The sequence below is a fragment of the Rathayibacter sp. AY1C4 genome, from assembly GCF_002932195.1.
Taxonomy (GTDB): Bacteria; Actinomycetota; Actinomycetes; order Actinomycetales; family Microbacteriaceae; genus Rathayibacter.
In genome coordinates, this window is the sequence record NZ_PSWE01000002.1 from 111343 (window position 1) to 166312 (window position 54970).

A 54970-nucleotide genomic window follows, 5' to 3' on the forward strand; every position below is an offset into this window, starting at 1 on the left:
GCTGCTCGGAGTCGGGCTGACCGTGATCACCGGCGACTCGGTCTACGACGCGATCGGAACGATCATGATCGGCACCCTGCTGATCGTGGTGGCGATCGTGCTGGGCGTCGAGACGAAGAGCCTGCTGGTCGGCGAGGGGGCGACTCCCGCCGACGCCGCCTCGATCCGCGCCGCGCTCGAGGCCGGGCGCGACGTCGAGCGCGTCATCCACATGCGCACCCTCTACCTCGGGCCGGACGAGATCCTCGTGGCCGCGAAGCTCGCCTTCCCGGCCGCCGAGACCCTCGAGCACGTGGCCGCCGGGATCGACGCCGCGGAGAAGCGGATCCGCGAGGCCGTCCCGGCCGCCACCACGATCTACCTCGAGCCCGACGTCGACCGCGGACGCGCGGGATCGGTGGCGGCCCGTCCGGCCGTGACGGAGGCGGAAGGGACGGCCGCCGCGGCCGCTCCGGCCGCCGCCGCTCCGCCCGCCGCCTCCCCGCCGGCCGCGCCGCACGGGAGCGCCTGAGATGCGCCGGGCCCTGGCGATCGTCAACGAGCGCGGTGCCGGGCTCGGCGCGCTCGAGCCGATGCTGACCGAGCGGGGGTTCGTCGTCGACGCCGTCGCAGGGACGGACCTCGACGCGATCGACATCCTCGCCCCCGACCTCGTCGTCACGCTGGGCTCCAGCGCCGGCGTCTACGAGACCTCGCGGCACCCCTTCATCAGCCCCGAGATCGCGCTCCTGCAGGACCGGATGCACCACCGCCGTCCCACGCTCGGCGTCTGCTTCGGAGCGCAGCTGATCGCGACCGCCCTGGGCGAGTCCGTCCATCCCGGATCGGCCCGCGAGGTCGGCTTCCGCCCGGTCGTGCTCACGGAGGAGGGCGCCGGCTCCCCGCTCCGGCACCTCGCCGGCGTCGACGTGATGCAGTGGCACGGCGACACCTTCGCGCTGCCCAGCGGAGCGGCGCTGCTGGCGTCGTCGCCGGCGGGCGAGGTGCAGGCGTTCGCCGTAGAGGACTGGCTCCTCGGCGTGCAGTTCCACCCCGAGCTGACCGGCACGATGGCTGCGCAGTGGCTCGAGGGCGACGGGGAGTGGGCGGGAGCGGCGGGCTACGACGCCGCCGCGCTCGCCGAGGACGTCGCGGCGGAGCGCTTCGAGCGGATGCACGCGGCGACGCGGCTCGCGCTGACGGAGTGGCTGGGCGCTCCGAGCTGAGGGGTTCGGCGGCGCTCGGCGTCAGCGGCGCTCGGCGTCAGCGGCGCTCGGCGTCAGCGGCGGTCGGCGAAGAAGTCGAGCAGGAGCCGCGAGCACTCCGCGGCGCGGACCCCGGGGTACACCTCGACCACGTGGTTGTGCCGGCGGTCGCGGAGGAGGTCGTGCACGGATCCGGAGGCGCCCGCCTTCCCGTCCCACGCACCGAAGACGACGCGGTCGATCCGCGCCGCCAGGATCGCTCCGGCGCAGAGCACGCACGGCTCGAGCGTGACCACCAGCGTGCAGCCCTCGAGATGCCAGTCGCCGCGGGCCTCGGCCGCCGCGCGGATCGCGACCACCTCGGCGTGCGCCGTCGGATCCCGCCGCAGCTCGCGCTCGTTGCGCCCGAGCCCGAGCACCGCACCCTCCGAGTCGAGGACCACCGCGCCCACGGGGACGTCGCCCCAGCCCGCGGCCCGCCGCGCCTCGTCGAGCGCCAGGCCCATCCACTCCTCGGAGCGGCGGGGGACGCGGAGATCGCTGTCGCGCATCGCTCCCCCTCCTGCGGCGGCCCGCTGCGGCCGGTGGGGCGCCGCTCCGGCCAGTAGATTGAGCTTATGCGCGTCCACGTAGCCGACCACCCGCTGATCACCCACAAGCTCACCGTGCTGCGTGACAAGCGCACCCCCTCCCCCACCTTCCGGCAGCTCGCCGAGGAGCTGATGACGCTCCTCGCCTACGAGGCCACCCGCGGCGTCCGCACCCGCACCGTCACCATCGAGACCCCCGTGACGCAGACCACCGGCCTCGCGCTCAGCGACCCGCAGCCGCTGGTCGTCCCGATCCTCCGGGCCGGCCTCGGCATGCTCGAGGGCATGGTCAAGCTCATCCCGACCGCCGAGGTCGGCTTCCTGGGCATGGCACGCAACGAGGAGACGCTCGAGCCGACCACGTACGCGGAGCGCCTGCCCGACGACCTGTCGAACCGCCAGTGCTTCGTCCTCGACCCGATGCTCGCGACCGGCGGCTCGCTCGTCGCGGCCATCCAGTTCCTCTTCGACCGGGGAGCGGTCGACGTCACCGCCGTCTGCCTGCTCGCCGCCCCCGAGGGCCTGGCCGCCGTCGAGAAGGCCTTCGGCGACCGCGACGTGACCATCGTCCTCGGCTCCCTCGACGAGAAGCTCAACGAGCTCGGCTACATCGTCCCCGGCCTCGGCGACGCGGGCGACCGCCTCTACGGCCTCGCGGGCTGAGCCCGCCGGCCCCCGGACGAGCGGGCCTCGCGTCGCACCCCGGAACAGGGAGCCCCGCTGAGCCGTGCCGGTCGGCCGGCGCAGCGAGGGTCTCGACAGCCCCCACCGCGACCGTCCGGCAAAGCCCGTCCTGCGGATCGAGCAGCCCGCGCAGCGGGCGCATCGAGGTCCCCAATCACGGCGCGCGCCTCCTCCCGAGCACCGGAACCACCCCCGACGCGCCGTCCATCCCCACGGAAGTGTTGACGCCGTGCACCGGCCTCCGCTTTACTGACGGACATGAGTGACACCCTGCACGCCCTGACCTCCCTCGAGGCCATCGGGAATGCCGGCATGATGATGGCCGGTGGCCCCGTCATGTGCTGTCGAATGTGTGCATGAGGAACTGACCTCGCCGGATCCCCGCACCGCCTCCGCCCGCTGATCGTCACGATCGGCTGAGCGTCCGAGGCGCGGACGATCCCCTGGATGCCCCGCATCCGTCTCTGCCGCCACCGCGCACCGCGGGCCGGCTCGATCGCGCACACCCGGATCCGCTCCCTCGGACACTCGTCCCGGATCCGACAAGCCAAGGACTCGTCATGACCCTCCTCCACACCCGCACCGTCACCGCCGCCACCTCCACCGAGGCGCCCCGCCTCCAGCCGGTCGCCGACGCCGCGCCCGCAGCGCCGCGCCTCCGCGCCGTCCCCCAGGGCACCGAGGCCCGCGGCTTCGCCCTCTACGTCGGCATCGACGAGGCCAAGGCCCGCGCCGCCGGAGTCGACCTCGGCCGCCTGGTCGAGGAGCTCAAGCGCGTCACGGCGCAGCTCGCCCCCGACGCCGAGACGTACGCCTCCGTCGCCCTCGCCCCGCAGGGCGCCGGCGGCCGCGACGTGGACGTGGTCCGCCTCGCGCTGCAGGACCCGGCCGCCGTCGCCAAGCGCCGCTCCGACGCCGAGCCCGACCCCGACCGTGCATCCGGCGGCGTCGTCATCGACATCTCCCGCAAGCGCGTCATCCTCGACGAGGAGACCACCCCCCTCACCTACAAGGAGTTCGAGCTCCTCCAGTACCTCGTGCTCCGCGAGGGCCGCACCATCGAGCGCGCCGAGCTCATCGCCTCGCTCTGGGGCGCCGCGGACGACGACGCGCCGAACGAGCGCACCATCGACGTCCACGTCCGCCGCCTCCGCGCCAAGCTCGGCCGCTACGAGGAGATCGTGCGCACCGTCCGCGGAGTCGGCTACCGCTTCGACCGCCACGCCGACGTCGCCATCCGCTACGCGTCGACGCCGTCGCCGGATCTGTTCTGAATTGCGAGGAGAACGCTTGCGTTCTCCTCGCCGCGGTCGGCTTCACCCGTTGTCTCGATTCGGAGAGCGGGTCGCGACCGGCTAGCGGGAAAAGCTGACACGCGTTTCCCGCGTTCGCCTCGAGGGCGGGACGTCCTCTCGGCCTCGACGGATGTGCGCGACCGCTCCTCAGACGTGGAGGGCTCGACGGCCCGCTGCGTGGTCGAAGCCGTGGCGGGGCGGGTCGCGCCTCACGGGGCAGGACGACGGGGCCGGGCCGCGTCGGCGGGGGACGAGGGCAGGGGGTGCTCGTCGTGTCCGTCAACGGTCAGGGATGGGCTGCGGTTCGGTGCGGACGTCGGAGGCAGCAGACGGGGCGTCCTGGGTCAGGAGAGAGTCGTGCGGAGCGCGGGCGGGCGCGGCGACGGGCGGGGCGGGGCGGCTCAGGGAGGATTCAGGAAAGAGAGGGTTGCGTCGTTACCGGGTCGTTATATAGTTCAAGTGCGTCGACCGTTTGCTGTGGCGGGAAGCGCGAGAAGTGATTGCAGGACACTCTTGGTGCAAGGGAATGAAGGCCGGCCGCTCGCCTCAGCGGCCGGCCTTCTGTCGTTCCCCCGGCCCCCTTCCTCCGACTCCCCTCCTCCCAGCACCCCGGCGTAGGCTGTACGGCGTCTGGATGTCAGGGAACCGCTTCCTGAGTGCCGTGAAGGAGGACCAGTGGGGTCGAGAGAGGCCGTCGCCGCCTGGGAGTCGCTCTTCCGCGCCCAGGTCCAGGTGATGCGCACCCTGAGCACCGAGTTCCCCTCGCGGGAGATCTCGATGAACGAGTACGACGTGCTCTTCAACCTCACCCGGCAGCCCGGTCGGCGCGCACGGCTGCGCGACCTGAACCGGCACGTCCTCCTGACGCAGCCCAGCGTCAGCAGGCTGATCGACCGGCTCGCCGCCCGCGGCTGCGTCGAGAAGAGCGAGGATCCGGCGGACGCCCGCGGCACGATCATCGCGATCACCGACGAGGGCTACGCGCTCTTCCGCCGCGTCGCGCTCACCCACATGAGGACCATCTCGGAGCAGGTCGGCGGCGTCCTCGACGAGGACGAGCTGAAGCAGCTGACCGCGCTCTGCGACAAGCTCCGCGACGGCATCGCCTCCGCCTGATCCGTCCCCGCTAGCACGGGCCGCAGCGACCGGCCAGGTCTTCGCCGCGGCGCGGGACTCGCGGATCATGGTGGTCACCATGAGTGACACCTCCCCCACCCTCGTCTGGCTCCGCGACGACCTGCGCCTGGCCGACAACCCCGCTCTGCGCGCCGCGATCGACCGTGGCGGCCCCGTCGCGGTCTGCTACGTGCTCGACGAGGAGTCGGCGGGCATCCGTCCGCTCGGGGGCGCCTCCCGCTGGTGGCTGCACGGCAGCCTCGCAGCCCTCGCCGCCGACCTGCGCGAGCACGGCGCCCCGCTGATCCTGCGCCGCGGGCCGGCCGAGGCCGTCGTCCTCCAGCTCACCGAGGAGATCGGCGCCGGAGCCGTGCACTGGAACCGCCGCTACGGGAGGGCCGAGCGCACCGTCGACGCGGCGGTGAAGGAATCGCTCCGCAACGGCGGCCTCGAGGCCGAGAGCCACCAGGGCTCGCTGATGTTCGAGCCGTGGACCGTGCAGACCGGCGCCGGCGGCCCCTACTCCGTCTACACGCCCTTCGCCCGCGCCTGCCGCGCCAAGCCGACGCCGCGCGCGCCGCTCCCCCGCCCCCGCTCGCTCGACGGCGTCACGGGAGAGATCGCCTCCGACTCCCTCGACGACTGGGAGCTGCTGCCCACGCGTCCCGACTGGGCGGGAGGGCTGCGCGAGCGCTGGGTCCCCGGCGAGAAGGCGGCGGCCGACCGGCTGCGCGCGTTCCTCGCGGAGCAGCTCGACGACTACGCCGACGGTCGCGACCGGCCGGCGGACGACGCCACCTCGAACCTCTCCCCGCACCTGAGGTGGGGCGAGATCAGCCCCTTCCAGGTGTGGCACGCCCTGGAGGAGGCGCACGCGAAGGGCCTGCACCGCGGCGACGGCAGCGACCGGTTCCTCTCCGAGGTGCTCTGGCGCGAGTTCTGCTACCACCTGCTGTTCCACTGGCCGGATCTGGCGACCGCGAACTTCGACACCCGGTTCGACTCCTTCCCGTGGGGACGCCCCGGCCAGGAGGCGATCGACGCCTGGCACCAGGGGCGCACCGGCTACCCCCTTGTGGACGCAGGCATGCGCGAGCTCTGGAGCACCGGCTACATGCACAACCGGGTCCGGATGGTGACCGCGTCGTTCCTGATCAAGAACCTGCTGGTCGACTGGCGGGTGGGCGAGGAGTGGTTCTGGGACACCCTGGTCGACGCGGACCCGGCGAGCAACGCCGCGAACTGGCAGTGGGTCGCGGGCTCGGGAGCCGATGCGTCGCCGTTCTTCCGGGTCTTCAACCCGGTCACGCAGTCGAGGAAGTTCGACCCGGCCGGCGAGTACATCCGCCACAACGTGCCGGAGCTCGGCGGAGTCGAGGGCGCCGCCGTGCACGAGCCGTGGACGCTCGGGGACACGCTGACCGGAGGGGCGGACGGCTACCCGGCGCCCCTCGTCGACCTCAAGGAGACGCGGGCGCACGCGCTGGACGCCTTCGCGCAGATCAAGAGCGCCCCGCGCGACATCTCGCCGCGGGGCGACGACTGAGCGTCGCCGGCTAGACGCGTCCCGCCGGGCCGGTGGAGCGGCCGGACGCGGCGAGCGGGTCCTCCTCCCCGCCCTGATCGCGCAGATCGCGGGCCGGGATGCCGACGAGCACCGCTCCGTCGGGCGCGTCCTTCACCACGACGGCGTTCGCGCCCACGCTGACGTCGGATCCGAGCACGAGCGGGCCCAGGACGACCGCGCCCGCGCCGACGACCACCCGGTCGCCGAGCGTGGGGTGCCGACGCTCGCGCCGGGCCGACCTCCCGCCCAGCGTGACGGAGTGGTAGAGCATGCAGTCGTCGCCGATCCGCGCGGTCTCGCCGATGACGACGCCCATGCCGTGGTCGATGAACAGACGCCGGCCGATGGTCGCACCGGGGTGGATCTCCACTCCGGTCGCCGCGCGCGCCGCCTGGCTGAGCAGCCGGGCGGGCAGGCGGAGGCCGCGCCGCCACCAGGCGTGCGCGACGCGGTGCACCCAGACCGCATGCACTCCCGGGTAGGAGAGGACGACCTCCACCGCGCTCCGGGCGGCGGGGTCGCGCTCCCGGGCGGTGCGGACGTCCTCGCGGAGCAGGGCGAGGAGCCCGGGACGCTCCGGTCCGGACGGGACGCGGCGCTCCGGCCGACTGTCGCGTCCGGAGCGGGGCGTCCCGCCTCGTCTCGAGGGGCTCAGCTGCGGAGGTCCTCGTACAGGACGGTCGAGATGTACCGCTCGCCGAAGTCGCAGACGATGGCGACGATGGTCTTCCCCGCGTTCTCGGGGCGCTTCGCGACCTCGAGCGCGGCCCACATGATCGAGCCGGAGGAGATGCCGCCGAGGATCCCCTCCTGCGCGGCCATCTCGCGGGCCACCCGCACGGAGTCGTCGAGCGTCACGTCGATGATCTCGTCGTAGACCTCGCGGTCGAGGATCGCGGGGACGAAGTTGGCGCCGATGCCCTGGATCTTGTGCGGCCCGGCGGTGCCCTGGGTGAGGAGCGGGGAGTCGATCGGCTCCACTCCGATGATCTGCACACCGGGCTTGCGCTCCTTGAGCACCTGGCCGACTCCGGTGATGGTGCCGCCGGTGCCGATGCCGGCCACGAAGACGTCGACCTCGCCGTCGGTGTCCTCCCAGACCTCCTCCGCGGTGGTGCGGCGGTGCACCTCGGGGTTGGCGGCGTTCTCGAACTGGCGGGCGAGGATCGCGCCGGGGGTCTCGTCGACGATCGCGCGGGCGCGCTCGACCGCTCCGCGCATGCCCTCGCTGCCGGGGGTGAGCACGATCTCGGCTCCGTAGGCGCGGAGGAGGACCCGGCGCTCGACGGACATCGTCTCGGGCATCGTGAGGACGACCTTGTAGCCGCGGGCGGCACCCACCATCGCGAGCGCGATGCCGGTGTTGCCGCTCGTGCCCTCGACGATCGTCCCGCCGGGGTGCAGCTCGCCGGAGGCCTCGGCCGCGTCGATGATGGCGACGCCGATGCGGTCCTTCACGCTGTTCGCAGGGTTGTAGAACTCGAGCTTGGCGAGGACCGTCGCCTGGTCGGCGCCCTCCAGCCGGTTGATGCGGACGAGAGGGGTCCTGCCGACGAGCTGGGTCACGTCGTCGTGGATGCGTGCCATGGTGTGCGCTTTCTGCCGGGGCCGGCCGCCCGGGGCCCCGGAGCGGTGGGTGGAACGGGTGCTGCAGCGCCCCTCGGAGCGGCGCTCCCCCCACGATACGGATGCATCGACCCGAGGTCAGCACTCCGGACGCGCCCGCTCCTGCGCATCACCCGCCAGCTCCTCATCTCCACCGGGAGGAGGACGCCCCGCGGGCGCACCCGTCACGTACCATGAACCCGGGGGATCGCGCGACTGCTCGCGAGGCTTCTCGCCACCCTCCCTCACATCTCCGCGGCCCGGCGCCGCGTCGAAAGGACGACCGCTCCATGGCACTTCCCACTGCATCCCGCCGCTCCGTCCGGCCGCTCGGGATGTCGCTGCGGGCGGTCATGGGGTTCATCGGGATGAGCGCCGTGGCGGGCGTCCTGATCACCGTCGGCGTCACGCCGGCCCTCGCGCTGACGGGCCTGGCGACGAGCAACACGATCGGCATGTTCCAGAACCTGCCGGGCTACCTCGACGTGGGCCAGCTGATGCAGCGCACCAACGTCTACGCGAGCGACGGGACGACCCTCCTCGCCTCCGTCTACGACCAGAACCGCGTCGAGGTCGGCTGGGACGACGTCGCGCAGTCCGCGAAGGACGCGGCCGTCGCCGGCGAGGACCCGCGCTTCTACGAGCACGGCGGCATCGACCTCCAGGGCACGCTCCGGGCCATCGCCGTCACGCTCACGGGCGACGACCTGCAGGGCGGGTCGTCGATCACGCAGCAGTACGTGAAGAACGTCCTGGTGCAGAAGGCGGAGTCGATCACCGACGAGGCCGCGCGCGACAAGGCCTACCAGGAGGCGACGGACCCGACCCCCGAGCGCAAGCTCAAGGAGATGCGCCTCGCGATCGGCCTCGAGAAGGAGGCGTCGAAAGACGACATCCTGCTCGGCTACCTCAACATCGCCCTCTTCGGGGGCACCGTCTACGGCATCGAGGCCGCGGCGAACTACTACTACGGCATCCCCGCGAGCCAGCTCTCGACCTCGCAGGCGGCCGCGCTGCTGGCGATCGTGAACAACCCGGCGAAGTTCCGCTTCGACAACCCGGGCGACGAGGCGAACGGCGCCGCCAACGGCTACGCCGCCACCAAGGAGCGCCGCGACTACATCCTCTCGGAGGAGCTCAAGCACGGCCGGATCGACCAGGCCGCGCACGACGCCGCCGTCGCCGAGCCGATCACCCCGAACATCACGGAGCCCTCGACCGGCTGCACCACCGCCGGCAACGCCGCGTACTTCTGCGACTACGTGCTGAACGTCCTCCGCAACGACTCCGTCTTCGGGGCGACCGACGACGAGCGCTATCAGCGCATCCGCCAGGGCGGCTTCGACGTCGTGACGACCCTCGACCTCGACATCCAGCAGGTCTCGCAGGCGGCGCTCAACGCCTACATCCCCTCCGTCGACCCGCGCTTCCAGGTCGGCGCGACGGCCGCCTCCGTCGAGGCGAAGACGGGCCGCGTGCTCTCCATGGTGCAGAACACGCAGTACAGCCAGGACGAGCAGTTCCTCGCCGCGAACCCCGGCTACAGCGCGATCAACCTCAACGTCGACCTCAGCATGGGCGGCGGCTCCGGCGTGCAGACCGGATCGACCTACAAGGTGTTCACGCTGGCGCAGTGGCTGAAGGCGGGGCACACCGTCAACGAGTCGTTCGCCTCCCCCACCTCCGGCTTCAGCTCCTACCCCCAGAAGTGCAACGTCGAGGGCGACGGCGGCTACTACGGCAGGTTCTCGCCTCGCAACGACGACCCGTCGGAGGACGCGAGCTCGATGAGCGCGCTCGGCGCGACCACGAACTCGATCAACACCGGCTTCATGGGAATGGCGCAGCAGCTCGACCTCTGCGACATCCGCACCACCGCCGAGTCGTTCGGGATGCACCGCGCCGACGGCCGCGAGCTCGCCAACGGGCCGGCCTCGGTCCTCGGGACGAACGAGATCGCGCCCCTGACGGTGGCCAACGCCTACGCGGGGATCGCGAACGACGGCACGACCTGCTCGGCGATCGTCATCGACCGGATCACCGACAGCGAGGGCAACGCCGTCGCCGCCCCGGCATCGGCGTGCACGCCCTCCGTGTCGCCCGAGGTCGCCCGAGGGATGCAGTACGCGATGCAGCGGGTGATGACCTCCGGAACGGCCTACGCCTCGAACCCCTTCGACGGGATCGAGCACATCGGCAAGACGGGCACCACCGACGAGGCCGCCGACGTATGGACGGCGGGCGCCAGCAAGGCCGCCTCCCTGGCGGTCTGGGTCGGCAGCATCAACGGCTTCGCCGACAACACCAAGCAGAACCTTCGCTTCATCAGCCTGACGGGCGAGAAGGGCACCATCCGCGCCTCCAACGCCCGGCACGCCATCTGGAAGCCGATCATGACGGCGCTCGACGAGAAGTACGGCGGCGACGACTTCACGGCACCGCCGGCCTCGATGCTCGCGTACTCGCCGCGATCGGCGGCGAACTCCGAGGTCCCCGACGTCACGGGCGAGACGGTCGAGAGCGCCACGGCGATCCTCACCGCCGCCGGTTTCGTCGTCGGGATGCACGAGTCGGTCGACTCCGCGACGATCCCGGAGGGCTCCGTCGTGTCGACGACGCCGAGCGCGGAGGAGACGGCGGTCGCCGGCGGGGTGATCCCCCTCCAGGTGAGCACGGGCAAGGCTCCGGCCAATCCGAACGACATCTCGGACCTGAACGGCGACCTGATCGAGTAGAGACGTCGCCCGTCCCGTGAAGGGGCCGATCCCTCCGAGGGTCGGCCCCTTCTGCTGTCGTGGCGCCGAGCCTGCGCGGGCGCCGTCGCGCCGACTCCGGGCGGACGGGCGTCCGGCGCGGCCGTGGCGCGCCTCGTCGGGGATGTCGCGGGCCTCGCCTAGGGTGCTGGTGCAGCGAGAGGATCCATCCTGAAGCGACCGAACGTCCCCGTCTTCCAGCCCCGTCGAACCGTCCACGGGGCTCTCGGCGCGCTGTTCGGATTCGTGATCGTCAGCGTCCTGGCGGGTCTGCTCGCCTCGCTCGTGGTCGCCCCCGCCGCCGCGCTCACCGGCGCGGCGACCTCCGGCACCATCTCGGCGTTCCAGTCCCTCCCGAGCTACCTCGAGGTCGGGCGCCTGATGCAGAAGAGCGACGTCTACGCGGGCGACCCGGACGATCCGACGCTGCTGGCCTCCTTCTACGACCAGAACCGGATCGAGGTGCCGGCCGACCGGATCGCCGACTCCGTGAAGGACGCGCTCGTCGCGAGCGAGGACCCGCGCTTCTACGACCACGGCGGGATCGACCTGCAGGGCACCCTCCGCGCCATCGCCAGCACCTACCTCCTCGACGGCGACACCCAGGGCGGCTCGTCGATCACGCAGCAGTACGTGAAGAACGTGCTGGTGCAGAAGGCCGAGTCGATCCCGGACGGAGCGGACCGCGACCGCGCGTACGCGGAGGCGACGGCGACCACGGCCGAGCGCAAGCTCAAGGAGATGCGGCTCGCGATCGGGCTCGAGAAGGTGTCCTCGAAGGACGACATCCTCCTCGGCTACCTCAACATCGCGCTGTTCGGAGGCACCGTCTACGGCATCGAGGCCGCGGCGGAGTACTACTACGGCATCCCGGCGGCCGACCTCTCCCTCGCGCAGTCCGCCTCGCTCCTGGCGATCGTGAACAACCCCGAGAAGTTCCGCTTCGACCGTCCGGACGACACGGCCAACGGCGAGGCGAACGGCTACGCGCAGACCCGGGAGCGGCGCGACTACATCCTCGACCGGATGCTCGAGACGGGGAGCATCGACCAGGCCGCGCACGACGCCGCGGCCGCCGAGGCGATCACCCCCGACATCACCCCGCCGTCCACCGGCTGCCAGACGGCCGGCAGCGCGGCCTACTTCTGCGACTACGTGACCCACGTCCTCCGAGACGACCCGGCGCTCGGAGCGACCGACGACGAGCGCTACGCGGCGATCAAGCAGGGCGGGATCAAGGTCTACACGACGATCGATCTCGATCTGCAGAGGACCGCGCAGGAGCTGATGGACGAGCAGGTCCCCTCCTCCGATCCGCGCTTCGACGTCGGGGCGACGGCGGTCGCCGTCCAGAACGGCACCGGGCGCATCCTCACGATGGTGCAGAACAAGCGCTACAGCCAGGACCCGGACGTGATCGCGAGCGGGCCGGAGTTCTCGGCGATCAACCTCAACGTCGACGCGTCCGCGGGCGGCGGCAACGGCTTCCAGACCGGCTCCGCCTACAAGGTGTTCACGCTCGCCGAGTGGCTCGACCGCGGGCACACCCTGCTCGAGCAGTTCGACTCGAAGCAGAAGAACTGGACCGGCTTCGCCGACAGCTGCGAGGGCACCTGGGACTACGACTCCTACAACCCCAAGAACGCCGGCGACGGCGGCTACACCGACACCCAGACGGCGCTGTACTCGACGATCTACTCGCTGAACACGGGCTTCACCGGGATGTCGCACCTGCTCGACCAGTGCGAGATCCGCAAGCAGGCCGAGGCCTTCGGAGTGCACCGCGCGGACGGGACCGCGCTCGTGCAGTCGCCGGGAGCGGTCCTCGGCACCAACGAGATCGCACCGCTCACCATGGCGACCGCCTACTCCGGCATCGCCGCGAACGGCACGACCTGCACCCCCGTCGCGATCACGGCGATCGTCGGAGCGGACGGCCGCGAGATCGAGCCGGTGGAGACGACCTGCAGCCGGGCGGTGTCGTCGAGGGTCGCCTCGGCGATGCAGTACACGATGCTCAAGGTGACCGCCGAGGGCACGGGTGTCGAGGACGATCCGAAGAACGGCATCCAGCACATCACCAAGACGGGCACCACCGACAACTCCGCCGACACCTGGGCCATCGGCGCCTCGACCGAGACCTCCCTCGCGGTCTGGGTCGGCAGCATCTCGGCACGCGCGGACGGCTCGAGGGTGAACCTCGACTCGATCGACTTCGACAGCGGCTGGGCGCCCTCGGCACGCCACCGGATCTGGAAGCCGTTGATGACGGCGATCGACTCCCGCTACGGCGGCTCCGACTTCCCGCAGGCCGACCAGTCGCTCATCGCGGCGCCGCAGGTCACCGTGCCGGACCTGTCGGGCCGGACCAGCGACTCCGCCGCACAGGCGCTGACCGCAGCAGGGCTCACTCCCGGAGCGACGTCGCAGGTCGACTCGACGCAGCCGATGAACACCGTGGCCGGCACCGGTCCGGCCGCGGGCACCCGCGTGGACATGGGATCGGTGGTGGGCGTGCAGCTGAGCACGGGGAAGGCGCCGCCCGCTCCTGCTCCGGGCGGCTGACACCGCTGGACCGGGATGTCGCCGGTCGGCGAGGATCTGCGACGGGAACGGGTCAGGGGGAACGGGTCAGGGAAGCCGGCTCAGGGCCCGACGGCTCCGGCGGGGAGGAGCCCGAACTCGACGAGCTCGTCGTCGGTGAGCAGTCGGCTGCGGATCATGAAGCGCTTGCCCTCGGGTGCTTCGACGCTGAATCCGCTGCCCCGCCCGTCGACGAGGTCGACGGTGAGGTGGGTGTGCTTCCAGTACTCGAACTGGGAGCGGGACATCCAGAAGTCGATCGGATCCAGGCCGTCGAGCCGGAGCGATTCGACGAGCACGTCCGAGGCGCCGGTGCGGAACGTCCCGGCGGGGAAGCACATCGGGGAGCTGCCGTCGCAGCATCCGCCCGACTGGTGGAACATGAGCGGCCCGTGCAGCGCCGTCATCCGGCGGAGCATGCCGGCCGCCTCCGCAGTGACGTCGACCCTCGTGGAGGTCATGAGTGGTGCTCCTTCGCTCGTGGTGCGGAATGTCTGTGTGCGCCCGACCGCTGACGGCGGACGCTCCTCCGGGCGGCGTCTCGATACGCCGCTGAGCGGACTACTCGATCAACATGAGGGGGCGCCCCCTCGTCCGATGCCTCGCCCGAAGGGCCGAGCACCGTTCTCCCGCGCGCCGTCAGGTGCCTCGCCCGCAGGGCCGAGCACCGTTCACCCGCGCGCCGCCAGGTGCCTCGCCCGAAGGGCCGAGCACCGTCCTTCCGCGCGCCACCAGGTACCTCGCCCGGAGGGCCGAGCACCGTTCTTCCACGCGCCGTCAGGTGCCTCGCCCGCAGGGCCGAGCACCGTCCTTCCGCGCGTCGCCAGATGCCTCGCCCGCAGGGCCCAGCACCGAACGACGGATCCGCGTGCCAGCGGATCCGTCTCGGTGCGGACGCTCCCCGCTCCTCCCCACCCGGCCACGTCGGCGAGCCGACCGCGGCACGGGCGACGAGGAACGAGGAGCCCGTGCCAACCAGCTCAGAAGAAGCCCATCGGTCCTTCTGCGTAGGAGACGAGGAGGTTCTTCGTCTGCTGGTAGTGGTCGAGCATCACCTTGTGGTTCTCGCGTCCGATGCCCGACTGCTTGTAGCCGCCGAATGCCGCGTGCGCGGGGTACTGGTGGTAGGTGTTCGACCAGACGCGGCCTGCTTCGATGGCCCGGCCTGCGCGGTAGAGCTGGGCGCCGTTGCGGCTCCACACTCCGGCGCCGAGGCCGTAGAGGGTGTCGTTGGCGATGCCGATCGCGTCGTCGAAGTCGTCGAAGGAGGTGAGGGCGAGGACGGGTCCGAAGATCTCCTCCTGGAAGATGCGCATCGAGTTGCGGCCCTCGAACACGGTCGGGTTGACGTAGTACCCGCCGCTGAGCTCGCCGCCGAGGTCGGCGCGGTCGCCGCCGATGAGCAGCTTCGCTCCCTCCTGCTTGCCGATGTCCATGTAGGAGAGGATCTTCTCGAGCTGGTCGTTCGAGGCCTGGGCGCCGATCATCGTCGCGGTGTCGAGCGGGTTGCCCTGCTTGATCCGCTTGACCCGCTCGAGGCCGTCTCCGACGAAGTCGTCGTAGATCGAGCGCTGCACGAGCGCCCGCGACGGGCAAGTGCAGACCTCGCCCTGATTGAGGGCGAAGAACGAGAAGCCTTCGAGCGCCTTGTCGTAGAAGGAGTCGCGTTCCGCGGCGACGTCGGCGAAGAACACGTTGGGGCTCTTGCCGCCCAGCTCCAGCGTCACCGGGATGAGGTTCTCGCTGGCGTACTGCATGATCAGGCGGCCGGTGGTCGTCTCGCCGGTGAAGGCGATCTTCCGGATGCGCGGGTGGGAGGCGAGCGGTGCGCCCGCTTCGAACCCGAATCCGTTGACGACGTTGAGCACGCCGGCGGGGATGAGGTCGCCGATCAGGTCGAGCAGCACGTGGATGGACGCCGGCGTCTGCTCGGCCGGCTTCAGCACCACGCAGTTGCCCGCGGCGAGCGCCGGTGCGAGCTTCCACACGGCCATCAGGATCGGGAAGTTCCAGGGGATGATCTGCCCGACCACGCCCAGCGGCTCGTGGAAGTGGTACGCGATCGTGTCGTGGTCGATCTCGGAGACGCCTCCCTCCTGCGCGCGGATCGCTCCGGCGAAGTAGCGGAAGTGGTCGATGGCGAGGGGGATGTCGGCGGCGAGGGTCTCGCGCACGGGCTTGCCGTTCTCCCACGTCTCGGCGACGGCGAGCAGCTCGAGGTTCGCCTCCATGCGGTCGGCGATCTTCAGGAGCATGTTCGAGCGCTCGGCGGGGCTGGTCTTCCCCCAGCTCGCGAACGCTTTCCAGCCCGCCTCGACGGCGCGGTCGACGTCGGCGGCGGTGCCGCGGGCGATCTCGCAGAAGGGCTTCCCGGTGATCGGGGTGATGTTCTCGAAGTACTGGCCGCTCGCGGGGGCGACGTGCTCGCCTCCGATGTAGTGGTCGTAGCGCGAGCGGAAGGAGGCGACGGATCCCTCCGTGCCTGGATTCGCGTAGACCGTGGAACCGGGCTCCTGCGGTGCCTGCTCGGCGACCTGGTCGGCGTACAGCGTCATGTGGACCTCCATCGACGTCGTTGTCGTGGGCGCGGGGTGGGCGCCCGGTCCTGACGCTACGTCGCGGGGGGTTGCACGACGTTGCACGGGTCGACGCACCGGCGGGAGCGGCGAGGACGGAGGCCGGGCGGAGACGCGGCCGCCCGAGGAGGAGGGCCCGGCGGCCCGGACCTCAGACGCTCGCGAGCAGGCGCTGGGCGATCCGGCTCATGTAGACGCCGTAGGTCACCGTGGCCGCTGCGGCCCCCGCGCCGACCCAGGACCACACCTGCGGCCAGGCGGAGCCGTCGACGAGGACCACGACGACTCCGATCGCTCCGACCAGCGTCGTCCAGGTGGCGAGCCAGAGGTCGAGGGTCCGGCCGAAGATCCTCGCCATCGGGTAGAAGTGCAGGCCCACGATCACGGCGATGGCCGGCACGAGGAACCGCTCGAGCCCGGTGCCGGTGAGGACGCCCACCGCGACACCGATCAGCACGCCCTCCGCGGCGAAGACCGCCCCGAACAGCAGACCGTTCGGCTTCGCCGCGTGGTCGGCGTCGGTGAGCTCCACCGCCATCCTCCGCCGGGCGACGAGGAGGCGGACGGCCTGCACGGCGAAGACCACGGCCGCGAGCGCGCAGAGGGTCACGGCGGTCGTCGCCGCCGGTGCAGGCCAGCCGACCGTGGTGTCGCTCGCCCACCACATCGTGAAGACCGCCATCAGGAGCAGACCCCCCGCGACTCCGCTCGCGAGGGCCCGGGGAGGTGGTGCGAGGGTGCTCATGCGTCGAGGCTAGCGAGACGGCTCCGCGGCTGGACGCTCCGGCGGGAGTCCCGGGAGCGACCGGGACGGCTCAGCGCTGCTCCGCCTCGATCGTCTCGAGGTGCGCGGCGACACCGGCACGCCGCGGCGAGCGGGGCGGGAGGACGCGCAGGAGCTCCCGCCACACCTCCGCGTCGTCGCGGCCGTCGGGGCCCTCCGCCCAGGCGAGGAGGGTCGCGGGCGCCGCATCGGCGAGGACGCTCGCCCGCACCCGCAGGCGCAGCTCGCCGGCGATCGCCCGGATCCCCGGCGCCTCGGACGAGGGCAGCGGCGCGCCCCGGTACGCGTCCAGGGCGAGGCGGTGGGAGCCGCGGTCGAGCAGGCCGAGCACCTGGCGGGCGTCGAGGTCGACCGGGCTCGCCAGGCGGTAGGGGCGCGAGAGGGGCACCAGGCGCGGGAGGGTCGGCTCGAGCGCGCGGCGCAGCCGCACCATCTCGGCGCGGACGGTGACCACCGCGTCGTCCCGGCCGTGGAGCAGGAGGGCGAGCTGCTCGGCCGAGAGCCCGGCCCGGTGCCAGGCGAGCAGGGTCAGGATCTCGGCGTGCCGGGTGCTCAGCTCGAGCGTCGCTCCGGCGGCCGTCACCAGGCCCGTCTCGCGCCCGAGGACCCGCAGGCTCGGCGCCCGGGCCGCCGCTGTGCTCCGTGCAGCGGGCCGCCGCGGGCGGAGGAGCCGCTGCACCATCAGCTCGCTCTCGACGGCGGCGGCGGTCGCCTCCATCAGCGGGAGGGTCTGCGGGGCGACGACGTCGGCGCCGCCGGTGATGTCGATCACTCCGAGGATCTCGTGCGTCTCGGGGTCGTGCACGGGGACGGCGGTGCAGCTCCACGGGTGCACGAGCGAGGCGAAGTGCTCGGCGCCGTGGATCTGCACGCCGTGATCGAGCACGAGGGCCGTCCCCGGCGCGGACGTCCCGACGTCGGGCTCGGCCCACGCCGCGCCCTCAACGAACGACATCCCCTCGGCGAGGCTCTTGAGGTGCTGGTCCCCGTCGATCCAGAGCAGCCGCCCGAGCGCATCGCCCACCGCGACCAGCACGCCGCTGTCCTCGTCGGCGTCGCGCACCAGCAGGCGGCGGATGACCGGGAGGACCGAGGCGAGCGGATGCCCGGTGCGGTACTCGCGGAGGTCGTCGCCCGAGAACGAGAGCGGTGCCGTCAGCCGGTCCGGATCGAGGCGCCGCCGCCGTGCGCGCTCCCACGACTCCTCGACCAGCGCGCGCCGCCGACCGCTGCCAGGGCGGGCCAGCCACGGGTTGGTCATGCGCTCCGCCTCGTCGTCGGGTCGGTGGGAGTCGACGCTACTCCGCGGAGCGCGGCGGCGCCTCTGTCCGCGCACCGGAACGGCGGCGCCCCCGCACCGCCAGCAGCAGCACCGCCGCCACCAGCACCGCGACGCCCAGGACGGCTCCCGCGGTCAGCCGCTCCCCCAGCACCGCCACGCCGAGGAGGGTCGCGGTCGCCGGCTCCAGGAGGGTGAGCGTCGAGACGGTCGCCGCGGGCAGCGCTCGCAAGCCGCGCGCGAAGAAGGTGTAGGCCACGGCGACCGTCACCACTCCGAGCCAGAGCACGGCCGGGATCGAGCCGGAGAGCCGCGACGGATCGCCCAGCAGCAGGAACGGGAGCGCGAGCAGCGCCGCGGCTCCGAACTGGGCTCCCATGGCGGCGACGGGGCTGAGCCCGCGCTCGAGCAGCAGCTTGCCGCAGACGGCGTAGAGCGCGTAGGAGGCGCCGGCGCCGGCCGAGGCGGCGAGGCCGGGGAGCGTCACGCCGCCGGATCCGCCGCCGCTGAGGAGCACCACGCCGACCGCGGCGAGCGCGGTCGAGGCGAACCAGCGCGGGCCCGGGGTCGTCCGCAGGACGAGCCACTCCAGCAGGCCGGTGAAGGCGGGAGCGGAGCCGAGGGCGACGATCGTACCGACCGCGACGCCGTTCTGCGCGGTGCCGGTGAAGAAGGCGGGCTGGTACGCGGCGACGCCGACCGCTCCGAGCACGACGAGCAGCACGACGGCGCGGGTCGGGCGGGAGCGGCTCCGCCGGCGCAGAGCCTCCACGCCGAGGAGAGCGGCCAGCAGGGCGCCGCCGAGGACGATGCGCGCCGCCCCGAGGAGGAGCGGATCCACGCCCGCCGCTCCGAGGGCCTGGGCGGTCCCCGTCGTGCCGAAGCAGACGGCGGCGAGGAGGACGGCGCCGATCGCCGAGGTCCGGGCCCCGCTCATCCCGCCCCGCTCCCCCGGCCGCCTGATGACCGGCTCCCAGTGTCCCAGGGATGGGCGCGTGCTCTTCCGCCTCTCGCACCGGGGGCCCAGGATGGAGGGACCGGACTAGCGGAGGAGCACGACGTGGGCATCGCGGAACCGTTCGACCTCGAGGACCACCACCGCAGCGCGCACGGCGCCCTGCGCGAGCACTTCTCGGTGCGCGAGTTCGAGGAGGTGCCGCTGGACCGCGAGGCCATCGTCGCCACCGCGTACCTGCGGGCGATCGAGCACGCCACCGTGGCCCGGGTGCTCCCCCTCGCGCGCGCCCACCCCGACGAGCAGGTCCGCGCGTTCGCGTCCGTCTGGGCCGCCGAGCGGCACCGGATCGCCGACGCCCTGGGCGACGTGCTCGCGGCCTCGCCGCAGATCCGCGGCATCGACATCCGCCCGCCGGAGCCGACGGTGAGGTCGCGCCCGCTCCTCGACCGCGCCGCGGCCTCCCTCGCCGGCCCCGTCGCGCTGGCCCTCGCGGTGGACGCCCGGGTCGCGGTGCACGGCTACCGCCGGCTCGCCCGGCTCTCGCTGCACCCCGAGATGGAGCGCCTCGCCGAGACGGTCACGGGCATCCTGGAGCGGCAGGCCGACTTCTTCACGGTGCACGCGGCGGGACGCCTCGGACGCCCGCTGCCGCGCCGGGTGCAGGCGGCCGGCCTGCTCGCCGTGCTGCGCCTCCCGATCGGCGAGGCCGACCTGCCGGAGGCTCTCGCGCGCGAGGGCCGGGAGCTCGTCTTCGGCCGGGACGACGGCGGACTCGACGGGATCGACGCGGGCGTCGTCGCGGCGTTCGCGCTGCCCTGCACGGCGGCCCGGCGGCTCGTGCACCCGTACCGGCCGGTGTCGATCCGTGCCGCGCACCGCCTCGGACGACTCGCGGCCGACACCCGCGCCGCCGTCACGACCCTGCTGGAGCAGGTGCGCGAGTAGCGGCGGCGCTCAGCCCAGCAGCTCGCGCACGTCCTCGGCGGTGATCCCGCCGGTGGCCGCCGCGCCGTCGTCCGACATGACCGCGGCGAAGAGCGCGGCCTTCGCCTCCTTGAGGGCCATCACCTTCTCCTCGATCGTGTCCTTCGCGACCAGGCGGTAGACCATGACCGAGCGGGTCTGCCCGATGCGGTGCGCGCGGTCGACCGCCTGCGACTCGGTGGCGGGGTTCCACCACGGGTCGAGCAGGATGCAGTAGTCGGCCTCGGTGAGGTTGAGCCCGAAGCCGCCGGCCTTGAGCGAGATCAGGAACACGCCCGCCGCGCCCGAGCGGAACCGATCGATGACCTCGTCGCGCTTCTTCGTCGCTCCGTCGAGGTAGGCGTACTCGATGCCCGCCGCGTCCAGCCGCCCGCGGACCCGGCCGAGGAACCGCGTGAACTGGCTGAACACCAGCACGCGGTGCCCCTCGCCGAGTGCGTCGCCCAGCAGCTCGTCGAGCAGGTCGAGCTTGGTGGAGGGCACGCTCTCGTGCGCCTCGTCGACCAGTGCCGCGTCGAGCGCGACCTGGCGCAGCACGGTCAGCGCGCGGAAGATCGCGAAGCGGTTCTTCTCGAAGTCGCCGATCAGGCCCAGCACGCGCTGCCGCTCCCGCGCCAGGTACGTGTCGTAGACCTTCCGCTGCTTCGGGCCGAGCTCGACCTCGAGGGTCTGCTCCTGCTTGGGCGGCAGCTCCTTGGCGACGAGCTCCTTGGTGCGCCGCAGCATCAGCGGGCGGATGCGCCGCCGCAGCTGCGAGAGCTTCTCGCTGTCGGCCTCGCGCTCGATCGGCTTCTGGTAGAACTCGACGAACCCGGCGGGCGAGGGGAACAGGCCCGGAGCGACGATCGACAGCAGCGACCAGAGCTCCATCACGTTGTTCTCCATCGGCGTTCCCGTGATGGCCAGCTTGAAGGGCACGTCGAGCCGGCGCGCGAGCTGGTGCGTCGCCGACTGGCGGTTCTTGACGAACTGCGCCTCGTCGAGGAGGAGCCCCGACCACTGGATGCCCGAGTACGACTCGTAGTCGAGCCGGAACAGGGCGTAGGAGGTGACGACCAGCTCGGCCTCGCCGATGACGCTCGAGAGCGCCTTCCGCTTCTTCTTCGACGTCTCGTCGATCCCGACGACGCGGAGGTCCGGGGCGAAGCGCTTGGCCTCGCCGACCCAGTTGGGCACCACGCTGGTGGGCGCGACGACGAGGAACGGGCGCGGCGAGGTGCCCGCCTCCGCGGCCGCGGCGCGCTGCTCCTGCATCACCCGGGTGACCAGGGCGAGGGACTGCACGGTCTTGCCCAGGCCCATGTCGTCGGCGAGCACGCCGCCGAGCTGGTTGTCGTAGAGGAACGAGAGCCAGTCGTAGCCGAGCTGCTGGTAGGGCCGCAGCTCCACGGCGAAGCCCTCGGGCAGGACCCGCGACTCCAGCGCACCGGTCGCGGTGAAGCCGGAGAGCCCCTCCACGGAGCGGCGCCAGGCGGCGGCCTGGGCCTCCACGACGCCCAGCTCGACCAGCTCGTCCCAGAGGGAGGACTGGAACCGGCTGATCCGCAGGGTCTCGCCGGGGTCGTCCGAGAGCTCGCGGGCCTCGGCGATCAGCTCGCGGAGGCGGCCGAACCGCTCGTCGTCGAGGGCGAAGTAGACGCCGCTGGGCAGCACCATGTACTCGTCGCCGCGGGCGAGCGCGAGGAAGATCTCGGCCAGCGGGACCGCCTCGTCGTTGACGGTGACGGAGATCTCGAGGTTGAACCAGTCGCGGCTGTCGGGCTGGGCGACGGTCTGCACGGCGACCACGGGGGCGGTCTGCGCCTCGCGGTACTCGACGCGCTCGCCGATCTCCTCGATCTCGACGGTGCCGAGCTCGCGGAGCCGCTCGACCTCGCCGGTGAGGAAGCCGACGGTCTGCATGCCGCGCAGGTCGAAGGTGGGGCGCAGGCGCCTGCTCGACGGGGACACCAGGGCGGGCGTCGACTCCGGGTCGAGACCCGCTCCCACGAGGGAGTCGAGGATCCGCTGCTCGGCCTCGGGGTCGCGGTAGCCCGCGTCCTCGCCGACCCGCAGCGGGAGCCGCTCGGCGTCCACGCCGCCGCGCGCCCCCTCCACTCCGTAGCGCCACCACCACGAGCCGCGCAGGCCCGCGCCGTCGGTGTGCTCGAGGGTGAGGCCGAGGCGCGGCTCGGGCACCGCGGGCGCCTCGAAGGAGCCGTCGCGGGAGACGATGTCGAACAGCCGGTGCAGCCGCTGGTAGTGCTCGGTGAGGAACGCCGACTCCTCGGCCACCGGGATGCGGATGGCCTCGCGGCTCCAGAGGAACGTGCGCGCGGAGGACAGCAGCGGCGCGGCGAACGGGATGAGCGTGACCGGGCGGGCGCGCATCTCGTCGCCGCCCTCCCACGTGTAGAGGCCGACGGCCGGGTCGCCGATGAAGCCGAACTCCTCGGGCGCCGGGTGGTCGCCGATCGCGACGAGCGAGCGCAGCTCGAGGCCGGCGGCGGTGCGCGTGACGTCGATGGAGGCGGTGGCCGTCGTGTCGAGGATCTTCAGCGGCGTCTGGTCGCGGTCGCCCATCACCAGGCCGATGCCCGCGCGGACGGCGCCGTGCAGTGCCGCCCAGATCGCCTCGCTCCGGCACTGGTCGAGGTAGAGCCAGGTGTCGGGCGAGTAGTAGCTGGAGGCGCTGTGCCCGGAGAGCAGGCCCTGCATCTCGCGGATCACGTCGATCTGGCGCTCGTCGTAGTCGTGGCTGTAGTGCAGGTAGCCGAGGTCGCGCCAGCTGGTGCCGGTGCGGACCCAACGATCGCGGTCGCCCATCCGCACCGGGCGCACGCCCAGGCGCGGGCGCGGCTCGGGCGGCGGCCGGTAGGAGTTGTAGCGGCCGGGCGGGCGACGCACGGGCTCGCCGGGCAGCAGCTCGAACTGCAGGCCGAGCGGGATGCCGGTGTGCGAGCGCTCCGCGCCGGCGAGGAGTGGGGCGAGCGCGCTGCGCCACTCCGGGACGGCGTCGACAGCGGCCTCGCCCGGGAAGGGACCGGCCACTCCGCCCTCGCGCTCGCGGCGCAGGGCCTCGATCAGGACGGCGGCGACGTGCTTGCACTCGTGCTTGACCGGGCAGCTGCAGGCGCCGCCGAGGAGGGTCCAGTGCTCGCCCTCGTCGCGGAGCTGCACGCTCACGGCGTACGGCGAGCGCCCGGATCCGCGGACCTGGCCGAAGAGGCGGGTGCGGCCGCCGAACCACTGCAGCTCGCGCACGCGGCCCTCGTCCGCGTACGCGGTGCCCTTCTCAACGGCGGCGGTTCCGACGAGGGCGCGGATGTCCTGCTCGGAGAAGGGCTCGTGGCCGGCGGTCACCGGCCCGGGTGCGGCCGACGGCAGCACCTCACCGGGGGGACTCTGGCGGGCCATGGACCTCACGCTCTCCGCGCTCGAACGAGCGCATCCGTCTATTCAACCCGATTCCGGAGGCGCTGCGAGCCGCGGGCCGGGATCCGTGGAGGACGCACGGCCGTCCCTACGATGGAGGGATGCCCCGTCTGGCCGTCGTCTCGGCGCACACCTCCCCGCTCGAGCAGCCGTCGACGGGCGACGCGGGCGGGATGAACGTGTACCTCGCGGCGGTGCTCCCGGAGCTGGCGGCGCTCGGCTGGGAGATCGAGGTGCTGACCCGCGGCGAGGGCGTCCGGAGGCTCGCGCCGGGTGTGCGGGTGGTCGGCGTGCCGGTGCCGGCGGGCGACAAGTACGCGCTGGCGTCCGCGGCGCCGGAGTTCGCGCGCGCCGCGGAGGGGGCCGACGTCGTGCACTCGCACTACTGGGTGTCGGGCCTCGCGGGGGCGCTCACCGGCCGGCCGCACGTGCACTCGATGCACTCGGGCTCGCTCGCGAAGAACGCCCGGCTCGCCCCGGGCGACGTCGCGGAGCCGCAGCAGCGGATCGACGCGGAGCGCTCCGTGCTCGCCTCCGCCGACGCGATCGTGGTGGCGGGCGCCTCGGAGCGGGAGGACGTCGTCAGCGGGTACGGCGCGGAGCCGGACCGGGTCGTCGTGGTGCCCCCCGGAGTCGACGCGCGGTTCCGCCCGGGCGGCGGCGAGCGCTCCGGAGTCGTCCTGGTCGGCCGGGTGCAGCCGCTCAAGGGCCAGCTGCTGGCGGTCGAGGCGCTCGCGAGAATCGCGCCGGCGGAGCGGCCGGTGCTGCGGCTGGTGGGCGGGGCGGCACCGGGCCGGGAGTCGTACCTCGACGCGGTGCGCGCCGCGGCGGCTCCGCTGGGAGACCGCGTGCTGATCGAGGGGGCCGCCGACCGCGACCGGGTGGCGGAGCGGCTCCGGAGCGCGCAGCTGGCGCTCGTGCCCTCGGCGGCCGAGACCTTCGGGCTGATCGCGCTCGAGGCGGCCGGCAGCGGCACTCCCGTGCTCGCGCGCAGGACGACCGGCCTGGTGGACGCGGTGCGCGACGGCGGGAGCGGCGTGCTGCTCGACTCCGACTCCCCCGCGGCGTGGGCCGAGGCGATCCTGACCCTGCTGGGCTCGCCCGGTGAGCTGGCGCGTCTCGGCCGCGGCGGCGTCGACTGGGCGGCCGCCCACTCCTGGCCGGCCGCCGCCGCCCGGCTGGACGCCGTCTACCGCAGCCTGTCGGCTCACTGAACGAACCCCGAACCGTCGACGGACCCCGCTCCGCCGGGTCACCTCGACGGGTCGGGGCTCCCTCGGTGCAGGGATGATGTCAGTCGGCGATGGCGGGGGCCCCGGGGTCGAGGCGGGCGCCGCGAGTGGAGCGGTACCAGGGCGCCAGGCGGTCGGGCGAGACGGCGACCATCGCGGCGCCCGTGAATCCGGCGTCGTTGCCGAAGCGGGCGGGGACGATCTCGGTGCCGATGTCGAGGAAGCGGGCGAACTCGTCGAAGACGTGCGCCGCCGCGCCGCCGATCACGAACAGCTGCGGCGAGAGCAGCATCTCGAGGTGCCGGTAGTAGACGCTGAGGCGACCCGCCCACTCCTCGAGGGTGATGCCCTCGCGGCGGACGGCCGAGAAGCCGACCTGCGGCTCGAAGTCGGGACCGTCGATGTGCAGGTGCCCGAGCTCGGAGTTGGGGATCACCACGCCCTCGTGGACGAGCGCCGTCCCGATGCCGGTGCCGAGGGTGGTCAGCAGGAGGAGGCCCTCGCGTCCGCGCATCGCGCCGAACTCGCGCTCGGCGACCCCCGCCGCGTCCGCGTCGTTGACGACGACGACGTCGACCCCGGTCGCCTCCGAGAGGAGGGCCTGCGCGTCGAGCCCGACCCAGCGCTGCGAGACGTGGGTGGTCTGGCGGACGATGCCGCCGCGGACGATCCCGGGGAAGCCGACGCCCACGGGCGTGCCCGCGATCGGCGAGACGTCGCGGACGATGCCGGCGATCGCCTCGGCGAAGTCCTCGGGCTCCTTGCCCAGCGGGTTCGCGACCGCGAAGCGCCGAGCCGCCCGCTCGCCTGTGGTGACGTCGACGAGGGACGCCTTGATCGACGTCCCCCCGATGTCGACGCCGACGGCGAAGCGCGGGAGGAGGCCGTCGTGGGGCTGGGTCACGGATGCTCCGTCTGCAGTGGTGGCGAGTGCGGGGACTCGGGAAAACGGTCGGCCCGTCGGATCCGGGATCGCGACGAGCCGAAGGCGATTCTACGAGCCGTCAGGTGCGCGCGGGCTCCGAGAGGGCGCGGAGGACGAAGTCGATCACCGGCTCGTAGAGGTGGACGGCCAGCCCGTCGTCGATCGGGACGACCACCTCGATCGAGCCCTGCGCCTCGGCGACGAACACCGCCGGGTCGTTGCAGTCGGCGATCGCGATGACCGGCAGCCCCCGCCGGCCGGCCGCGCCCGCGAAGCCGTGGTCGGCGACGACCAGGTCGGGGCGGACGCCGAGCTCGTCGAGGCGGTCGAGCAGCGCGTCCATCGGCTCCGGCGAGTGCGTGTGCTGCAGCCCTCCCCCGCGGTAGACGCAGGTGACCCCGCCGGTGCACCACAGGGCCTGGTGCTCGTCCGCGAGAGGCACGCGGATGCCGTCGGGGGCGGCGAACGGGAGCGCGTTCACGTCGATCACGCGGGCGCCCCGCTCCGTCGCGGCAGCAGCGAAGCGGCGGTAGACGTCCATCAGGGTCGCGGGGTGCGCGGTGGCGAACAGGAGGAGCGCCCCCTCGCGGACAGCGGCGGCGAACCGCTCGCGGTAGCGGGCGAGCCCCGCGACCGTCAGGCGGGCGTCGATCCGGTCCTGCCCGCTCTCGAAGGAGGGGTCGGTGCTGATCCCCACGCGCTCCCCCATCAGCGCGAGCAGTCTCTCGAACGTCCAGTCCTCCGCCACGTCCACCCCGTAGAGGTGCGCGGGCTCGCGGGCGGCGAGGCCGCGGAGGTTGCCGAGGTTGCTCGCGCGGCCGGTGAGGACGTCCCCGGCGAGGAGGGAGGAGTCGAGGTACGCCTCGAGCTCGGAGTCGGGAAGCGGCATGCGGGACCTCTCGATCGACGGGGAGCTCCCAGGCTACGGGCAATTCAGGTGTTGACATCCGATCCTTCACCGATATATCGTTACTGCATCGCCGACAGATCGGAAGCAGCCGCTCCCGACGGGCGACCGGATCCGATCGAAAGGGATCCCCTCACGACAGAGAGCAGCACACCCATGAACTCCAGGACCTTCTTCTCCGACGACCGCCGCGACTCCTGCGACGGCGACCACTCCTCCCGCCACGAGCACCCCGGACGCGGACAGCGCCGCGGACCCGGCGGTCACGGCCGCGGCTTCGGGCCCGGCTTCGGCTTCGGCCCGGGCTTCGGCCCCGGCATCGGCGGCCCCTTCGGCCGCGGCGGAGGACGCGCCCGACGCGGTGACGTCCGCGCGGCTCTCCTCTCCCTCCTCTCCGAGAAGTCCTCGAACGGCTACGGCCTGATCAAGGCCATCGCCGAGAAGACGAACGGATCGTGGCGTCCCAGCCCCGGCTCCGTCTACCCCACCCTCCAGCAGCTCGTCGACGAGGGCCTCATCACGGCCGTCGGCGAGGGCCGCGGCACCGAGTACCAGCTCACGGACGCGGGCGGCACCTACGTGCGCGAGCACGCCGACGAGCTCGACGCGGCCTGGGAGGCCACTCCCGGCGCGAGCGACGCCGATCGCGCCTTCATGGAGAACGTCGGCAAGCTGATGGGCGTCGTGCAGCAGTTCCGCGGAGCGACCGAGGCGCAGCGCGCCGCCGCGTCCGCCAAGCTCGACGAGACCCGTCGCGCGCTGTACCTCATCCTCGCCGACTGACCTCGGCTCCCCTCCCGCGATCCGTCGCGGGAGCCCCCGGACGGACGGGACCCCTCGCCTCGGCGACGGGGTCCCGTCCGTTCCTCTGTCTCGGGAGCCGGCGCCTCAGCGGGCGGCGGACAGACGGGCCAGTCCCTCGTCGAGGGTGACCGACGGGCTCCACTGCAGATCGGCGCGCGTGCGGCGCTGGTCGAACCAGTGCGCGGTCGAGAGCTGCTCGGCGAGGAAGCGGGTCATCGGCGGCTCGTCGGCGCCGGGCCGCACGGCCCACACGCGCTCGACGAGCGAGCCCGCAGCGCGGGCGACGGAGGCGGGGACGGACCAGCGCGGCGGCTCGACGCCCGAGGCGCGGCAGATCCCGGCGAGCAGCTCGGCGACCGGGCGCGGCTCGCCGTTGGTGACGACGTAGGAGCGGCCGTGCACCTCCTCCGCCCGCCCGAGAGCGGCGACGATCGCCGAGGCGGCGTTGTCGATGTAGGTGGAGTCGATCAGCGCCTGGCCGTGCCCGAGGAGCGGCAGCCGGCCGGCGCGCGCCCGCTCGACGATGCGGGCGACGAGCTGGGTGTCGCCCGGACCCCAGACCAGGTGCGGGCGCACGGCGACCACCGCGAAGCCGGGGGCGTCGGCAGCGAGGGCCAGCAGCTCGGCGCGGGCCTTGGTGCGCGCGTAGTCGCCGCGGGCCCGGTCCGGATCGGCGGGCTCGGCGTCGTCGCCGGTGATCGAGGAGCCGGAGTGGGCGACGGAGGGCGACGAGATCTGGACGAAGCGGCTCACGCCGGCGCGGGCGGCGGCGGCGAGCAGACGCCGGGTGCCGTCGATGTTCACGCGGTCGAAGTCGCCAGGATCGCCGGCGAGCGAGACCTTCGCGGCGAGGTGCACGACGCCCTCGGCCGCGTCGACGGCCTCCTCGACCGCGCGCGGATCGGTCAGGGAGCCTCGCGCCTCCTCGACGCCCGCGACCCCGGAGAGCCGACGCTGGAAGGTGCGGACCTCGTGCCCCTGCGCGACGAGGCCCGCGGCCACCGCACCGCCGAGCAGGCCGCTCGCGCCGGTGACCAGGACCCTCACGGAGCCACCATCGGGCCGCCGGCGAGCACGCCCTCGGCCCAGCGCGAGAGCGCGGCCCGGTCGATCTTGGAGTTGTGGCGGATGTCGGTGGGCAGCGCCGGGACGACCAGCACCGCGGCGACGGGCCGGTCGACGGCCGCGCGCACCTCGGCGGCGAGGGCCTCCTCGGCCAGCACCACGCGGCGCGCGCCCGAGCGCAGCTCGACCACGGTGACCAGCTGCGCGACTCCGCGCGGGCCGGCTCCGACGATCGCGGCGCGGGCGACCGAGGCGACGCGCGCCTCGATCCGCTGCTCGGGTCCGACCGGCGTGACCACACCGTCGGGCGTGACGACGACGTGCGGCATCCTGCCCTCGACCCAGAGGCGGCCGGCGGAGTCGATCCGCCCGACGTCCCCGGTGCGGTGCCAGCGCTCACCCGGGACGGCGCCGACGCGGGCGGCACGGTCGGTGAGCCAGAGGCGCTCGTAGTGGTCCTCGACGTGACCGGCCGAGACGACGATCTCGCCGGTCGTGCCGGTGATCTCCTCCGGCTCGTCCGCGGCGCGGCCGTCGGCGTCGAGCGGGGCGATCCGCAGCCGGACGCCCGCGGCGGGTACGCCCACGCAGACGCCTCCGCGCGGATCGTCATCGGCGGCGGCCTCGCGGATGCCCTCCAGCGACGCGTCGGTGAGCAGCAGCCCCTCGGTCATGCCGTAGGGAGTGCGGGCGGAGGCGTTCGGCATGAGCGCCTGCGCCTCGCCGAGCAGTCCCGCCGAGACGGGGGCCCCGGCCGAGAGGAAGGTGCGCACGCCGGCGAGGGCGCGGTGGTCGTCGGCGTCGAGCGCGCCGGCGGTGGCCACGACGTTGGCCAGTGCGGCCGGCGAGAGGAACAGCACGGTCGCGTCGACCCGGGCGGCGGCCGCGGCGACGGCGGCCGCGGTGAGCGTCCGGGGCGCGGTGACGTCCATGTCCGGAGTGGCGGAGCGCGTGCCCAGCGCGGGACCGAGCAGGGCGAACGGCGCGAAGCCCGCGACGAGGCCGGTGCCCGGTCCGATCCCGTACTGGCGGGCGAGCGCGTCGCGGACGCCGGCGAGCTGCCGGTGCGTGTAGACGACGCCCTTGGCGGGGCCGGTCGAGCCGGAGGTGAACAGGATCGCGGCCACGGCGTCGGCGGCGGGAGCCTCGCCCAGCGCCTCCGGGTCGGCGGCCAGCTCGGCGCGGCCGAGCTCGATCAGCTGCCCGAGCGAGGTGTCGACCCCGAGGGCCGAGGCGGAGGCGCGGGGCAGGGTCTGCGTCGAGACCCGGCCGCCGGGCCAGCGGAGGGCCCGCGCGACGGCGAGGCCGGGCAGGGCGCCGACCACCAGATCCGGCCAGGCACCGCGGACCGCGCGGGTGAGACCGCGCAGGCCCAGGCCCGCGTCGGCGACGACCACGACGGCTCCGATGCGCAGGCACGCGTAGAGCAGCGCCGTCAGGTCGGCACCGGGCGGCACGAGGAGCGAGACGCGGTCGCCCGGGGAGACGCCGGAGGCGCGGAGCCCGGCGGCGAGCTCGCGGACCCGCTGCGAGAGCAGGCGCCACGAGACCGAGCGGGGCCCGCCGCCTCCGGGAGGCGCCATCTCGACCAGAGCGAGCGAGTCGTCCTGCGCGTTGCGGTCGAGGTGCGCCCAGAGCGGCTCGACCGGCGCGGTCGGGCGGCGGACGTCGGGGGCGGGGTCGCCGCCGAACGGCTCCTCGCCGTCGGAGAGGTCGCCCAGCCAGGTGAGGACGGCGGACGAGTAGTCGACGTCCTCGGCCACCAGGTGGCCCGCTCCCTCGTAGCGGTGGACCTGCGCGTGCGGGAGGCGGTCGACGAGGTCGTCGAGGTAGCGGTCGGAGAAGATCGGGTCCAGCGGGCCCCAGAGCATCAGGGCCGGCGTCGTCAGGGCGCTGACGCCCTCGGCGATGCGCTGCAGCTCCGGGTCGCTCGGGTGGGCGGAGTCGACCGGGATGTCGGCGACGAAGCCGCCCACTCCGCCGCGGCGCGACGCGGACCGGTAGGGCGCGCGGTACCCCTCCTTCACCGCGGAGGGCAGCGCCGGGTGCCCCAGCGCGAGGGTCGTCTCGAGGAAGGCCGGCGTGCCGACCGTCGAGGCGCCGAGCACACCCGAGGCGAGCGCGAGCCGGAGCGGGGCCGGGATCGGCTCGTCGGCGCTCTGGTGGATCGCGGTGTTCAGGAGCATCGTGGCGCGCAGCTGCTCCGGGTGGTCGACCGCCCAGCCCAGCGAGACGACTCCGCCCCAGTCGTGGCCGAGGGTGACCACGTCGTCGAGGCCGAGCACGTCGGTGAGGTTGGAGAGCTCGCGCACGCGGTCGGCGAGCGTGTGCAGGGCGCCGGTCCGCTCGGAGAAGCCCATCTCGAGCTGGTCGACAGCGACCACCCGCCAGGCGGGGCCTCCGCTGCGGGCCGACTCGAGCGTGGCGGCCGCGAGGCGGCGCCAGAGGTAGGACCAGGTGGGGTTGCCGTGCACGCAGAGGACGGTGCCGACGGGCTCCGTGCCGAGGGCCTCGCCCGTGTCGAGCAGGTGCCAGCGGCGCGGCACGCCCTGGGCGTCCGGAGCGTCGACGAGGCGCGACCACGCGGGATCGAGCCCGTCGAGCCCGGCCGGGGGCAGCTGCGCGGCGGCCGTGGAGCCGAGCGCTCCGCGGATCCGCTCGGCCGGGTGGGGCGCGGTCACCAGGCGATCTCGAGCATCGCGGTGTTGATGCCCGAGCCCACTCCGATGAGCAGCACCCGGTTGCCGGGCTGCAGGGTCTCGGCCTCCTGGGCCAGGGTGATCGGGATCGACGCCGGGCCGACGTTGCCGAGGGTGGGGTAGGTCGTGGGGACGCGGCTGCGGTCGATGCCGACCGCCTTCACCAGGGCGTCGGTGTGCACGTCCGACACCTGGTGCGTGATGTAGCGGTCCATCCCACTCCAGTTCCAGTCGCGGGTGGCCTCCTTCCACGCCGAGAGGACGAGCTCCATGCCGCCCTTGAGCAGCGCCTTCGCGTCCGTGAACATGCCGTCGACGCTGCCGACGCAGAGCTCGTTGAACTGCGTGGCCGCGCGGGTGATGCCGCCGAGGATGCGGTGGCCCTTGGGGTGCTCGTCGGCCGGGCCGAGGACGGCCGCGGCGGCGCCGGAGCCGAGGGTCAGGCTCGCGAACTCGCTCATGAAGTCCTTGCGCTTGACGCCCTCGCGGCTCAGGCGCTCGATGGTGTTGACCTGGATCTCGTCGGCGTCCTCGCCGTCGATGATGAGCGCGTAGCGGATCTGGCCGGAGTCGATCAGCTGCGCGGCGAGGGTCATGCCGTTGACGAAGCCGAGGCAGGCGTTCGCGATGTCGAAGTTGATGGCCGATGAGGGCAGGCCGAGCCCGTGGTGCAGGCGCACGGCGACCGAGGGCTCGAGGTGCTTGCGGGTCACCGACGTGTTGATGATCAGGCCGATCTGGTCGGCGCGGACGCCGGCCTCGGCGAGAGCGCGCTTGCCCGCGTCGATCGCCGCTCCGTCGAAGCCCTGCTCGGAGCCCCAGTTGCGGCGCTCGTGCACTCCGGCGACGCGCTGGAGGAGCCCGGTGGGGAGCCGCAGGCGCTTGAGCGCCGGAGCGAGCCGCGCCTCGATCTCGGCCGAGGTGGTCACGCGCGGAGCCAGCGTGGTCGCGACGGACAGCAATGCGACGTTGCGGTGCGTGGTCGTTGCGTTTCCGTCCAACGGAACTCCCTGTCGAGTTGTCGATCCTGGCATGTGCCTCCGTGATTTTACGCTGTCGTTCAGGCTGCGCTTCCTGGACGCCCGCTGGGCGGTCGCGGAACGCGTCCTCGGCGGCCCGGCGGAGGCTCCTCCCCCGGAACGACGGGCGAGGAGCCGCCGAGGCCACACGCGACACGCGGTGTCAACCCACCCGCCGGGGCGTCAGGTCCCCATCGCCCACGGCTCGCGATCGCCGCGGAGGCGGGCGGCGAGCGCCATCGCCTGCTCATCGGTCAGGGTCGCGACGTAGTCGACCACACCGCGCCCCCGGCCGAGCCGCTGCAGCGCGGCCGGGTCGGAGGTCGGCCGGCCGCGCTCGTCCGCCGGGAGCCAGTCGGGGTGGTCGGCGCGCAGGCGGAAGTAGCCGTCGGTCGCGAGCTCGATCAGGTCGAGCAGCTTCTGCGGAGCCCGCGAGCCGTCGCGCGGGTCCTCGAGCCAGGCGTCGAGGTGGGTCACCAGCGTCTCGAGCACCTGCGACTGGCCGCGCTGGTAGGTGGCGAAGTCCGGCCGGTCGATCACGAAGCGCGTGTGCACGAACTTCAGCACGGCCACGTCGTGCCAGGCGTCGGGGAGGAGGGAGAGGTGGCCCGAGCGGACGTTCGGCTCGGCGAGCACCACCACGGAGCGCTGCAGGCGGCCGATCCAGGAGGAGACGAAGGCCTCGATCGCGCGCTCGGTACGCGTCGATCCGTCGAACGGGAGCGCGAGGAGCCCCTCGACCAGCTCGGTCGACACCCGCTCCACGGAGGCGCGGAAGTGCTCGTCGCTCGCGATCCACGGGTCGCGGGCCACGAGCCTCCGGCGGAGCATCTCGAGCGAGTGCCCGGGGGCGCGCGCCCACAGCTCCTCGGCGTCGAGGGCGGCGAGCGCGTTCTGCTCGCGGAGGAACGCGCGGAACTCCACGGCGACGGCCGCCTGCTGCAGCACTCCCGCGCGGTAGAAGTCGTCGAGGTCGTGCAGCGAGTAGGCGATGTCGTCGGCGACGTCCATCACCGAGCACTCGAGGGTCTGCTGCCAGGGGGCGATCGCGGCGAAGCCGGAGCGGGCGTCGAGCAGGTCGTCGAGGTCGAGCGTGTACGCCGAGAACTTCGGCGGTGCGGTCTCCCACCGGCTGGCGGTCGAGCCGCGGGGCAGCTCGGTCGGGTCGGCGGAGTCGATGCCGGGGCGGTGGACCGTCCGCCCCCACGGGTACTTGAGCACGGCGGCTCGGGAGGCGGCGGTGAGGTTCAGCCCCACCTCCACCGTCTCGCAGACGTCGAGCTCGGAGAGGATCCGGAACGACTGCGCGTTGCCCTCGAAGCCCTCCGCGAGCCCCAGCCGCTCGCGCGCGAGGCGGTCGAGCGCCTGCTCGCCGAGGTGGCCGAACGGAGGGTGGCCGAGGTCGTGCGCGCTGGCCGCGGCCTGCACGACCACCGGGTCGCAGCCGCCGAGCCGCTCGACCAGCTCGCGCTGGGCGGGATCGGTGGTGGTCAGCTGCATCGCGATCGCGCGGGCGACCGCGGTGACCTTGATCGAGTGCGTGAGCCGGTTGTGCACGACCTGGCCGACGCCCGAGGGCGAGATGACCTGGGTCACCGCGGAGAGGCGGGCGAAGTAGGGCGAGAAGCGGATCCGCTCCAGGTCGACGCGGTACTCGGGGTACTCCTCGCCGGTGGCGAACCGGTCGACGGGCTCGGGGATGCGCCGGTCGCGGCGGTGGTCGTGCGGGGCCGAGGCCCGCGGGGCCGTCGTCTCGGGGAGTGCCGGCTCGCTCATGGCTTCACCCTAATCAGGGGCGCGGGGGCGGAGGGACCGCGCCGCTCCGGCGGTCGGCGTCGCTCCTCCGCCGAGACACCGGGTCTGCAGGCTAAGCCCCGCGGGGACGGCGGCGCCCCGGGGAGCGCACGGACACCTCGGCGAGGCCGGCACCTCGGCGGACGCCGGGACCCCTCGCGGCAGCCCGGCCGACGGGCGAACAGGAGACGCCGGGCGCGGACTCCCGTCAGGCGGACTGCTCGCGCGGAGCGACGGCGAGGTGCACGGCCGCGGCGACGACCGCGCCGAGGACGTAGGCCGCGATGTCGAGCCAGGAGAAGGTGGTGCCGACGACGAGGCGGAGCGGCGCCCACAGCTCGACCAGGCGCGCTGCGACTCCGATCGCCTGCAGCTGCTCCATCGCGATCGACCAGGCCAGCGCGATCCCGGCAGCCGTCACGCCCGGGATGCGCGGCAGGAGCACCGCGATCAGCAGCGCCACCAGCGCGACGTAGGCCACTCCGCCGGCGAGGTCGGCGAGCAGCCCCGTGAGCACGAACCGCAGCGCCAGGCCCAGGCCGAGCACGGCGACGGCCGCGAGGGCGAAGCGGAGCCGCGCCCTCACCGGGCACGCTCCTCGAGGGCGCGCTGCAGGCGGTCGAGAGCGAGGAGGAACGTGCGGTCGTCGGCCACGCGCCAGCCGAGAGCGGCCGGGGCGGCGACGACCAGGGGCACGAGGACGGTGCGCGGGCGCCGCCTCGCCGCACGCAGGACGGCGGAGGCGGGCGGCGGCGCGAGGACCGCCAGGACCAGCGCGCGGACCCGGTGGGCACCCGAGGGCGAGGTGCCGACGCCCACCGAGACGATCCGATCCCACTCGGCGATGCGCAAGGCGTCCGCGCGCTCGGCGGCGAGCTCGAGTCCGTCGCGGCCGACGGCCAGCACTGCGGCGGCGGCGGCCGGAGCGGCGGAGGCGGGTGCCGCGATCCGGCGCAGCGCCCGGGCGAGCTCGGGAGTGCGCAGGACGGCGAACCCCTCGGTGACCGCGGCGAGCGCCGCCAGCCGGCGCTGCCGCTCCGGGGCGGCCTGGCGGACCCGGGCCCGGACGGCGGCCGGGGCGGGCAGGGGCGCGGCGAGCAGCGCCGTCGGCTCGAACCGCGTGCGCGGGGGCAGCGGGACCGCCGGGGGCGTGCGCGGCGGGGGCTCGCCCCAGTGCGGCGTCGATGCGGGATCCATGCGCCCCTCCCTCCTCGCGCGGCTCCGAGCCGCCCCTGAGATCATCCCTCCTCCGCCCTCCCGCCTTGCCGAGAGGGCTCGCTGGGCTTACGATGGAGTACCCCCCGGGGGTATGCGGTGACCGGCGTGCCGACCGGACGCCCACCGGGCCGATCGACCGGATCGGACCGGACGCATCACACAGGAGGACCCATGAGCACCAGGATCGACCTCGGCTTGACCGCGAGCGGATCGACGGGAGGCTGCGGCTGCGGCGGAGGCGGCGCCTGCGCGTGCGGCGGCCACGGCGACGCCGGCCGCTCCGACGCCGGCCACGCGGCGCAGGGTTCCCTGTCGGCCGCGTCCGTGCAGAGCTTCGGCGTCGCGGGCATGACCTGCGAGCACTGCGTCCGCAGCGTCACCGAGGAGCTCGCCGCCTACCCCGAGGTCTCAGCGGTCGATGTGTCCCTCGCCCCCGACGGGGTCTCGACCGTCACGGTCGGCTCCTCCCGGCCGCTCGGCCGCGAGGAGATCGCCGCCGCCGTCGCCGACGCGGGCTACCGCCTCGCTCCCCTGAGCTGACGTGACCGAGACCACCGGCACCCCGCTCGAGCTCGCCATCGGAGGGATGACCTGCGCCTCCTGCGTCGCGCGGGTCGAGAAGCGCCTCGACGCGCTCCCCGGCGTCCACGCGACGGTCAACCTCGCCCTCGAGCGCGCGACGCTGACCCTCCCGCCCGGCACGACTCCGGCCGACGCGATCGCCGCCGTCGAGGCCGCGGGCTACAGCGCGACGGTCCCCTCCATCGGCGAGGCGGCTCCCACGGAGGAGCAGGAGGAGCAGAGCGACGACGACCGCGAGCGGCGCGCCCTGCGCACCCGGCTCCGCGTCTCCGCCCTGCTCGCCGTGCCGGTGGTCCTGCTCTCGATGATCCCGCCGCTGCAGTTCGCGAACTGGCAGTGGCTGTGCCTCGCCCTCGCCTCGCCGGTCGCGGTCTGGGGCGCGCTCCCCTTCCACCGCAACGCCTGGCGGGCGCTGCGGCACGGCTCCACCACCATGGACACCCTGATCAGCCTCGGTGTCAGCGCCTCCTTCGCCTGGTCGGTCTGGGCTCTGTTCCTCGGCGACGCCGGGCGGCCGGGCATGAGCATGCCGTTCGAGCTGCTGGGCAGCCGCTCCGGCCACGACGAGATCTACCTCGAGGTCGCCGCCGCCGTCCCCGTCCTCGTGCTGGCCGGCCGCTACCTGGAGGCGCGGTCGAAGCGCGACGCCGGTGCGGCGCTCCGGGCGCTCCTCCGCCTCGGCGCGAAGGACGCCGTGCGCGTCGCCGCCGACGGGCAGGAGGAGCGCGTGCCCGCGTCCTCGCTCGCCGTCGGCGACGTCCTCCGCGTGCGCCCCGGCGAGACCGTCGCCGCCGACGGCACCGTGCTCGAGGGCTCGAGCGCGATCGACGCGAGCATGCTCACCGGCGAGAGCGTGCCGGTCGAGGTCGGCCCCGGCTCGACCGTGACCGGCGGAGTGCTCAACGCGCACGGCCTGCTCACCGTCCGCGTCGACCGCGTCGGCTCCGAGACCACGCTCGCGCGGATGGGCCGCCTCGTCTCGGACGCGCAGGCCGGCAAGGCGCGCGTCCAGCGGCTCGCCGACCGCGTCTCCTCCGTCTTCGTGCCGGTCGTGGTGGTGCTCGCCCTGGCCACCCTCGCCGGCTGGCTGATCGCCGGCGCCGACCTCGCCGCCGCCGTCTCTCCCGCCGTCGCCGTCCTCGTCGTCGCCTGCCCGTGCGCGCTGGGCCTGGCCACCCCGACCGCCGTCCTCGTCGGCACCGGCCGCGGCTCCCAGCTCGGGATCCTCCTCCGCGGGCCGGAGGTGCTCGAGGCCGGGCGCCGGATCGACACGGTCGTGCTCGACAAGACCGGCACGCTCACCACCGGCGCCTTCCAGGTCGTCGAGTCCAGCGACGACGAGAGCCTGCGGATGCTCGCCGCAGTCGAGCGCGGGTCGGAGCACCCGCTCGCCGCGGCGATCGTGGCCGGGGCCGCGCACCTCGACGTCCCCGAGGCGACCGGATTCCGCTCCAGCACCGGGTTCGGCGTGCGTGCCCGGGTCGAGGGCCGCCTGGTCGTCGCCGGCCGGCTGCGCTGGCTGGAGGAGCAGTGGGGCTTCGCGCCGGGCGGTCTCGCCGAGCGCGCCGAGCGAGCGACCGCCGAGGGCGGCACCGTCGTCGGCGTCGGCTGGGAGGGGGCGCTTCGCGGCTTCGCGGTCCTCCGCGACGAGCCGAGGCCGGAGGCGTCCCGCACCGTCCGCGCCCTGCGCGAGCGGGGCCTGCGGGTGATGGTGCTGACCGGCGACAACCCGCGGGCGGCGCAGGCCGTCGCCTCGGCCGTCGGCATCGACGAGGTCGTCGCCGAGGTGCTGCCGGAGGAGAAGCTCGCCGTGATCGAGCGCCTCCGTGCGGAGGGCCGCCACGTCGCCTTCGTCGGCGACGGTGTGAACGACGCCGCCGCGCTGGCCGCCGCGGACGTGGGGATCGCGATGGGCGCCGGATCGGACGCGGCGATCGAGGCGAGCGACATCACGCTCGTCGGCGACGACCTCGGCCGAGTGCCCGACGCCCTGCGCCTCGGGCGCCGCACCCTCGCGGTCATCCGGGGCAACCTCTTCTGGGCCTTCGCCTACAACGTGGCCGCGATCCCGCTCGCGATGGCCGGACTCCTGGGGCCGCTCGTGGCCGGCGCCGCGATGGCGTTCTCGAGCGTCTTCGTCGTGCTGAACAGCCTGCGGCTGCGGTCGTTCCGCTGAGTCCCGGCGGGCCGTCCGGAGTTCCCTCGCGGAGCTCTTGACGGCCCGCCCGCAGGTGGCGAGGGTGAGCGCATGAGCCTCTTCATCACCTGCCCGGTCGACGACGTCGAGCGCGCCACCGCCTTCTACACCGCGCTCGGCTGGACCCTGAACGCCGAGATGTCCCGCGAGGACGTCTCCTGCTTCGGGATCGGTCCCGACACGTCCGTCATGCTGGCGAGCCGCGCGATGTACGAGAGCGTCGGCGCCACCGAGGAGCTGATCGGCGCCCCCGGCACCCCCTCGAAGGTGACCGTCTCGTTCGACCTCGACAGCCGCGAGGCCGTCGACGAGCTCGTCGAGCGGGCCGCCGCCGCGGGCGGCCGGATCGGCGACACCGACGACTACCCCTTCATGTACCAGCGCCAGTTCGACGACCTCGACGGCTACCACTACTCCCCGTTCTGGATGAAGCCGGGCGGCGACGCGGCGGAGTGACGGGGCCGCGCGGACTCACTCCGCGTGCCGCAGGCGGTGCCGCCGGACCGCGGCCCGGTTCGCGCAGCGGACGGAGCAGTACCGCTGCCGGCCGTTCCGCGTCACGTCGACGACGACGTTCCTGCAGTGGTCGCCCGGCGCCCGACCGGCCTCGCACCGCCGGAGGCGGCTCATCCCCCGGGTCGTCAGGTGCAGCGCCGTGCCGACCGCGATGACGGCGTGGAGGACGTGCGCCAGGGACTGGTCCTGGTCGCGGTAGTGCAGGTGCCAGCCCTCGTCGTCGTGGTCGGTCAGGCGCGGATACGCGGCGATCGCGGCCATCTGGCGGTTCAGCGACGTCGCCCGGCCGCTCGGAGTCGGCGCGTCGACCACTTCCAGCCACTCGTCGATCACGTCGCGCGTCCGGGCGTGGTCGTCCGGGCCGGACTCGAAGGCCATCGTCATGCCGTATTCGCGCGTTCGAGCCTCGATGCCCTCGCGGTCGGACGGCCAGTCGTTCGCGAGGGAGGCGGCGAGCAGGACCGCGTATTCGCCGTAAGGGTTGAGCTGCATAAGACCATGACAGCACAGTGGCTCCCATGCGCACCTCCACACCCTCCCCGCACCCCTCCGAGCCGCTCGCCCCCGCCGTCGATCCGCACGAGCACGGCTGGACGACCGAGTCGGCCCACCGGACCAGCGAGGGCGTCGTCGTGTACGTCCGCTGCGCCGGCTGCGGCGCGCGGCGCGTGGACGTGCGGACCGGGCACCAGGATCCCCCTGCCGCTCTCAGCCGCGTCCTGCCCGCCTCCGACGACCGCTCCCGCCGTGGAGCAGAGGGAGGATGAGGGCATGATCGCCGACCTGACCCTCCCCTGCGACGCCGGCCCCGGGGAGAGGAGCCTCCTCCTCCGCCGCGCGGTGCTCCACGACCTCCCCGCGATCGTCCGGCTCCTCTCCGACGACCCGATCAGCGCCGGGCGCGGAGACGTCGCCGCCGAGGAGGACGGGGCCGCCTACGAGGCCGCCTTCCGGAGCATCGCGCAGGACCCGGGCAACGATCTCGTGGTCGCGGTGGACGGCGCCGGAGCCGTGGTCGGCACGCTGCAGCTGACCGTGATCCCCGGGATGGCGCGCCGCGGCAGCTCCCGCCTGCTCGTCGAAGCGGTCCGGGTGGCGAGCGCCGAGCGGTCGGCGGGGATCGGCACGGCCCTGATGCGCTGGGTGCTGGACGTCGCTGCGATCGAGCTCCGCACGCCGCTCGTCCAGCTGACCTCGGACGCCGCCCGCACCGACGCCCACCGTTTCTACCTGCGCCTGGGCTTCGTCGACTCGCACGTGGGCTTCAAGCGCCGCGTCGAGCTGCCGGGCTCGTAGCGGCGGTGCGGGCAGCCCGTCCGGACGCCTGATCGGCGTGTCCCCGCAAGCACGACCGGCGCAGGAGGGGACGCCCCGAGCGGAGGCCCGGACGGCACTGCTCGCCTCTCCCCGGCCGACGTGATTGGCTGGCCCGATGAGAACCGAGACCCGCCAGGGCGTCCCCCTCCTGCTCGTCGACGACGACGGAGGCGCGCTCTCGACCCCGGACGACGCGATCGCGCTGATCGGCGAGACCTACGGCGGCGACGTCGAGACGATCGTGGTGCCCGTCGGCCGGCTCGACCCCGAGTTCCTCCGCCTGCGCTCCGGCATCGCCGGCGAGTTCGTGCAGAAGTTCGTCTCGTACGGCAAGCGGCTGGTGATCCTCGGCGACGTCAGCGGGCCGGTGGCGGAGTCGAGCGCGCTGCAGGCCTTCGTCGTCGAGTCGAACCGCGGCGACCACCTCTGGTTCGCCGCCGACCTCGAGGCGCTCGACGCCCGCCTCCGCAGCTCCGGGACCGCGAACGAGCCCGGCGCCGACGGCGGAGTGGAGCCGACGCCCGGCCCCGCCCGCTGATGCCCCTGCTCCAGCCCGGCCCCGACGGCTCTCCACCCGAGGTCGACGGTCCGGTCCGCCTCCTCCTGCTCGCCGACACGCACCTCCCGAAGCGGGCGAAGTCCCTCCCGGACGAGGTGTGGCGCGCGGTCGACGAGGCCGACCTGGTCGTGCACGCGGGCGACTGGGTCGACGAGGCGACGCTGGACGCGCTGGAGGAGCGGGCGGCGCTCCTGCTGGCCGTGTGTGGCAACAACGATCCGGAGCCGCTGCGCGCCCGCCTGCCCGAGGTCGCGCGCGCCCGCGTCGCCGGCCTCGACGTCCGCGTGGTGCACGAGACCGGAGCGGCGACCGGCCGCGAGACCCGCGCCGACGCCGCCCATCCGGGTGCCGACGTGCTCGTCTTCGGGCACAGCCACATCCCCTGGGACACCGTCTCCCCGGCGGGTCTCCGCCTGCTCAATCCGGGCTCCCCGACGGATCGGAGGCGCCAGCCGGCCTGCACCTTCCTGACCGCCGTCGCCGACGACGGAGTGCTCCGCTACGTGCACCTGACCGCCCTGCCGCTCCGGGCACGAACCATTCCCGGCGGCGGCGCAAGGGGGTCACAGAGCATTTAGGTCGGCCTAAGCTCACCTGGATGAGCAGCTCACACGACCACCCCGACTCCGCGCACCTGCGCCCGGAGGGTCTCGACGACGCCACCGTGGCGGCGCTCGGGAAGCTCTCGGAGGCGCTCGAGACGGTCGAGCACGCCCGCGGTCTGCTCTACGGCTTCCACCGGCTCACCGGCGCAGCCGACCTCGCTCTGGGCGAGGCCGTCGACGCGCTGCGCGAGGCCGGCCACGCCGCGACCGCCGAGCGGATCGAGGCCGAGCTCGTCGGCCGCAACGTCATCGAGGGGCGCTGGACCTTCCAGATCGTCGAGGACTACGACGACACCTACTACGCCGCGTTCCGGGAGCAGGAGCGCGCCGCGCGCGACGAGCTCGCCGGCGGACGCCGCCACCTCTTCGAGTCCGAGATGAAGGAGGACCGCCGCTCCGGCGGCCGCCGCCACCACGAGTCGCGCCCGGAGGCGGGCTCGTGAACGCCGTCATCCGGATGCACGCCTCGTCGCTGCGGGTCAAGGCGGTCACGCCGGGCCGCGGCGGACGCGGCATGCCTCCCGAGCCCGAGGCGACGATGCGGCGCACCACGCTCAGCATCGACGGCCGTCGCTTCCTCCTCGCCGTCTCCCTCGACACCGAGGAGCTCGAGAAGCGCCTGGTCGAGGCCGTGCGCAACCGCGGCGACATGGTGAGCTTCACGGTCGCCGGCGAGCGCGAGGTCTGCGTGCTGGTCTCCCCGGGCGTCGCGGTCATCCTCGAGCACGAGGACGTCCCGGTCGAGGATCCGGACGCCGAGAACGCGCCGATCCTGTACGACGACGTCGAGTACCTGACCTGATCCGTCGGCGGCCGGTCCCGGCCGCCGGTCCGGGCGCGGCCTCTCGACTCGGGTCGTCCGTCCGCTCAGACCGCCCCGGTGCTCGCCCACAGGTGGAACGCCGCGTGCGCCCGGTGCGGCCGCCATGCCTGCGACGCCGCCTCCGCCTCCGCCGTGCTCACCCGGCCGAGCGCCTTCCGCAGCACCAGGTCGCCGGCGGGAAAGGCGTCCGGATCGCCGAGGAACCGGAGCGCGAGGTAGTCGGCCGTCCACGGCCCGATGCCCGGGATCGCGAGGAGCGCGCGCCGCTGCTCCGGCAGGTCGCCCGCGCGGTCGAGCACGGGTCCGGCGGCGAAGGCCTCGGCGACGGCCCGGACCGTCCGCGCCCGGGCGTTGGTGATCCCGATCGCCGAGCGCAGAGCCTCGAACTCCGGTGCGAGCAGGGCGGCGGGTTCGGGGAACGCCAGCAGACCGCGCTCCCCCGGGGCGCCGAAGGCCGCGGCGGTGCGTCCGCCGAAGGTCCGGGCCGCGGCGACGGACACCTGCTGGCCGAGGACCGCCATCACCGCCGCCTCGAACGCCTCCGGGTACTGCGTCGCGCGCAGCCCCGGCCGGGCCGCGACGGAGCGGGCGAGCAGCGGGTCCCGCGAGAGCTCGGCGCCGATCGCCACCACATCGGAGTCGAGGTCGAACCAGGCACGGACGACCGCGGCCGCCGGCGTCAGCACGTCCGGCTCCGCCTCCACCCGCAGCCCGGTCTCCGTCACCTCGAGCGCGACCGGCCGCGGCGCCCCGTCGAGGGCGAGCAGGCGCTCCAGGCGCCGGCCGTCGGCCGAGACCCGCTCCACTCCGGGGAGGGCGTGGTTGCGGAGGAGGCTCGCGGCGCCGGCGGAGTCGAAGGGCCCGAGGGCCGGCAGGTCGAGGGAGGACGTCTCGTTCAGGGGAGCAGGACCGTCTTGCCGCGCGCGCGGCCCGACTCGACGAGGGCGAGCGCGGTGGCCGCCTCGGTCAGCGGGAAGGAGGGCCCGAGCACGACCTCGAGCTCCCCGCGACCGGCGCGGTCGAGCAGGCCCGGCCGGGCGGCGTCGCGGAGCGCGGTGCCGGGATCGGCTCCCGGTCCGCCGCCGAGCATCAGGATCCCGCCGAGGCGGGCGGCGTGCTCGAAGCCGGCCACAGTGGCGATGCGCGAGCGGTCGGCGACCAGAGCCACCGAGGCGTCCAGCGCCTCGTCGGTGCCCGCCGTGTCCAGCGCGACGTCGACGCCGCCGGGGGCCAGGGCGCGCACGCGCTCCTCCAGCCCGGCGCCGTAGCGGACCGGCTCCGCGCCGAAGCGGCGGACGACCTCCTCGCCGCGCTCGCTCGTGGTGCCCAGCACCCGTGCTCCGCGGGCGACCGCGAGCTGCACCGCGAGCGAGCCGACGGCCCCGCTCGCCCCGTGCACCAGGACGGTGTCCCCGGAGGAGACGCGGGTGGCCTCGACGAGGTGCTCGGCGGTCGTCCCGGCCAGCAGCAGGCCCGCGGCCGCCGCCCAGCCGAGCCCGGCGGGCTTGGGCAGGACCGCGCTCGCGGGCGCGACCAGCTCGGCGGAGTAGCCGCCGGAGACCCGGAACGCCACGACCTCGTCGCCCACGCGGATCGGGCCGAGCGGCCCCTCGGCCCCCTCGCCGACCGCGGTCACGACTCCGGAGACCTCGCTGCCCGGCCGGACCGGCACCCGACCGCGCCCGAACATCCCGCGCAGGAGCTTCGCATCGGCCGGGTTCACGCCCGCGGCGCGCACCGCGATCCGCACCCTGCCGGGCGTCGGCTCCCCCGGATCGACCTCGACGGCGCGCAGCGCCTCCGGCCCGTCGAATCCCTCGGCCTGCATCGCGACGACCATGCGTCCGCCTCCCGTTCCCGGGCGCCCGCGCGCCCGAGCGCGACGCTAGCAGCAGCGCCCGGCCCCCGGACCCCCTGCGGAGAGCGCGGCCGCCGACCGAGAACGCCCGTTCTGGTACCGCCTACCATGGAGGGATGTCCCCGATCCTCGACGAGCGCCCTCCCCGCGAGGCGATCCTCGCGGCCGCCGACCGGCTCTACTACGAGCGCGGCATCCAGTCCGTCGGGATGGACGAGCTCCGCACGGCCGCGGGCGTCTCGCTGAAGCGCCTCTACTCGGAGTTCCCGAGCAAGGAGTCGGTGGTGGTCGCCGTCCTGCACGGCCGGCACGAGCAGTGGACCCTCGGCGTGACCACCCGGGTCGCCGCGGCGGACGGACCTCGCGGCAAGCTGCTCGCGATCTACGACTTCCTCTTCGACTGGTTCTCCGAGGACTCGTTCCGCGGCTGCGGCTTCATCAACGCCTTCGGGGAGCTCGGCTCGTCGAACCCGATGGTCGCCGAGATGGCGCGCGACCACAAGGAGACGTTCCAGCGCTTCCTCGCGACCCTCGCCGAGGAGGCGGGTGGCGGCGCCGAGCTCGCCGCGCAGCTCGCGATCCTCGCCGAGGGCGCCCAGACCACCGCGGCCATCGCCGGAACCCCGGAGGCCGCCCTGCACGCGCGTCGCGCCGCAGAGATCCTCATCGACGCGGAGACGCGCCCCGTCTGAGGCACGCCGCGCGCGGGATCAGGCCTCGCCGCCCCCGGGCGGGCCGACCACGAGCAGCGCCGCGAAGACCACGGCGACCAGAGCCAGGACCAGCGCCCCGGCGAGCACGGGCCGCGCGAGCGCCCAGCGGAGGAGTCTGCTCGTCACACGCCGGTCGCGCGGGTCGTCCGTCGCGTGCGTCCGCCACGGGCCCTCCAGCAGGCCGCGGCGCTCGAAGCCGCGCTCCAGCGGGATGGTCGCGTAGGGCACGACCGCGCTGACGACCGCGAGCGCCGTCGCGCCCGCCGACCACCGCTGGTTCACCGCGAGCACCAGGGCCGCGGCTCCGTAGGCGAGGAACGCGAACCCGTGGATCGGCCCGGCGACGCTCACCGGCCAGTCGCCGGCTCCGGCCGCGTACTTCAGCAGCATCCCGACGATCAGGAGAGTCCAGGTCACCGCCTCGACGATCGACAGCAGGCGGAAGAGGCGGCGCGGGCTCATGGGATCGGCTCCGTTCGGTCCGCGGCGACGCGGCTCGGGGTCGGTCGAGGGTCGCCCGGAGCCTACGGGAGCACGCTCGCGAGGAACCTGAGCGGACGAGGACCGCTCGGGGCGCTCAGCCCAGCCAGCCGGTGAGCGAGAGGGCCGTCACCGCGCCGACCAGGCCCGCGGCGACGAGGGCGACCGTGCCCGTGACTCCGCTGCGGGAGGGGGCTGCGGCGGGGCCGCCGGCCAGGCGCGCCCAGAGCCGGCGTGCCACCTCCTCGGCGGAGGGGCGGTCGGCCGGATCGAGAGCGGTCATCGCGGTCAGCAGCTCGCGCCACTCCGCCGGGACCGACTCCGGGACGACGGGCGCGTGGTGGAGGCGCTGGATCGAGATCTCGAGCGTCGTGCCGGTGTAGGCCCTGCGGCCCGAGACGGCCTCGAGCAGGACCAGCCCGAGCGAGTAGACGTCGGACGCCGGTCCGACCGGGCCGGAGCCGAGGCTCTCGGGGCTGAGGTACGCGGCGGTGCCCACCAGCACGTCGGAGCGGGTGAGCCGGGCGTCGTCGACCGAGCGGGCGATCCCGAAGTCGCTGAGCTTGGCCTCGTGCGCGGAGAAGCCGGATGCGGTGGCGCGCGAGCGGACGAGGACGTTCTCGGGCTTCACGTCGCGGTGGAGGACGCCCTGCGCGCGCAGGTGCGCGAGAGCATCGGCCACCTGAGCGCCGACCTCCGCGACGAGCCGCTCATCGCCGGAGCCGAACCAGTCGGCCGCCGGGTCGCTGCGGTCGAAGTACTCGAGGACGAGGAACGCGAGGTCGCCCTCCTCGCCGGGGATCTCGCCCTGGTCGAGGACGTCCACCACGGAGGCGTGACGCGAGTCGATCAGGAAGCGGATCTCGCGCTCGCGACGCGCCCGCTCGTTGGGGGTGTCCGGGACGTCGCGGTGGACTTTGACCGCGACCTGGCGGGCGAGGCGGAGGTCGCGGGCGCGGTAGACGACGGCGCTGCCGCCCTCCCCCACCCGCTCGAGCACGAGGTAGCGACCGGCCAGGGTGGAGCCGACCAGCGGATCCACGACGTCGGCCAGGAGCGGCTGCAGGCGGTCGAGTTCGTCCAGCACGGGCAGCTCCCTTCGCGAATGAGTCACTAGCTCGTCTAACTAGTAGTCCATTCGTAGTGGTCGCCGCCCTTCCAGGCAAGCACCTCGGGGGAGGTTGGCTTGTCTAGATGTTCTTGCTACGAGACTGTCTAGACTGTTCGGCATGGATGAGGTCACGCTGAAGCGACCCGGGGCCTTCTGGTTCTCGGGTGAGGCGACCGAGCCCGGAGCGGTGGAGGTCCTCGCCGCGATGCGCGCCTTCCGCACGGCGGAGGCCGCGATGCGCCGACGGACCCGCGGATCCATGGGCATGGGCGAGAACGACCTGCTGGCCGTGCAGTTCCTCATGCGCCGCCAGCAGAAGGGCGTGCACGTCAGCCCGAAGGACCTGGCCTCCTACCTCGGCATCTCCTCCGCCTCCACGACCGTGCTGATCGACCGGCTGGTCAAGAGCGGGCACGTGGTCAGGGAGCCGCACCCGAGCGACCGCCGGGCCATCCGCATCGTCGCCACCCCCACCTCCCACCGCGAGGTGCGCGAGACGCTCGACGAGATGCACCGCCGCATGCTCGAGGCGGCCGAGACGCTCAACCCCTCCGAGGCCGGGACCGTCATCCGCTTCCTGCAGACGATGCGCGACATCGTCGAGCGCCCGGCCGACTCCGAGACGGTCGACGCCGCCCAGGAACTCGCGGGCGAGCCGATCGGCGAGTACGCCGACGGCGTGCTGGAGCAGCGCCGCGCCTGACGCGCGTCCACGCGGCCGTGGCCGTGCGTCCCCGAGAGTTCACTCCGAGGGACTTCTGCCGCGCCCCGGGTCCGTCGGAGAATCGAGGCGACCGGCGGCGATGGACAGAAAACGCAGTCCGCGACGTAAGTAGCTAGCTCAACTAGTAGGAAGTCTTTCTAGCGATATAGAGTGACGGACGTCAGCCACTCGCACGTCAGATCGGAGCACACCATGGGCAACATCCTGTACGGCACTCCCCCCGCCGCCATCGAGGTCGAGGACCGCGCCCTCGCCCACCTCCAGATCGTCATCATCAACAAGTTCCGCCGCGACGAGCGCTTCCTGCTCACCCTCGACGCGAGCCCCCAGGCCGGCACCGGCCGCCGCGGCGTATGGATGCACCCGACCATCCCGATCCAGTTCGAGTTCAAGGGCAGCCGTCAGCCCACGATCAACCCGGAGTGGGTCGAGGCCCTCATGGAGCGCGCCAACAGCGGCGCCGGCCTCCGCATCGTGCCCGAGCCGACGAGCAACGCCGCCGTTCCGCTGCGCCGCGCCGAGCCCGCCGCCTGACCCTCCGCGCCGGAGCCGCTCCCGATCAGGCGCCGCCGCCGCACACCGACACGACCCGCCTTCCCGCCCGGGAGGCGGGTTCCGTCGTCTCCGGGCTTGAGAACCCCGGGAGCGCGCTCGCAAGTGGTTGACATTCCGCGCCACGGTCAGGGTCGCAGTCCTACACTGCTCCTGCGGCAAGGGGTCGTTCCGGCGGGCTCGTCCCTGCTGTCGCACGCATGACCGGCCGCCGGCCGCTCGGGCCCCCCTCTCGAGCGACCGGCGGACGGCTGCGCGGCGCACCCGAAGCGCCGTCCGCGAGGTCCGCCGGAACCAGGAGCGGCCAGATGACCCACGGAACGAACAGCCTCACCACCACCGTCGACGAGGTGCGCCCGGGCGACCTCTTCTGCGCCGTCGTCGCCCACGAGACCGAGCAGTGGCGCGTCGTCGCCGTCCTCGGCATCCGCGTCCTCGCCGAGCGGGTCTCCGGAGGAGACCGCCGCAGCTTCACGCTCCGCTTCGTGCGCCACCAGCTCTCGCCGGACGTGCTCATCGCGAGGGGCGCCGCAGCGACGGCCTCTCCGGACTCCCGCCGCTAGAGCGCCGCCGTCGCCACGGCGGGCCGCGCCAGGCGGGCGAAGAGGCGGTCGAACACGACCCGCCGATCGAACTGCAGGGCGTACTCCCGGGCGGCCGCCGCTCGGCGTGCGCGATCGTCGGCGCTGAGCTCGAGGACGGCGTGGTCGAGGAGCGCGGCGATCGTGTCCGGGCTGTCGACCGGGGTCACGAAGGCGTGCTCGCCGATCGCCTCGCCGATGCCGCCGGTCAGCGTGGTGATGATCGGGCCGCCCCCGGCGAGCATCTTCTCGGCCAGCGCGATGCCGAAGGTCTCGACGAACTCGGGCCGCGGCTTGCTCGGGAGCACGAACGCCGCGCAGCCCGCCATCAGGAAGGGCTTCTCCGCGTCGCCGACGTCGTCGAGGAAGCGGATGCGGTGCGCCAGCGGTGACGCCGCCGCGATCCGGCGCAGCTCCGCCTCCTGCGGACCGCGACCCGCGATGACGAGCTCGTGGCGCTCGTGGACGGCACTGCGCTCGTAGCCGGTGATGAGATCCTCCACGCCCTTCGCCTCGGTCAGGCGCGAGAGGAAGAGGACGTAGCCGTCGGTCCGGAGTCCGCGGGCCCGCACGACCTCCTCGACGACGCCGGGGTCGAGGTCGAGGTAGGCGTCCGCGTCGATCGCCGGGTAGGACACGGCGATGCGCTCCCGGCACTGCGGAGCGAAGCGCGTCCCGTGCGCGGCGTCGACGCGCTCCGCCTCCTCGATGATCAGGTCGCGCGTGTACTCCGACACCGCGACGCAGTGGTCCTGCGAGAGGTAGGAGGAGAGGATGTGGGCGGCGGCGCCCAGCCGGCCCTCCTCCACCGCCCGGCGGACCACGTTCGTGACGTCGGAGCCGACGGCCTCGGCGATCGTGGTCACCTCGACGGGCAGTCCGGTGCTCCAGGCGGCGCGGAGGGCGTCGGCCACGACGAGCGTGTGCGGGCTCAGGTAGAGCGAGAGGCAGACGGTCGGGACGCCGTCGGTGAACAGCTCGATCAGGCGTCCGGTCATCCCGGCCAGCCAGCGGCCGTCCGGGACCTTGTAGTCGCCCACGGGTCCCGGCCGCTCCACGACGATGCCGTCGCTGTAGGGCAGCACGGCGTCGAGCGGCTTGAGCGGGAGGCCCGCGGCCTCGAGCCGGTCGATCGGCCAGGTGACGATCCGGACCTCGTCGAATCCGCGCTCGCGGGCGGTCTCGGCGAGATTGCGCGCTTCGACGGAGTGCCCGCAGATCACCGGATCGGCGCGGACGACGATGACGAGTCTGTTCTGCACAGTGTTCGCGTGCGTGCTCTGGTCCATGGGTCTCCTTCAGGGGTCGTCGGTCGGGTGCGGCGGCGGAGGCCGGACGCGCGGGGTCGGTGGTGGCGGGGGTGACGGCGAGCGGGGGTCAGTGCCGGCGCGCCGGCCACGAGGGCGGCCGATGCTCGGGCAGGGTCCCCCAGTCGGAGGGCTCCGGACCGAGGTGCAGGAGCAGCTCGCCGCCGCGATGGAGGGCGGCCGCGGTCAGGACGCTCGTCAGGAGGGGCGCGCCGTCGAACTCGGCCGACTGCACGTACTGGACCGGCCCACCCGGCTCGGGCTCGACGAAGCCGGTGGTCCGGATCTCGAGGTCGGCCCCTCCGATCGCCACCGACGCGCGCGCGAAGCTCGGCGCGTTGACCAGCACCAGGCCCTGCCCGGCGACGGGGAACAGCCCGAGGCTCGCCCACACGTACCAGGAGCTGAGGCCGCCGGAGTCGTCGTTCCCCGGCAGGCCTCCCCGGCCCGCTCCGAACCGCTGGTGCAGCACGCCGTGCACGATCTCGGCGGTCCGGTCGGGCCGTCCCGCGTAGTGGTACGCCCACGGCGAGTCCATGTCGGGCTCGTTGTTGAGCCCCTCGAAGCGTCCGAGCTCGGCTCCCGCGAGCATCTCGCTCCGCTCGGGGCGCAGCCCGGGCTGGACGACCGGCTCGGCTCCGTAGCCGAAGAACTCGTCCAGCTGGGCGACGAAGCCCTCGTCCCCTCCGCTGAGGGCGATGCGCCCGGCCATGTCGTGCAGCAGGCGGAACGAGTAGTTGTGGCGGGTGCCCTCGTAGTACGTCGAGTCCTTGAGCAGGCCGGAGCGGAGGTCGAACGCGTTCACCCACTGCGCGGCGCGCTCCTCGAGCTGCTCGGCGAGCTCGAGATCGCCGACGTGGCGGGCCACGACCGCTGTGCACCAGTAGCCGTGCGCCAGGTCGAGCGTGTGGCTGATCGGGTGAGCCTCCCCCGCGGCGAGGAACTCCTCGCCGTACATCCGCTTGAGGTCCTCGCTCATGTGCACGAGAGCGGCGTCCCAGTCGATGCCGGGCAGCCCGAGCCGACAGAGGTCGGCGAGGAAGGTGTGCGCGAGGGCACTGCCCTGGCGCGAGAACCGGTCGCTGCCCTTGGCCATCCGGTAGCCGATCGGGAAGTTGCCCTCCTCCTCGCAGATGGTGAGGAGCGCAGCCGCGATCTCGACCGCCCGCTCCGGCAGCAGCATCGTGAGCAGCGGGAGCTGAGTGCGGTAGATGTCCCACATCGTGCTGATGTCGAAGACGAAGGGTCCGTCCGTCGGCCAGAACGGGCTCTCGGAGGGGGCGAGGCACGGCTTGATCAGCGAGTGGTAGAGCGCGGTCGAGAAGATCGTCTCGCGCTCAGCGGACGGGGTGTCGACGGCGATCGTGCGCAGGCGCTTCCGCCACGTCTTGCGGGTGCGATCGCGGCGCTGGTCGAACCCGGTGCCCGCAGGAGGGACGTCGCGATGCAGATTCTCACGGGCGCGGTCGGTGCCCCGCAGCGAGAAGCCCATCCGGAGCTCGACGGTCTGCCCTGCCGTGCTGGGTCCCGCCCACATCAGCCCGAAGGGGCGCAGCGTGGTGGGACGGATGTGGTCGAAGTCGAGCCGGGTCCCGCCGGGCATCAGCCGGCGGTCGTACCAGAGCATCTGCCGCCACTGCAGGGCGTCGCACTCCAGGTGCACCGCGAGCGGCGCCCCCTCCATCACGACCTCGCCGGCCGCGACTCCGGGCGAGATCGAGTGCAGCTGCGCGCGCAGCGGCACCGTCGCTCCGCTCGGGATCGCCAGACCCCCGAGGGAGAGGTCGACCACCACGCGTGCGCTGCGGTGCTCGGGGAAGGTGTAGCGGTGCACCACGGAGGCGGGCCCGACAGTGAGCTCGGCCCGCACGCCGGAGGAGAGGGTCGCCGCGTAGTAGCCGGGCTCCGCCACCTCGTCCTCGAGGGCCCAGCTGCGCCCGAGCTCGTCGAGCGGCTCGAGCATCGGCGTGACCCGCAGGTAGTTGTAGTACTTGCGGATCGCGCCGGTGCCCGACTGCTGGAAGTGGGTGAATCCGCTCGCCTCGAGGCCGTCGTGGAGCGTCGGCGGGACCCCCTCGAGCGCGAGGTCGTAGCGGCCGTAGCCCGTCGGATAGGCGCCGGAGTAGGAGCACGCGGACACCATGCCGAGGGGGTAGGTGGCTCCGGGGTGCGTGTTGCCGATCTGCGGCTTCGGCGACCACCACGTCGCTGCGACCCCGGTCGGCTCCGGGAGCGCGGTCGCCTCCGTGCCCAGGAACGGGTCCACCCGCTCGATCATCCGCTCGCCGCCATGCCGTGACGCTAGGCACGGCGGGGAGACGAGGGGTGTCGACGGGGTGTCCGGCGGACGACGGAGCGGCGACGGATGAGGGCCGACGGGCTAGGGGATCAGGCGCTCCGCGCGGTAGCGGTCGAAGAGCGCCGTGAACGAGTCGACCGTCCGGTGGAACGCCGTGAAGCCGGCGAGGCGGGACTTGCCGATGTCGGTGACGACCTCGAGGTTCCGGCCGAGGTCGGCGTCCGTGTGCCACCAGGAGGCGACGCGGGAGAGGTCGGGCTCGATCAGCCCGTGCTCGTCGACGAGACGCCGCCAGACGGGCTCGGCATCGGCCATCTGCTGCTCGAGCGGCTGCGGCTCCTCCCGCGGGCCGACCGGCTCGACGCCGAAGTGCTCCGCGATCCGGGTCCACATCCAGCGCCAGCGGAAGACGTCGCCGTTGACCACGTTGAAGGCCTGGTCACGGCCCGCCTCCGACGTCGACGCCCAGAGCATCTGCTCGGCGAGGATCGTCGCGTCGGTCATGTCGGTGAGTCCGTTCCACTGCGTGAGCGAGCCGGGGAACACGAACGGGGTGCCCTCGGCACGGTGGATCGACGCCGCGACCGCGAGGGTCAGCCCCATGTTCATCGCGTTGCCGACGGCGTGCCCGATGACCGTGTGCGAGCGGTGCACCGACCAGGTGAACCCGGCGCGCCCGGCCGCGGCGAAGAGCTCGTCCTCCTGCGCGTAGTAGAAGTTCGGGGCGTCGAGGCGCTCCTCCTCCTCGTGGAACGGGGTGTCGGGCATCGCGCCCTGCCCGTACGCCTCGAACGGGCCGAGGTAGTGCTTGAGGCCGGTCACCAGCGCGACGTGCTCGACGGGAGCGTGCGCGAGCGCGGCGAGGAGGTCGCGGACCATGCCGCCGTTGACCGCGATGTTCTCCTCCTCCGTCGCCTGGCGCGACCAGGCGGTGAAGAAGACGTGCGTGGGGCGCTGGTCGGCGAGAACGCGGGCCAGGTCCTCGGCGGAGCGCAGGTCGGCGGCGAGCGGAGTGACGCCGGGGAGCGCGTCGATCGGGCGGCGCGAGAGGGCGGTCACCGGCCACCCCTGCTCGGTGAGCAGGTCGACGAGGGCGGAGCCGCCGATGCCCGTCGCACCGACGACGAGGGCGCTGCGGGGGTCGGACGGGGGGACGGGAGTGGTGGAGGACATCCCCTGGGCCAACAGCCCCGGGGGCGAGGCATTCCCCGATCCGGGCGTCACGGAGGGACACCGGAGGTCACGGAGGGACACCGGGCGTCACGGGCGGACCGCGGACCGGGCTCCTCCCCTACCGTCGAGCACGAGCCGCCCGGGGTGGGCGCAGCGGAACAGGAGCCGACGATGACCGCGACCGATCTGCGGGCCGTGCCCGAGGTGGACTACGAGGAGCTGGCGGGGCGGTTCCGGCCGCTGTTCGCCGAGATCGCGGCGGGAGCGGCGGCGCGGGAGAGCGCACGCGAGCTGCCGGTCGCGCAGATCCGAGCGCTGGCGGACGCCGGGTTCGGCGCGGTGCGCGTGCCGCTGGAGTCCGGCGGGGCCGGCGCGAGCCTCCCCCAGCTGTTCCGCCTGCTGACGGAGCTGGCCGCCGCCGACTCCAACCTGCCCCAGGCGCTCCGCGGCCACTTCGCCCTGGTCGAGGACCGGCTGCTCGCGACCGACGGGACCCGCGAGCGCTGGCTCCGGCGCTTCGCCGACGGCGAGCTCGGCGGCAACGCCTGGACCGAGGTCGGCACGGTCGCGATCGGCGACGTGCAGACGAAGGTCGCTCCGGTCGAGGGCGACCCGACGCGGTTCACGGTGACCGGCACGAAGTACTACTCCACCGGCAGCGTCTTCGCCGACTGGATCGACACCTTCGCCCAGCGCACCGACACCGGGCAGAAGGTGATCGCGATCGTCGACGCTCGCCAGGCGGGCGTCGAGCACGCCGACGACTGGGACGGCTTCGGCCAGCGCACCACGGGCTCGGGGACGAGCACCTTCACGGAGGCGGTGGTCGCGGCCGAGGACGTGATCGACTTCGAGACCCGGTTCCGCTACCAGACCGCGTTCTACCAGGCGGTGCTGCTGGCCGTGCTGGCGGGCTCGATCGCGGGGGCCGAGCGCGAGATCGCGGCCGAAGTGCGAGCGCGGACGCGGATCTTCTCGCACGGGAACGCCGAGTCGTTCGCGGCGGATCCGCAGATCCTGCAGGTGGTGGGGCAAGTCTCGGCCGCCGCCTACGCGGGAGCGGCGATCGTGGAGCGCGCGGCGGTCGCGCTGCAGCGGGCGCACGACGCGGCCCTCGACGGCGACCCGCTCGAGGACGAGCGGCAGAACGACCTCGCCGAGCTCGAGACGGCGCAGGCCCAGATCGTCCTGACGCAGCTGGCCACCCGGGCGACCTCCGACCTCTTCGACGCGCTGGGCGCCTCCGGGGTGAGCACCCGCAAGAACCTCGACCGGCACTGGCGCAATGCTCGCACGGCCGCGAGCCACAATCCGTGGGTGTTCAAGGCGCGGATCGTCGGCGACCACGCGGTCAACGGCACCGTGCCGCCGCGGGTCTGGGCGATCGGCGCGGGGCCGAAGCGGTAGTCGCCTCGGCGCCGGCCGGGGGCGGTGGACAGCCGGCGAGGGCGGAGGAGAGGATCGAGGGGGCGGCGACGCGGCCGCCGCGGACGAGGGGGCTCGCGATGATCCGGACGACGACCGCGAGGGGCGCCGGTGCGCTGCTCGCCTGCGGGGCGGGGCTGCTCGCGCTGAGCGGCTGCACGGGAAGCGCCGACGAGGGGACGGCCCCGACGACAGCTCCACCGCTGGTCTCGAGCGCTCCGACGCCGAGCAGTGCCGTGCCGACCGCGAGCGCCGGCAGCGCGACTCCGCTGCCCACCGCGACCCCGGCCACCGCCCTGCTCCCCTGCGAGGACCTGCTCACCGCCGAGGAGGAGGCGTCGCTCGCCGAGGACGGCCTCGCCCTCTCGCCCGAGGCGACGGTCTACGACGCCGACTACCCCGTCGTGCAGGAGATCGCCGAGGACGGGGTGCTCTGCCGGTGGAGCGGCCAGGGCGACGTGTCGGTCGTGGTCGGGCAGCTGGCGGTCCCGGACGCGGAGTGGCCTGACCGGAGCGCCGCGCTCCTCGCCGATGGGTTCACCGCCGACGACACCGCGGCTCCGGGCTTCCTCGACGGGCCCGACGGACCGGACGAGAGCTACCCCGGCCGCGGCGTCCTCCACCGCGACGGCGTCCTCTACTACGTGAGCTACTCCGGGATCGTCGGCTCGATCGTGCCGCTCTCCGACTGAGGCGGCGGATCGACGACCCAAGGCGGGCGCCCGTGGTCGGCGCTGCTCCCCGTCGTCAGCTGCTCGCCGTGGTGGTCGAACGACAGCGGGACTCCCGCCTCGGCGCACTCACGGCCGATCAGGTCCATGGCGTTCCAGAAGTACTCGCTCGCTCGTCGATCCCCGGAGATCGCGGAGAGCAGATTGCTCGTGGCGAGACGAGCAGCGTCGGACGCGATCGAGTTCGAGGAGCTCTCGTCGAAGCCCTCGAGGGCTTCGCGAAACGGTGGACGCAGAACGGGATCGAGTTCCGGCGCGCAGTCGTTCCACGTGCGCTCGAGCGGAACACAGGGAGCGGCCTCCTGATCGCCTCCCGGCTCGGTGCAGCCCACAAGAAGCAGCACGGATACGAGTACCGCCGATGAGGCGGTCGTGCGGTCCA

52 protein-coding genes (2 of these 52 running past the window's edge) are annotated in these 54970 nt (G+C 73.7%); 26 read left to right on the plus strand and 26 right to left on the minus strand.

The window, feature by feature from the left end; genetic code table 11:
• Positions 1-511, plus strand: partial view of a cation diffusion facilitator family transporter gene (locus C5C99_RS01705; protein ID WP_104329364.1) — the 3' portion only. Its footprint begins 524 nt before the window's first position; the window shows 511 of its 1035 coding nt (coding positions 525-1035); the start codon falls outside the window, past its left edge; its stop codon occupies positions 509-511.
• A 1-nt stretch (position 512) separates the two neighbouring features.
• Positions 513-1205, plus strand: coding sequence for a gamma-glutamyl-gamma-aminobutyrate hydrolase family protein (locus C5C99_RS01710; protein ID WP_104339495.1), 693 nt, complete (start codon positions 513-515; stop codon positions 1203-1205).
• A gap of 53 nt (positions 1206-1258) precedes the next feature.
• On the opposite strand, the gene C5C99_RS01715 is transcribed toward C5C99_RS01710, so the two are convergent.
• A complete protein-coding gene (locus tag C5C99_RS01715) occupies positions 1259-1735 on the minus strand; it encodes a nucleoside deaminase (RefSeq protein ID WP_258063590.1) in 477 nt (158 codons plus the stop codon).
• 66 nt (positions 1736-1801) lie between these two features.
• Here C5C99_RS01715 and upp point away from each other — a divergent pair, with 66 nt between their 5' ends.
• The 4 genes from upp (at position 1802) to C5C99_RS01735 (ending at position 6415) form a co-directional block, all read left to right on the plus strand.
• Positions 1802-2437, plus strand: a complete 636-nt coding sequence (gene upp / locus C5C99_RS01720) for a uracil phosphoribosyltransferase (protein WP_104224850.1) — start codon at positions 1802-1804, stop codon at positions 2435-2437.
• A gap of 581 nt (positions 2438-3018) precedes the next feature.
• Positions 3019-3732, plus strand: a complete 714-nt coding sequence (locus tag C5C99_RS01725) for a winged helix-turn-helix domain-containing protein (protein WP_104339496.1) — start codon at positions 3019-3021, stop codon at positions 3730-3732.
• Between the two features lie 756 nt (positions 3733-4488).
• Complete coding sequence (locus C5C99_RS01730; protein WP_104226067.1) at positions 4489-4869, plus strand: MarR family winged helix-turn-helix transcriptional regulator; 381 nt, start codon at positions 4489-4491, stop codon at positions 4867-4869.
• A gap of 79 nt (positions 4870-4948) precedes the next feature.
• Entirely contained in the window at positions 4949-6415 is a 1467-nt protein-coding gene (locus C5C99_RS01735; RefSeq protein WP_104335187.1) for a deoxyribodipyrimidine photo-lyase, read from the plus strand.
• 10 nt (positions 6416-6425) lie between these two features.
• Here C5C99_RS01735 and epsC read toward each other — a convergent pair whose 3' ends face one another.
• Both epsC and cysK read right to left on the minus strand, forming a co-directional pair.
• On the minus strand, positions 6426-6992 hold the full coding sequence (gene epsC, locus C5C99_RS01740; RefSeq protein ID WP_104297318.1) for a serine O-acetyltransferase EpsC: 567 nt from the start codon (positions 6990-6992) through the stop codon (positions 6426-6428).
• A gap of 95 nt (positions 6993-7087) precedes the next feature.
• The gene (cysK, locus tag C5C99_RS01745; RefSeq protein WP_104237779.1) at positions 7088-8023 is read right to left on the minus strand and encodes a cysteine synthase A; all 936 of its coding nucleotides are present in this window, start codon (positions 8021-8023) and stop codon (positions 7088-7090) included.
• Between the two features lie 308 nt (positions 8024-8331).
• On the opposite strand from cysK, the gene C5C99_RS01750 reads away from it, so the two are divergent.
• Positions 8332-10776, plus strand: coding sequence for a penicillin-binding protein (locus tag C5C99_RS01750; RefSeq protein ID WP_181028729.1), 2445 nt, complete (start codon positions 8332-8334; stop codon positions 10774-10776).
• 264 nt (positions 10777-11040) lie between these two features.
• Complete coding sequence (locus tag C5C99_RS01755; RefSeq protein ID WP_104268569.1) at positions 11041-13359, plus strand: transglycosylase domain-containing protein; 2319 nt, start codon at positions 11041-11043, stop codon at positions 13357-13359.
• A gap of 80 nt (positions 13360-13439) precedes the next feature.
• Here the strand turns inward: C5C99_RS01755 and C5C99_RS01760 are convergent, their stop codons facing one another.
• From C5C99_RS01760 to C5C99_RS01780, 5 genes are all read right to left on the minus strand, one after another.
• Complete coding sequence (locus tag C5C99_RS01760) at positions 13440-13838, minus strand: DUF779 domain-containing protein (protein WP_104339497.1); 399 nt, start codon at positions 13836-13838, stop codon at positions 13440-13442.
• Between the two features lie 519 nt (positions 13839-14357).
• A complete protein-coding gene (locus C5C99_RS01765) occupies positions 14358-15932 on the minus strand; it encodes an aldehyde dehydrogenase family protein (protein WP_104226069.1) in 1575 nt (524 codons plus the stop codon).
• Between the two features lie 172 nt (positions 15933-16104).
• Positions 16105-16698: a hypothetical protein gene (locus C5C99_RS01770; protein ID WP_146083079.1), complete on the minus strand. Its 594-nt coding sequence runs from the start codon at positions 16696-16698 to the stop codon at positions 16105-16107.
• A gap of 70 nt (positions 16699-16768) precedes the next feature.
• Positions 16769-17998 carry a GAF domain-containing protein gene (locus C5C99_RS01775; protein WP_104224191.1) on the minus strand — a complete coding sequence of 410 codons (1230 nt, stop codon included), beginning with the start codon at positions 17996-17998 and terminating at the stop codon, positions 16769-16771.
• Between the two features lie 37 nt (positions 17999-18035).
• The gene (locus C5C99_RS01780) at positions 18036-18953 is read right to left on the minus strand and encodes a DMT family transporter (RefSeq protein ID WP_104339499.1); all 918 of its coding nucleotides are present in this window, start codon (positions 18951-18953) and stop codon (positions 18036-18038) included.
• Positions 18954-19076: 123 nt separating this feature from the next.
• Here C5C99_RS01780 and C5C99_RS01785 point away from each other — a divergent pair, with 123 nt between their 5' ends.
• On the plus strand, positions 19077-19919 hold the full coding sequence (locus C5C99_RS01785) for a hypothetical protein (RefSeq protein WP_104225933.1): 843 nt from the start codon (positions 19077-19079) through the stop codon (positions 19917-19919).
• A 9-nt stretch (positions 19920-19928) separates the two neighbouring features.
• Here C5C99_RS01785 and C5C99_RS01790 read toward each other — a convergent pair whose 3' ends face one another.
• A complete protein-coding gene (locus tag C5C99_RS01790; protein ID WP_104233442.1) occupies positions 19929-23354 on the minus strand; it encodes a DEAD/DEAH box helicase in 3426 nt (1141 codons plus the stop codon).
• A gap of 119 nt (positions 23355-23473) precedes the next feature.
• On the opposite strand from C5C99_RS01790, the gene C5C99_RS01795 reads away from it, so the two are divergent.
• Positions 23474-24586 carry a glycosyltransferase gene (locus C5C99_RS01795; RefSeq protein ID WP_104339500.1) on the plus strand — a complete coding sequence of 371 codons (1113 nt, stop codon included), beginning with the start codon at positions 23474-23476 and terminating at the stop codon, positions 24584-24586.
• 79 nt (positions 24587-24665) lie between these two features.
• Here C5C99_RS01795 and C5C99_RS01800 read toward each other — a convergent pair whose 3' ends face one another.
• Together C5C99_RS01800 and C5C99_RS01805 are read right to left on the minus strand one after the other, a co-directional pair.
• Positions 24666-25508: an ROK family protein gene (locus C5C99_RS01800; protein ID WP_258063591.1), complete on the minus strand. Its 843-nt coding sequence runs from the start codon at positions 25506-25508 to the stop codon at positions 24666-24668.
• Between the two features lie 100 nt (positions 25509-25608).
• Positions 25609-26418, minus strand: a complete 810-nt coding sequence (locus tag C5C99_RS01805; RefSeq protein ID WP_104261467.1) for a phosphatase — start codon at positions 26416-26418, stop codon at positions 25609-25611.
• Between the two features lie 174 nt (positions 26419-26592).
• On the opposite strand from C5C99_RS01805, the gene C5C99_RS01810 reads away from it, so the two are divergent.
• A complete protein-coding gene (locus C5C99_RS01810) occupies positions 26593-27219 on the plus strand; it encodes a PadR family transcriptional regulator (RefSeq protein WP_104287704.1) in 627 nt (208 codons plus the stop codon).
• A 105-nt stretch (positions 27220-27324) separates the two neighbouring features.
• Here C5C99_RS01810 and C5C99_RS01815 read toward each other — a convergent pair whose 3' ends face one another.
• The 6 genes from C5C99_RS01815 to C5C99_RS16985 form a co-directional block, all read right to left on the minus strand.
• Positions 27325-28287: an NAD(P)-dependent oxidoreductase gene (locus C5C99_RS01815; protein WP_104339502.1), complete on the minus strand. Its 963-nt coding sequence runs from the start codon at positions 28285-28287 to the stop codon at positions 27325-27327.
• Positions 28284-30986 carry an alpha/beta fold hydrolase gene (locus tag C5C99_RS01820; protein WP_258063592.1) on the minus strand — a complete coding sequence of 901 codons (2703 nt, stop codon included), beginning with the start codon at positions 30984-30986 and terminating at the stop codon, positions 28284-28286. The genes C5C99_RS01815 and C5C99_RS01820 overlap by 4 nt, the downstream gene beginning before the upstream one ends.
• Positions 30983-32038 (minus strand): 3-oxoacyl-ACP synthase III, encoded by a 1056-nt coding sequence (locus C5C99_RS01825; RefSeq protein ID WP_104224183.1) that lies wholly within the window; start codon positions 32036-32038, stop codon positions 30983-30985. The genes C5C99_RS01820 and C5C99_RS01825 overlap by 4 nt, the downstream gene beginning before the upstream one ends.
• Positions 32039-32206: 168 nt before the next feature.
• Positions 32207-33799, minus strand: a complete 1593-nt coding sequence (locus C5C99_RS01830; RefSeq protein WP_104233447.1) for a deoxyguanosinetriphosphate triphosphohydrolase family protein — start codon at positions 33797-33799, stop codon at positions 32207-32209.
• Positions 33800-34025: 226 nt separating this feature from the next.
• On the minus strand, positions 34026-34403 hold the full coding sequence (locus C5C99_RS16980; protein WP_181074525.1) for a DUF2809 domain-containing protein: 378 nt from the start codon (positions 34401-34403) through the stop codon (positions 34026-34028).
• Positions 34400-35014 carry a hypothetical protein gene (locus C5C99_RS16985; RefSeq protein ID WP_181067801.1) on the minus strand — a complete coding sequence of 205 codons (615 nt, stop codon included), beginning with the start codon at positions 35012-35014 and terminating at the stop codon, positions 34400-34402. Before C5C99_RS16985 ends, C5C99_RS16980 begins: the two co-directional genes overlap by 4 nt.
• 192 nt (positions 35015-35206) lie before the next feature.
• Between C5C99_RS16985 and C5C99_RS17400 the strand changes: the two genes are divergently transcribed.
• The 3 genes from C5C99_RS17400 to C5C99_RS01850 all read left to right on the plus strand — a co-directional run bounded on the left by C5C99_RS17400 (position 35207) and on the right by C5C99_RS01850 (position 38270).
• Positions 35207-35575, plus strand: a complete 369-nt coding sequence (locus tag C5C99_RS17400) for a heavy-metal-associated domain-containing protein (RefSeq protein WP_104224180.1) — start codon at positions 35207-35209, stop codon at positions 35573-35575.
• Position 35576: 1 nt separating this feature from the next.
• A complete protein-coding gene (locus tag C5C99_RS01845) occupies positions 35577-37793 on the plus strand; it encodes a cation-translocating P-type ATPase (protein ID WP_258063593.1) in 2217 nt (738 codons plus the stop codon).
• Between the two features lie 72 nt (positions 37794-37865).
• Positions 37866-38270 carry a VOC family protein gene (locus C5C99_RS01850; RefSeq protein ID WP_104249754.1) on the plus strand — a complete coding sequence of 135 codons (405 nt, stop codon included), beginning with the start codon at positions 37866-37868 and terminating at the stop codon, positions 38268-38270.
• A 15-nt stretch (positions 38271-38285) separates the two neighbouring features.
• Here the strand turns inward: C5C99_RS01850 and C5C99_RS01855 are convergent, their stop codons facing one another.
• On the minus strand, positions 38286-38822 hold the full coding sequence (locus C5C99_RS01855) for a CGNR zinc finger domain-containing protein (RefSeq protein WP_104339504.1): 537 nt from the start codon (positions 38820-38822) through the stop codon (positions 38286-38288).
• Between the two features lie 26 nt (positions 38823-38848).
• Between C5C99_RS01855 and C5C99_RS01860 the strand changes: the two genes are divergently transcribed.
• The 6 genes from C5C99_RS01860 (at position 38849) to C5C99_RS01885 (ending at position 41613) form a co-directional block, all read left to right on the plus strand.
• Positions 38849-39097, plus strand: a complete 249-nt coding sequence (locus tag C5C99_RS01860) for a hypothetical protein (protein WP_104339505.1) — start codon at positions 38849-38851, stop codon at positions 39095-39097.
• 4 nt (positions 39098-39101) lie between these two features.
• Positions 39102-39626: a GNAT family N-acetyltransferase gene (locus C5C99_RS01865; RefSeq protein WP_104225943.1), complete on the plus strand. Its 525-nt coding sequence runs from the start codon at positions 39102-39104 to the stop codon at positions 39624-39626.
• 136 nt (positions 39627-39762) lie between these two features.
• Positions 39763-40185 (plus strand): DUF4180 domain-containing protein, encoded by a 423-nt coding sequence (locus tag C5C99_RS01870; protein WP_104224175.1) that lies wholly within the window; start codon positions 39763-39765, stop codon positions 40183-40185.
• A complete protein-coding gene (locus C5C99_RS01875; protein WP_104339506.1) occupies positions 40185-40784 on the plus strand; it encodes a metallophosphoesterase in 600 nt (199 codons plus the stop codon). Before C5C99_RS01870 ends, C5C99_RS01875 begins: the two co-directional genes overlap by 1 nt.
• Positions 40785-40804: 20 nt before the next feature.
• The gene (locus tag C5C99_RS01880; RefSeq protein WP_104224173.1) at positions 40805-41254 is read left to right on the plus strand and encodes a hypothetical protein; all 450 of its coding nucleotides are present in this window, start codon (positions 40805-40807) and stop codon (positions 41252-41254) included.
• Positions 41251-41613 (plus strand): hypothetical protein, encoded by a 363-nt coding sequence (locus tag C5C99_RS01885; protein ID WP_104339507.1) that lies wholly within the window; start codon positions 41251-41253, stop codon positions 41611-41613. Before C5C99_RS01880 ends, C5C99_RS01885 begins: the two co-directional genes overlap by 4 nt.
• Before the next feature lie 65 nt (positions 41614-41678).
• Here the strand turns inward: C5C99_RS01885 and C5C99_RS01890 are convergent, their stop codons facing one another.
• Positions 41679-42533 (minus strand): AlkA N-terminal domain-containing protein, encoded by an 855-nt coding sequence (locus C5C99_RS01890; RefSeq protein ID WP_308471804.1) that lies wholly within the window; start codon positions 42531-42533, stop codon positions 41679-41681.
• The gene (locus C5C99_RS01895) at positions 42530-43474 is read right to left on the minus strand and encodes an NADP-dependent oxidoreductase (RefSeq protein WP_258063594.1); all 945 of its coding nucleotides are present in this window, start codon (positions 43472-43474) and stop codon (positions 42530-42532) included. The genes C5C99_RS01890 and C5C99_RS01895 overlap by 4 nt, the downstream gene beginning before the upstream one ends.
• A gap of 134 nt (positions 43475-43608) precedes the next feature.
• On the opposite strand from C5C99_RS01895, the gene C5C99_RS01900 reads away from it, so the two are divergent.
• A complete protein-coding gene (locus tag C5C99_RS01900; RefSeq protein ID WP_104224170.1) occupies positions 43609-44184 on the plus strand; it encodes a TetR/AcrR family transcriptional regulator in 576 nt (191 codons plus the stop codon).
• Positions 44185-44202: 18 nt separating this feature from the next.
• On the opposite strand, the gene C5C99_RS01905 is transcribed toward C5C99_RS01900, so the two are convergent.
• On the minus strand, positions 44203-44667 hold the full coding sequence (locus C5C99_RS01905) for a DUF3817 domain-containing protein (protein WP_104247001.1): 465 nt from the start codon (positions 44665-44667) through the stop codon (positions 44203-44205).
• A 115-nt stretch (positions 44668-44782) separates the two neighbouring features.
• Positions 44783-45772, minus strand: coding sequence for a serine/threonine-protein kinase (locus C5C99_RS01910; RefSeq protein ID WP_181074526.1), 990 nt, complete (start codon positions 45770-45772; stop codon positions 44783-44785).
• 142 nt (positions 45773-45914) lie between these two features.
• Here C5C99_RS01910 and C5C99_RS01915 point away from each other — a divergent pair, with 142 nt between their 5' ends.
• From C5C99_RS01915 to C5C99_RS01925, 3 genes are all read left to right on the plus strand, one after another.
• On the plus strand, positions 45915-46499 hold the full coding sequence (locus C5C99_RS01915; protein ID WP_104224167.1) for a MarR family winged helix-turn-helix transcriptional regulator: 585 nt from the start codon (positions 45915-45917) through the stop codon (positions 46497-46499).
• A gap of 213 nt (positions 46500-46712) precedes the next feature.
• A complete protein-coding gene (locus C5C99_RS01920; protein ID WP_104224199.1) occupies positions 46713-47054 on the plus strand; it encodes an ATP-dependent DNA ligase in 342 nt (113 codons plus the stop codon).
• Between the two features lie 326 nt (positions 47055-47380).
• A complete protein-coding gene (locus tag C5C99_RS01925) occupies positions 47381-47635 on the plus strand; it encodes a hypothetical protein (RefSeq protein WP_104246999.1) in 255 nt (84 codons plus the stop codon).
• On the opposite strand, the gene C5C99_RS01930 is transcribed toward C5C99_RS01925, so the two are convergent.
• From C5C99_RS01930 to C5C99_RS01940, 3 genes are all read right to left on the minus strand, one after another.
• A complete protein-coding gene (locus C5C99_RS01930; protein WP_104249746.1) occupies positions 47632-48942 on the minus strand; it encodes a glycosyltransferase in 1311 nt (436 codons plus the stop codon). The genes C5C99_RS01925 and C5C99_RS01930 overlap by 4 nt on opposite strands.
• 88 nt (positions 48943-49030) lie before the next feature.
• Positions 49031-51226, minus strand: coding sequence for a glycoside hydrolase domain-containing protein (locus C5C99_RS01935; protein ID WP_258063595.1), 2196 nt, complete (start codon positions 51224-51226; stop codon positions 49031-49033).
• 114 nt (positions 51227-51340) lie between these two features.
• A complete protein-coding gene (locus C5C99_RS01940) occupies positions 51341-52432 on the minus strand; it encodes an SDR family oxidoreductase (protein ID WP_104268554.1) in 1092 nt (363 codons plus the stop codon).
• Between the two features lie 171 nt (positions 52433-52603).
• Between C5C99_RS01940 and C5C99_RS01945 the strand changes: the two genes are divergently transcribed.
• Positions 52604-53839, plus strand: coding sequence for an acyl-CoA dehydrogenase family protein (locus C5C99_RS01945; protein WP_104261042.1), 1236 nt, complete (start codon positions 52604-52606; stop codon positions 53837-53839).
• 98 nt (positions 53840-53937) lie between these two features.
• Positions 53938-54549, plus strand: a complete 612-nt coding sequence (locus C5C99_RS01950) for a hypothetical protein (RefSeq protein WP_104339511.1) — start codon at positions 53938-53940, stop codon at positions 54547-54549.
• Here the strand turns inward: C5C99_RS01950 and C5C99_RS01955 are convergent.
• Positions 54507-54970: the 3' portion of a hypothetical protein gene (locus C5C99_RS01955; RefSeq protein WP_104339512.1), read on the minus strand. 4 nt of this gene lie beyond the right edge of the window; the window shows 464 of its 468 coding nt (coding positions 5-468); its start codon lies beyond the right edge, outside the window — the gene reads right to left on this strand; its stop codon occupies positions 54507-54509. The two genes, C5C99_RS01950 and C5C99_RS01955, sit on opposite strands and share 43 nt — an antisense overlap.

What these genes read in the sequence shown, in the direction of transcription:
- C5C99_RS01710 (WP_104339495.1), top strand. Translation starts at nt 513, where the DNA reads ATGCGCCGGGCCCTGGCGATCGTCAACGAGCGCGGTGCCGGGCTCGGC.
- C5C99_RS01715 (WP_258063590.1), bottom strand. Translation starts at nt 1,735, where the DNA reads ATGCGCGACAGCGATCTCCGCGTCCCCCGCCGCTCCGAGGAGTGGATG.
- upp (WP_104224850.1), top strand. Translation starts at nt 1,802, where the DNA reads ATGCGCGTCCACGTAGCCGACCACCCGCTGATCACCCACAAGCTCACC.
- C5C99_RS01725 (WP_104339496.1), top strand. Translation starts at nt 3,019, where the DNA reads ATGACCCTCCTCCACACCCGCACCGTCACCGCCGCCACCTCCACCGAG.
- C5C99_RS01730 (WP_104226067.1), top strand. Translation starts at nt 4,489, where the DNA reads ATGCGCACCCTGAGCACCGAGTTCCCCTCGCGGGAGATCTCGATGAAC.
- C5C99_RS01735 (WP_104335187.1), top strand. Translation starts at nt 4,949, where the DNA reads ATGAGTGACACCTCCCCCACCCTCGTCTGGCTCCGCGACGACCTGCGC.
- cysK (WP_104237779.1), bottom strand. Translation starts at nt 8,023, where the DNA reads ATGGCACGCATCCACGACGACGTGACCCAGCTCGTCGGCAGGACCCCT.
- C5C99_RS01750 (WP_181028729.1), top strand. Translation starts at nt 8,332, where the DNA reads ATGGCACTTCCCACTGCATCCCGCCGCTCCGTCCGGCCGCTCGGGATG.
- C5C99_RS01760 (WP_104339497.1), bottom strand. Translation starts at nt 13,838, where the DNA reads ATGACCTCCACGAGGGTCGACGTCACTGCGGAGGCGGCCGGCATGCTC.
- C5C99_RS01765 (WP_104226069.1), bottom strand. Translation starts at nt 15,932, where the DNA reads ATGACGCTGTACGCCGACCAGGTCGCCGAGCAGGCACCGCAGGAGCCC.
- C5C99_RS01770 (WP_146083079.1), bottom strand. Translation starts at nt 16,698, where the DNA reads ATGAGCACCCTCGCACCACCTCCCCGGGCCCTCGCGAGCGGAGTCGCG.
- C5C99_RS01775 (WP_104224191.1), bottom strand. Translation starts at nt 17,998, where the DNA reads ATGACCAACCCGTGGCTGGCCCGCCCTGGCAGCGGTCGGCGGCGCGCG.
- C5C99_RS01780 (WP_104339499.1), bottom strand. Translation starts at nt 18,953, where the DNA reads ATGAGCGGGGCCCGGACCTCGGCGATCGGCGCCGTCCTCCTCGCCGCC.
- C5C99_RS01790 (WP_104233442.1), bottom strand. Translation starts at nt 23,354, where the DNA reads ATGGCCCGCCAGAGTCCCCCCGGTGAGGTGCTGCCGTCGGCCGCACCC.
- C5C99_RS01795 (WP_104339500.1), top strand. Translation starts at nt 23,474, where the DNA reads ATGCCCCGTCTGGCCGTCGTCTCGGCGCACACCTCCCCGCTCGAGCAG.
- C5C99_RS01805 (WP_104261467.1), bottom strand. Translation starts at nt 26,418, where the DNA reads ATGCCGCTTCCCGACTCCGAGCTCGAGGCGTACCTCGACTCCTCCCTC.
- C5C99_RS01810 (WP_104287704.1), top strand. Translation starts at nt 26,593, where the DNA reads ATGAACTCCAGGACCTTCTTCTCCGACGACCGCCGCGACTCCTGCGAC.
- C5C99_RS01825 (WP_104224183.1), bottom strand. Translation starts at nt 32,038, where the DNA reads ATGCCAGGATCGACAACTCGACAGGGAGTTCCGTTGGACGGAAACGCA.
- C5C99_RS01830 (WP_104233447.1), bottom strand. Translation starts at nt 33,799, where the DNA reads ATGAGCGAGCCGGCACTCCCCGAGACGACGGCCCCGCGGGCCTCGGCC.
- C5C99_RS16985 (WP_181067801.1), bottom strand. Translation starts at nt 35,014, where the DNA reads ATGGATCCCGCATCGACGCCGCACTGGGGCGAGCCCCCGCCGCGCACG.
- C5C99_RS17400 (WP_104224180.1), top strand. Translation starts at nt 35,207, where the DNA reads ATGAGCACCAGGATCGACCTCGGCTTGACCGCGAGCGGATCGACGGGA.
- C5C99_RS01850 (WP_104249754.1), top strand. Translation starts at nt 37,866, where the DNA reads ATGAGCCTCTTCATCACCTGCCCGGTCGACGACGTCGAGCGCGCCACC.
- C5C99_RS01855 (WP_104339504.1), bottom strand. Translation starts at nt 38,822, where the DNA reads ATGCAGCTCAACCCTTACGGCGAATACGCGGTCCTGCTCGCCGCCTCC.
- C5C99_RS01860 (WP_104339505.1), top strand. Translation starts at nt 38,849, where the DNA reads ATGCGCACCTCCACACCCTCCCCGCACCCCTCCGAGCCGCTCGCCCCC.
- C5C99_RS01865 (WP_104225943.1), top strand. Translation starts at nt 39,102, where the DNA reads ATGATCGCCGACCTGACCCTCCCCTGCGACGCCGGCCCCGGGGAGAGG.
- C5C99_RS01870 (WP_104224175.1), top strand. Translation starts at nt 39,763, where the DNA reads ATGAGAACCGAGACCCGCCAGGGCGTCCCCCTCCTGCTCGTCGACGAC.
- C5C99_RS01875 (WP_104339506.1), top strand. Translation starts at nt 40,185, where the DNA reads ATGCCCCTGCTCCAGCCCGGCCCCGACGGCTCTCCACCCGAGGTCGAC.
- C5C99_RS01880 (WP_104224173.1), top strand. Translation starts at nt 40,805, where the DNA reads ATGAGCAGCTCACACGACCACCCCGACTCCGCGCACCTGCGCCCGGAG.
- C5C99_RS01895 (WP_258063594.1), bottom strand. Translation starts at nt 43,474, where the DNA reads ATGGTCGTCGCGATGCAGGCCGAGGGATTCGACGGGCCGGAGGCGCTG.
- C5C99_RS01900 (WP_104224170.1), top strand. Translation starts at nt 43,609, where the DNA reads ATGTCCCCGATCCTCGACGAGCGCCCTCCCCGCGAGGCGATCCTCGCG.
- C5C99_RS01905 (WP_104247001.1), bottom strand. Translation starts at nt 44,667, where the DNA reads ATGAGCCCGCGCCGCCTCTTCCGCCTGCTGTCGATCGTCGAGGCGGTG.
- C5C99_RS01915 (WP_104224167.1), top strand. Translation starts at nt 45,915, where the DNA reads ATGGATGAGGTCACGCTGAAGCGACCCGGGGCCTTCTGGTTCTCGGGT.
- C5C99_RS01920 (WP_104224199.1), top strand. Translation starts at nt 46,713, where the DNA reads ATGGGCAACATCCTGTACGGCACTCCCCCCGCCGCCATCGAGGTCGAG.
- C5C99_RS01925 (WP_104246999.1), top strand. Translation starts at nt 47,381, where the DNA reads ATGACCCACGGAACGAACAGCCTCACCACCACCGTCGACGAGGTGCGC.
- C5C99_RS01930 (WP_104249746.1), bottom strand. Translation starts at nt 48,942, where the DNA reads ATGGACCAGAGCACGCACGCGAACACTGTGCAGAACAGACTCGTCATC.
- C5C99_RS01940 (WP_104268554.1), bottom strand. Translation starts at nt 52,432, where the DNA reads ATGTCCTCCACCACTCCCGTCCCCCCGTCCGACCCCCGCAGCGCCCTC.
- C5C99_RS01945 (WP_104261042.1), top strand. Translation starts at nt 52,604, where the DNA reads ATGACCGCGACCGATCTGCGGGCCGTGCCCGAGGTGGACTACGAGGAG.
- C5C99_RS01950 (WP_104339511.1), top strand. Translation starts at nt 53,938, where the DNA reads ATGATCCGGACGACGACCGCGAGGGGCGCCGGTGCGCTGCTCGCCTGC.